The 55,518-nt window shown below is 67.8% G+C and carries 58 protein-coding genes, 1 tRNA gene and 1 pseudogene (2 of these 60 running past the window's edge); 24 read left to right on the forward strand and 36 right to left on the reverse strand.

The annotated features are described in order from the left end of the window. A protein-coding gene (locus ACWCRB_RS05480; protein WP_450994775.1) for a very short patch repair endonuclease crosses the window boundary here: on the forward strand, positions 1–436 show its 3' portion. 20 nt of this gene lie to the left of the window's left edge; 436 of the gene's 456 nt are visible here — the last part of the coding sequence; its start codon lies beyond the left edge, outside the window; the stop codon is at positions 434–436. Here ACWCRB_RS05480 and ACWCRB_RS05485 read toward each other — a convergent pair. Next, on the reverse strand, positions 371–1,585 hold the full coding sequence (locus ACWCRB_RS05485; RefSeq protein WP_450994776.1) for a DNA cytosine methyltransferase: 1,215 nt from the start codon (positions 1,583–1,585) through the stop codon (positions 371–373). The two genes, ACWCRB_RS05480 and ACWCRB_RS05485, sit on opposite strands and share 66 nt — an antisense overlap. Positions 1,586–1,746: 161 nt before the next feature. Between ACWCRB_RS05485 and ACWCRB_RS05490 the strand changes: the two genes are divergently transcribed. Then, the gene (locus ACWCRB_RS05490; protein ID WP_450994777.1) at positions 1,747–2,532 is read left to right on the forward strand and encodes an HNH endonuclease; all 786 of its coding nucleotides are present in this window, start codon (positions 1,747–1,749) and stop codon (positions 2,530–2,532) included. Here ACWCRB_RS05490 and ACWCRB_RS05495 read toward each other — a convergent pair. Then, entirely contained in the window at positions 2,502–3,137 is a 636-nt protein-coding gene (locus ACWCRB_RS05495; protein ID WP_450994778.1) for an ATP-binding protein, read from the reverse strand. The two genes, ACWCRB_RS05490 and ACWCRB_RS05495, sit on opposite strands and share 31 nt — an antisense overlap. A 217-nt stretch (positions 3,138–3,354) precedes the next feature. Between ACWCRB_RS05495 and ACWCRB_RS05500 the strand changes: the two genes are divergently transcribed. Beyond that, complete coding sequence (locus tag ACWCRB_RS05500) at positions 3,355–4,221, forward strand: helix-turn-helix domain-containing protein (RefSeq protein ID WP_450994779.1); 867 nt, start codon at positions 3,355–3,357, stop codon at positions 4,219–4,221. Further along, complete coding sequence (locus ACWCRB_RS05505; RefSeq protein WP_450994780.1) at positions 4,202–4,411, forward strand: DUF397 domain-containing protein; 210 nt, start codon at positions 4,202–4,204, stop codon at positions 4,409–4,411. The genes ACWCRB_RS05500 and ACWCRB_RS05505 overlap by 20 nt, the downstream gene beginning before the upstream one ends. Before the next feature lie 61 nt (positions 4,412–4,472). Here ACWCRB_RS05505 and ACWCRB_RS05510 read toward each other — a convergent pair whose 3' ends face one another. The 5 genes from ACWCRB_RS05510 to ACWCRB_RS05530 form a co-directional block, all read right to left on the reverse strand. After that, a complete protein-coding gene (locus tag ACWCRB_RS05510; RefSeq protein ID WP_450994781.1) occupies positions 4,473–10,016 on the reverse strand; it encodes a DEAD/DEAH box helicase in 5,544 nt (1,847 codons plus the stop codon). Between the two features lie 14 nt (positions 10,017–10,030). Then, a complete protein-coding gene (locus ACWCRB_RS05515; RefSeq protein ID WP_450994782.1) occupies positions 10,031–10,996 on the reverse strand; it encodes a hypothetical protein in 966 nt (321 codons plus the stop codon). Beyond that, the gene (locus tag ACWCRB_RS05520; RefSeq protein WP_450994783.1) at positions 10,993–13,035 is read right to left on the reverse strand and encodes a hypothetical protein; all 2,043 of its coding nucleotides are present in this window, start codon (positions 13,033–13,035) and stop codon (positions 10,993–10,995) included. Before ACWCRB_RS05520 ends, ACWCRB_RS05515 begins: the two co-directional genes overlap by 4 nt. A gap of 447 nt (positions 13,036–13,482) precedes the next feature. Further along, the gene (locus ACWCRB_RS05525) at positions 13,483–13,896 is read right to left on the reverse strand and encodes a hypothetical protein (RefSeq protein WP_450994784.1); all 414 of its coding nucleotides are present in this window, start codon (positions 13,894–13,896) and stop codon (positions 13,483–13,485) included. A 135-nt stretch (positions 13,897–14,031) separates the two neighbouring features. Continuing rightward, positions 14,032–14,508, reverse strand: a complete 477-nt coding sequence (locus ACWCRB_RS05530; protein ID WP_450994785.1) for a DUF5959 family protein — start codon at positions 14,506–14,508, stop codon at positions 14,032–14,034. Positions 14,509–14,600: 92 nt separating this feature from the next. Between ACWCRB_RS05530 and ACWCRB_RS05535 the strand changes: the two genes are divergently transcribed. Both ACWCRB_RS05535 and ACWCRB_RS05540 read left to right on the forward strand, forming a co-directional pair. Beyond that, on the forward strand, positions 14,601–15,368 hold the full coding sequence (locus ACWCRB_RS05535) for a PIG-L deacetylase family protein (protein ID WP_450994786.1): 768 nt from the start codon (positions 14,601–14,603) through the stop codon (positions 15,366–15,368). Between the two features lie 295 nt (positions 15,369–15,663). After that, the gene (locus ACWCRB_RS05540; RefSeq protein ID WP_450994787.1) at positions 15,664–16,596 is read left to right on the forward strand and encodes an endonuclease/exonuclease/phosphatase family protein; all 933 of its coding nucleotides are present in this window, start codon (positions 15,664–15,666) and stop codon (positions 16,594–16,596) included. A 16-nt stretch (positions 16,597–16,612) separates the two neighbouring features. Here ACWCRB_RS05540 and ACWCRB_RS05545 read toward each other — a convergent pair whose 3' ends face one another. The 4 genes and pseudogenes from ACWCRB_RS05545 to ACWCRB_RS05560 form a co-directional block, all read right to left on the reverse strand. After that, a complete protein-coding gene (locus tag ACWCRB_RS05545) occupies positions 16,613–16,867 on the reverse strand; it encodes a hypothetical protein (RefSeq protein WP_450994788.1) in 255 nt (84 codons plus the stop codon). Further along, a pseudogene (locus ACWCRB_RS05550) lies at positions 16,855–17,649 on the reverse strand (serine/threonine-protein kinase); the annotation flags it as partial. The gene ACWCRB_RS05545 and the pseudogene ACWCRB_RS05550, both read right to left, overlap by 13 nt. A 246-nt stretch (positions 17,650–17,895) precedes the next feature. Then, a complete protein-coding gene (locus ACWCRB_RS05555; protein WP_450994789.1) occupies positions 17,896–18,618 on the reverse strand; it encodes a hypothetical protein in 723 nt (240 codons plus the stop codon). A gap of 50 nt (positions 18,619–18,668) precedes the next feature. Beyond that, positions 18,669–19,082, reverse strand: coding sequence for a DUF6924 domain-containing protein (locus ACWCRB_RS05560; RefSeq protein WP_450994790.1), 414 nt, complete (start codon positions 19,080–19,082; stop codon positions 18,669–18,671). 238 nt (positions 19,083–19,320) lie between these two features. Here ACWCRB_RS05560 and ACWCRB_RS05565 point away from each other — a divergent pair, with 238 nt between their 5' ends. The 3 genes from ACWCRB_RS05565 to ACWCRB_RS05575 all read left to right on the forward strand — a co-directional run bounded on the left by ACWCRB_RS05565 (position 19,321) and on the right by ACWCRB_RS05575 (position 22,226). After that, positions 19,321–19,896: a peptidase inhibitor family I36 protein gene (locus ACWCRB_RS05565; RefSeq protein ID WP_450994791.1), complete on the forward strand. Its 576-nt coding sequence runs from the start codon at positions 19,321–19,323 to the stop codon at positions 19,894–19,896. Positions 19,897–20,091: 195 nt separating this feature from the next. Next, on the forward strand, positions 20,092–21,141 hold the full coding sequence (locus ACWCRB_RS05570) for an ArsR/SmtB family transcription factor (protein ID WP_450994792.1): 1,050 nt from the start codon (positions 20,092–20,094) through the stop codon (positions 21,139–21,141). Between the two features lie 113 nt (positions 21,142–21,254). Beyond that, positions 21,255–22,226 (forward strand): NAD(P)-dependent alcohol dehydrogenase, encoded by a 972-nt coding sequence (locus tag ACWCRB_RS05575; RefSeq protein ID WP_450994793.1) that lies wholly within the window; start codon positions 21,255–21,257, stop codon positions 22,224–22,226. Here the strand turns inward: ACWCRB_RS05575 and ACWCRB_RS05580 are convergent, their stop codons facing one another. Continuing rightward, on the reverse strand, positions 22,227–22,592 hold the full coding sequence (locus ACWCRB_RS05580; RefSeq protein ID WP_450994794.1) for a DoxX family protein: 366 nt from the start codon (positions 22,590–22,592) through the stop codon (positions 22,227–22,229). A gap of 120 nt (positions 22,593–22,712) precedes the next feature. On the opposite strand from ACWCRB_RS05580, the gene ACWCRB_RS05585 reads away from it, so the two are divergent. From ACWCRB_RS05585 to ACWCRB_RS05595, 3 genes are read left to right on the forward strand one after another with little or no spacing between them, the layout of a single operon-like run. Further along, a complete protein-coding gene (locus ACWCRB_RS05585) occupies positions 22,713–23,120 on the forward strand; it encodes a winged helix-turn-helix transcriptional regulator (protein WP_450994795.1) in 408 nt (135 codons plus the stop codon). Positions 23,121–23,175: 55 nt separating this feature from the next. Continuing rightward, positions 23,176–23,604: a hypothetical protein gene (locus tag ACWCRB_RS05590; protein ID WP_450994796.1), complete on the forward strand. Its 429-nt coding sequence runs from the start codon at positions 23,176–23,178 to the stop codon at positions 23,602–23,604. 45 nt (positions 23,605–23,649) lie between these two features. Then, entirely contained in the window at positions 23,650–23,958 is a 309-nt protein-coding gene (locus ACWCRB_RS05595; protein ID WP_450994797.1) for a hypothetical protein, read from the forward strand. A gap of 121 nt (positions 23,959–24,079) precedes the next feature. Here ACWCRB_RS05595 and ACWCRB_RS05600 read toward each other — a convergent pair whose 3' ends face one another. Continuing rightward, positions 24,080–25,036: a GlxA family transcriptional regulator gene (locus ACWCRB_RS05600; protein WP_450994798.1), complete on the reverse strand. Its 957-nt coding sequence runs from the start codon at positions 25,034–25,036 to the stop codon at positions 24,080–24,082. Positions 25,037–25,130: 94 nt separating this feature from the next. Between ACWCRB_RS05600 and ACWCRB_RS05605 the strand changes: the two genes are divergently transcribed. Next, positions 25,131–25,580, forward strand: a complete 450-nt coding sequence (locus ACWCRB_RS05605; RefSeq protein WP_450994799.1) for a hypothetical protein — start codon at positions 25,131–25,133, stop codon at positions 25,578–25,580. 64 nt (positions 25,581–25,644) lie between these two features. Here the strand turns inward: ACWCRB_RS05605 and ACWCRB_RS05610 are convergent, their stop codons facing one another. After that, the gene (locus tag ACWCRB_RS05610) at positions 25,645–26,151 is read right to left on the reverse strand and encodes a hypothetical protein (protein WP_450994800.1); all 507 of its coding nucleotides are present in this window, start codon (positions 26,149–26,151) and stop codon (positions 25,645–25,647) included. A 100-nt stretch (positions 26,152–26,251) separates the two neighbouring features. Beyond that, positions 26,252–27,595 (reverse strand): DUF445 domain-containing protein, encoded by a 1,344-nt coding sequence (locus tag ACWCRB_RS05615; protein WP_450994801.1) that lies wholly within the window; start codon positions 27,593–27,595, stop codon positions 26,252–26,254. Positions 27,596–27,802: 207 nt separating this feature from the next. Between ACWCRB_RS05615 and ACWCRB_RS05620 the strand changes: the two genes are divergently transcribed. Beyond that, positions 27,803–29,149 carry an SGNH/GDSL hydrolase family protein gene (locus ACWCRB_RS05620; protein ID WP_450994802.1) on the forward strand — a complete coding sequence of 449 codons (1,347 nt, stop codon included), beginning with the start codon at positions 27,803–27,805 and terminating at the stop codon, positions 29,147–29,149. Between the two features lie 250 nt (positions 29,150–29,399). Here the strand turns inward: ACWCRB_RS05620 and ACWCRB_RS05625 are convergent, their stop codons facing one another. Genes ACWCRB_RS05625 through ACWCRB_RS05640 form a run of 4 tightly spaced genes read right to left on the reverse strand, consistent with a single transcriptional unit; the run spans position 29,400 to position 32,850 of the window. Next, on the reverse strand, positions 29,400–30,131 hold the full coding sequence (locus ACWCRB_RS05625; protein ID WP_450994803.1) for a DUF1707 SHOCT-like domain-containing protein: 732 nt from the start codon (positions 30,129–30,131) through the stop codon (positions 29,400–29,402). A 32-nt stretch (positions 30,132–30,163) separates the two neighbouring features. Next, entirely contained in the window at positions 30,164–31,138 is a 975-nt protein-coding gene (locus ACWCRB_RS05630; RefSeq protein WP_450994804.1) for an ABC transporter ATP-binding protein, read from the reverse strand. A 4-nt stretch (positions 31,139–31,142) separates the two neighbouring features. After that, a complete protein-coding gene (locus ACWCRB_RS05635; protein WP_450994853.1) occupies positions 31,143–32,012 on the reverse strand; it encodes an ABC transporter permease in 870 nt (289 codons plus the stop codon). Positions 32,013–32,043: 31 nt separating this feature from the next. After that, positions 32,044–32,850, reverse strand: a complete 807-nt coding sequence (locus tag ACWCRB_RS05640; protein ID WP_450994805.1) for an ABC transporter permease — start codon at positions 32,848–32,850, stop codon at positions 32,044–32,046. 218 nt (positions 32,851–33,068) lie between these two features. On the opposite strand from ACWCRB_RS05640, the gene ACWCRB_RS05645 reads away from it, so the two are divergent. Next, positions 33,069–35,522: a transglycosylase domain-containing protein gene (locus ACWCRB_RS05645; RefSeq protein WP_450994806.1), complete on the forward strand. Its 2,454-nt coding sequence runs from the start codon at positions 33,069–33,071 to the stop codon at positions 35,520–35,522. 76 nt (positions 35,523–35,598) lie between these two features. On the opposite strand, the gene ACWCRB_RS05650 is transcribed toward ACWCRB_RS05645, so the two are convergent. Beyond that, complete coding sequence (locus ACWCRB_RS05650; RefSeq protein ID WP_369033459.1) at positions 35,599–35,955, reverse strand: GroES family chaperonin; 357 nt, start codon at positions 35,953–35,955, stop codon at positions 35,599–35,601. Positions 35,956–35,976: 21 nt separating this feature from the next. Further along, complete coding sequence (locus ACWCRB_RS05655) at positions 35,977–36,306, reverse strand: DUF3618 domain-containing protein (protein ID WP_450994807.1); 330 nt, start codon at positions 36,304–36,306, stop codon at positions 35,977–35,979. Positions 36,307–36,476: 170 nt separating this feature from the next. On the opposite strand from ACWCRB_RS05655, the gene bcp reads away from it, so the two are divergent. The 4 genes from bcp (at position 36,477) to ACWCRB_RS05675 (ending at position 40,115) form a co-directional block, all read left to right on the forward strand. Further along, the gene (bcp, locus tag ACWCRB_RS05660; RefSeq protein ID WP_450994808.1) at positions 36,477–36,944 is read left to right on the forward strand and encodes a thioredoxin-dependent thiol peroxidase; all 468 of its coding nucleotides are present in this window, start codon (positions 36,477–36,479) and stop codon (positions 36,942–36,944) included. Positions 36,945–37,017: 73 nt separating this feature from the next. Continuing rightward, on the forward strand, positions 37,018–38,217 hold the full coding sequence (locus tag ACWCRB_RS05665) for an AAA family ATPase (RefSeq protein ID WP_450994809.1): 1,200 nt from the start codon (positions 37,018–37,020) through the stop codon (positions 38,215–38,217). Further along, positions 38,214–39,899 (forward strand): VWA domain-containing protein, encoded by a 1,686-nt coding sequence (locus ACWCRB_RS05670; protein WP_450994854.1) that lies wholly within the window; start codon positions 38,214–38,216, stop codon positions 39,897–39,899. The genes ACWCRB_RS05665 and ACWCRB_RS05670 overlap by 4 nt, the downstream gene beginning before the upstream one ends. 131 nt (positions 39,900–40,030) lie before the next feature. Next, a tRNA-Leu gene (locus tag ACWCRB_RS05675) sits at positions 40,031–40,115 on the forward strand. Between the two features lie 44 nt (positions 40,116–40,159). Here ACWCRB_RS05675 and rdgB read toward each other — a convergent pair. The 4 genes from rdgB to ACWCRB_RS05695 form a co-directional block, all read right to left on the reverse strand. Further along, entirely contained in the window at positions 40,160–40,762 is a 603-nt protein-coding gene (gene rdgB / locus ACWCRB_RS05680; protein ID WP_450994810.1) for an RdgB/HAM1 family non-canonical purine NTP pyrophosphatase, read from the reverse strand. A 61-nt stretch (positions 40,763–40,823) separates the two neighbouring features. Next, a complete protein-coding gene (locus ACWCRB_RS05685; RefSeq protein ID WP_450994811.1) occupies positions 40,824–41,177 on the reverse strand; it encodes a hypothetical protein in 354 nt (117 codons plus the stop codon). Positions 41,178–41,408: 231 nt separating this feature from the next. Then, the gene (gene rph, locus ACWCRB_RS05690) at positions 41,409–42,146 is read right to left on the reverse strand and encodes a ribonuclease PH (RefSeq protein ID WP_450994812.1); all 738 of its coding nucleotides are present in this window, start codon (positions 42,144–42,146) and stop codon (positions 41,409–41,411) included. A 136-nt stretch (positions 42,147–42,282) separates the two neighbouring features. Further along, entirely contained in the window at positions 42,283–42,612 is a 330-nt protein-coding gene (locus tag ACWCRB_RS05695; RefSeq protein WP_450994813.1) for a glucose PTS transporter subunit EIIB, read from the reverse strand. A 128-nt stretch (positions 42,613–42,740) separates the two neighbouring features. On the opposite strand from ACWCRB_RS05695, the gene ACWCRB_RS05700 reads away from it, so the two are divergent. Further along, positions 42,741–44,045: a PTS transporter subunit EIIC gene (locus tag ACWCRB_RS05700; RefSeq protein ID WP_450994814.1), complete on the forward strand. Its 1,305-nt coding sequence runs from the start codon at positions 42,741–42,743 to the stop codon at positions 44,043–44,045. An 87-nt stretch (positions 44,046–44,132) separates the two neighbouring features. On the opposite strand, the gene ACWCRB_RS05705 is transcribed toward ACWCRB_RS05700, so the two are convergent. After that, on the reverse strand, positions 44,133–44,885 hold the full coding sequence (locus ACWCRB_RS05705; protein ID WP_450994815.1) for an MBL fold metallo-hydrolase: 753 nt from the start codon (positions 44,883–44,885) through the stop codon (positions 44,133–44,135). Between the two features lie 205 nt (positions 44,886–45,090). Here ACWCRB_RS05705 and ACWCRB_RS05710 point away from each other — a divergent pair, with 205 nt between their 5' ends. Then, positions 45,091–45,558, forward strand: coding sequence for a type II toxin-antitoxin system PemK/MazF family toxin (locus tag ACWCRB_RS05710; RefSeq protein ID WP_450994816.1), 468 nt, complete (start codon positions 45,091–45,093; stop codon positions 45,556–45,558). A 57-nt stretch (positions 45,559–45,615) separates the two neighbouring features. On the opposite strand, the gene ACWCRB_RS05715 is transcribed toward ACWCRB_RS05710, so the two are convergent. From ACWCRB_RS05715 to clpS, 7 genes are all read right to left on the reverse strand, one after another. After that, on the reverse strand, positions 45,616–46,566 hold the full coding sequence (locus ACWCRB_RS05715; RefSeq protein ID WP_450994817.1) for a PLP-dependent cysteine synthase family protein: 951 nt from the start codon (positions 46,564–46,566) through the stop codon (positions 45,616–45,618). A gap of 16 nt (positions 46,567–46,582) precedes the next feature. Next, positions 46,583–46,861, reverse strand: a complete 279-nt coding sequence (locus tag ACWCRB_RS05720) for a MoaD/ThiS family protein (protein WP_235478314.1) — start codon at positions 46,859–46,861, stop codon at positions 46,583–46,585. Between the two features lie 124 nt (positions 46,862–46,985). Then, complete coding sequence (locus tag ACWCRB_RS05725; RefSeq protein WP_450994818.1) at positions 46,986–47,084, reverse strand: putative leader peptide; 99 nt, start codon at positions 47,082–47,084, stop codon at positions 46,986–46,988. Between the two features lie 79 nt (positions 47,085–47,163). Continuing rightward, positions 47,164–47,586 (reverse strand): Mov34/MPN/PAD-1 family protein, encoded by a 423-nt coding sequence (locus ACWCRB_RS05730; protein ID WP_450994819.1) that lies wholly within the window; start codon positions 47,584–47,586, stop codon positions 47,164–47,166. A 184-nt stretch (positions 47,587–47,770) separates the two neighbouring features. Next, positions 47,771–49,180, reverse strand: coding sequence for an amino acid permease (locus ACWCRB_RS05735; RefSeq protein ID WP_450994820.1), 1,410 nt, complete (start codon positions 49,178–49,180; stop codon positions 47,771–47,773). Positions 49,181–49,410: 230 nt separating this feature from the next. Next, a complete protein-coding gene (locus ACWCRB_RS05740; RefSeq protein ID WP_450994821.1) occupies positions 49,411–50,016 on the reverse strand; it encodes a DUF2017 domain-containing protein in 606 nt (201 codons plus the stop codon). 60 nt (positions 50,017–50,076) lie between these two features. Next, positions 50,077–50,385 (reverse strand): ATP-dependent Clp protease adapter ClpS, encoded by a 309-nt coding sequence (clpS, locus tag ACWCRB_RS05745; RefSeq protein WP_053741646.1) that lies wholly within the window; start codon positions 50,383–50,385, stop codon positions 50,077–50,079. 87 nt (positions 50,386–50,472) lie between these two features. On the opposite strand from clpS, the gene ACWCRB_RS05750 reads away from it, so the two are divergent. The 3 genes from ACWCRB_RS05750 (at position 50,473) to ACWCRB_RS05760 (ending at position 53,879) form a co-directional block, all read left to right on the forward strand. Next, positions 50,473–51,813, forward strand: a complete 1,341-nt coding sequence (locus ACWCRB_RS05750; protein WP_450994822.1) for a nicotinate phosphoribosyltransferase — start codon at positions 50,473–50,475, stop codon at positions 51,811–51,813. A 164-nt stretch (positions 51,814–51,977) separates the two neighbouring features. Next, positions 51,978–52,562, forward strand: a complete 585-nt coding sequence (locus ACWCRB_RS05755; protein ID WP_450994823.1) for a nicotinamidase — start codon at positions 51,978–51,980, stop codon at positions 52,560–52,562. Between the two features lie 270 nt (positions 52,563–52,832). Beyond that, positions 52,833–53,879, forward strand: a complete 1,047-nt coding sequence (locus ACWCRB_RS05760; RefSeq protein WP_450994855.1) for a glycoside hydrolase family 6 protein — start codon at positions 52,833–52,835, stop codon at positions 53,877–53,879. 28 nt (positions 53,880–53,907) lie between these two features. Here the strand turns inward: ACWCRB_RS05760 and ACWCRB_RS05765 are convergent, their stop codons facing one another. From ACWCRB_RS05765 to ACWCRB_RS05775, 3 genes are all read right to left on the reverse strand, one after another. Further along, positions 53,908–54,381 (reverse strand): GNAT family N-acetyltransferase, encoded by a 474-nt coding sequence (locus ACWCRB_RS05765; protein ID WP_450994824.1) that lies wholly within the window; start codon positions 54,379–54,381, stop codon positions 53,908–53,910. 44 nt (positions 54,382–54,425) lie between these two features. Then, entirely contained in the window at positions 54,426–54,878 is a 453-nt protein-coding gene (locus ACWCRB_RS05770; RefSeq protein ID WP_450994825.1) for a RidA family protein, read from the reverse strand. Positions 54,879–55,072: 194 nt separating this feature from the next. Further along, positions 55,073–55,518 carry the 3' portion of a GNAT family N-acetyltransferase gene (locus tag ACWCRB_RS05775; RefSeq protein ID WP_450994826.1) on the reverse strand. Its footprint extends 550 nt past the window's final position, so only the last 446 of its 996 coding nucleotides appear in the window; its start codon lies beyond the right edge, outside the window; the stop codon is at positions 55,073–55,075.

Below are 55,518 nucleotides of genomic sequence, written 5' to 3' on the forward strand. Positions count from 1 at the left end.
GGTACCACCGGAAGGGTCTTGGGCCTCATCGGCTGCCCGACGCCGGAACATGCAGGCAATCCGGAGCCGAGACACAAAGCCGGAACTGCTGGTGCGCCGCCTTCTGCACGCACAGGGGCTGCGATACCGGGTAGCAGCCAAGCCGCTGCCCGGGCTTCGCCGGACGGCAGACATCATCTTCCGTCCGGCGAAGCTAGCCGTGTTCATCGACGGTTGCTACTGGCATGGTTGCCCAGAGCACTACGCCCCACCGAAGACCAACCCTGGCTACTGGTCCGACAAAGTCACGCGAAACGTGACCCGTGACCGAGACACCGATGAACGCCTCCGCGAAGCCGGGTGGACCGTGCTTCGGTTTTGGGAGCACGAGTCACCCGACCACTGCGCTCTCAAGATCGCCGCTACGGTCAGCCGCCTTCGGGATGGTTCCAGCTGAGAGATCAGCCATGCTGAACAGCTCTCCGCTATCAAACTCCCGGCTGTCATCGGCCCGCTTCTGCCGCACCTGCGCCACCACTCCGGCCTTCCGTGCAGCCTCAAGCGCTTTCCTGATCTGTTCCCCAACCGCCTGCGCTACTGGCGGCGGGAACGCGTTCCCTACTTGCCGGTATGCGGCGGTCTTCTTACCTGTGAATTTCCAGTCCTCAGGGAATCCCTGGATGATCGCCGCTTGAGTGACCGTGAGTTTCGGGCCGGCTTCAGCGAAGAGATCACGCTCTTTGCTCTCTAGGCGGTGCATTTCCTTTGGCTTGTTCGCGACGCCCAGTCCGCATACACCCAGCACTTCCCACGCCTTCTTCGCACGGGTGGGGCCGAGGTCAGCGCCTCCATGTTTCTTGGAACCGCCGACGAGTGTGGGTGCAACGCCCTTCGATGCCTTGTCGAACCACACCTTGAACCTGTCGTCGGCCCGGGGATCGTTGGCGTCGTTGAAACGATCACGCATGGAGTCCTCTAGGGCCTTCGCCACTGTCACGAGAGGAAGCGCTGCTGGCTTCTTCTTGGAGAAGAAGGGGGCATAAGCGCTCTTCAGCGCCACCAAGATTGCGCGCGGGCGAAGCTGCGGAACTCCGTAATCCTTGGCCTCTAGGACTTCCCAGTAGCACTTCTCGTAGCCCATGTCCGCGAGTTGCCCCAGGATCCAGTTGCGGTACTCCCGGAACTTCGCTTCGGGTTCAAGCAGACCCCGAACATTCTCGATCATCACGGCCTTGGGTTCGAACTCGTCGACAAGCCTGAGCATGTCCGGGAACAGGTCCCTGTCGTCATCTCGTCCCAGCTGCTTGCCAGCGACCGAGAAGGGCGGGCACGGGACTCCGCCGGCGAGGAGATCCAGATCGCCTACCTTCAGCCCCAACTCCCCCCTCAACTCCACCGGGTCGAGCTTTGTCAGGTCGGCCTGCTTGACCTTGCACCCTTCCCACTCCTGGTTGCCCACGACATTCGCCTCAAGTGTCGCGATCGCATTCGAATCGATCTCGATCAGCGCAAGATGCCTGAAGAGCGCCCTGTGGAGACCTAGCGCCTGGCCACCCGCCCCAGCGCAGATCTCAACAGAGGTGAGCTTCCTCTTGGTGCTGGTCATGCACCCTCCTTCCGGACATTCCCGACTGATGCCGATTGCCACCAGCCACTACAGAGGGTGACAGACCCCACTGACAACGCGACCGCCTCCAAGTGTGCGTCACCCACCACTGCGGCCCGACCGACCCGCACGTGACAGCGAACACTCATACGATATTGCCCATGCCGACGAGCCCTGCATGGACCCGTGACGAGTTGCTGCTGGCCTGCGCTCTCGTCGTTGAGAACGGATGGAAAAGCCTCAACCTCGGAGATCCCCGCATAGCGGATCTCTCTGACCTGCTCCGGTCGCTGCCTATTCACGAAGGCGCGGCCCAGGCCAACCCCAAGTTCCGGTCCACAGGCAGCGTCCGCTTCAAATCCTCGAACCTGGCGACACTGCACGCCGAGTACACGGGCGTCTCCACCAAAGGGGGGCGTCTGGACCAAGAGACTGTCGCCGCGTTCAGAGACCGCCCCACAGAGATGTCTGAAGCTGCTGCGGCGCTGCGCGAAGCGATCAGCAGCGGGGAACTGCACACGCTTCCCGAAGATCCCGACGAGGTCGACGACCGGGGGAACTATGCCATCGAAGGCCGGCTCCTCGCCCGCCGGGCGCTGTACCGGGAACGCGACCGCGGCCTCCGGGACCTCAAGATTGCTCAGGCTGAGAAGCGCGGCCAGCCTCTGCAATGCGAAGTTTGCACCTTCGACTTCGGCCGCTTCTACGGCTCCCTCGGCAGGGGCTACATCGAGGTTCACCATGTCCTGCCCCTCCACGTATCCGGCCCCCGCGAGACCAGGTTGGACGATCTGGCATTCCTGTGCGCCAACTGCCACCGGATGTGCCACAAGAGCCGCTCCGGAGAATCCTGGCGCACACCTGCCACCCTGCGGGCCGAGATGGCACAGTCCACGTCGCAGACCAGCCTGGGAAATCACGCGGCAGCGTCTACTTCGGCCTCGTAGTGCCGTTGCGCACGGTCAAGGACCTCGTCTGGATCGCAGCCCTGGGCCGCGAGCCAATGAAGCAGATCTCCGATCAACTTGGTCGCTGCTTCTCCCTGTGCCTGCGGACAGCTGAGCAGAGGAAGGGCTGCTTCTCCAGCCAGCTCCCGGTACTCGCCAATGACCCTGTTGGCCCGCTGAATGCTGGCGCATGCGATGTCCGCCGCGACCAGTAGCTCGCACCAGACCACCTTTCCGGAACCTGTCACGACGGTGCCCCAGTCACGCGCCATCTCAACGAGCAGATGAAGCCCTCGGCCGCACTCTGATGCACACCCCGCCTCAGTCAGGGCTGGCACCTCGTAGCTCGTGTCGTGGATCTCCACGCGGACACCGACGGTGAACAGCTCAAGGACAAGAGTCGCAGCACTTCCCGCGCCAACGTGCTTGAAGACGTTCGTCGCAAGTTCGGTCACAACGAGCTCGGCCTCATCAACAAGGCCAAGCAGGCCCCAAGAGCGTAGCTCCGCTCTCACGTTCCGCCGGAGGCTGCTGAGAACTTCAGGGAACGCTCTGAACGGAAGCACGTACCGGTGCGGAGTCTGGCTGGTGTCACGACTGGTCATGTCACTGCTCCCTCGCTTGCCACATCAGTGCTGCGCCTGCCGTATCCGTACGACTGCACTGCGTAGCGCTTCGATGCGAGTATGGCAGCGAGAAGTCTTGCTATGTAACTTCTCACGTGAATCGATTGAGTGAATCTGGTACTGCGTCAACTCGTGGGCGATCTAGCCTCATTGGGACCTCCGGGCAGCATTCCGGAGCGACTGGAAGGAAATCCGCATGTCAGCGAGGGCCACAACCCGCCGACGCCATCTGGGTGCGACGATGCGCAAGCTACGTGCCCGCAAGGGGATGACCTTGGAGGAAGCCGGTCAGCTCGTTGGAGTGTCCAAAGCCACCGTCAGCCGGTACGAGACAACCGAGGGGCCCGTCAAGTGGCTTGTCATCGATGCCCTTTGCCGTGAGTACGGAGCAAGCGACGCCGAACGCAAGGCCATTGTTGCTCTGGCCAAGGACGCGAAGCAGCAGGGCTGGTGGAGCTCCTTCGCCGACCACATCCCCGAAACCATGAACCTCATGCTCACACTCGAAGACGAGGCGGTGCGCGAGGACCACTTCTCCTGCGTCTACGTTCCGGGGCTGCTACAGACCCGGAGCTACACCACTGCACTCCAACAGGCCAACGAGATGCGCCGCTTGCCTGAGGAGATCGAGCGCCTCGTGGACATCCGCATGCGACGCCAGGAGATCCTCAGCCGCCCCAAAGCGCCACATCTCTGGGCCATCCTTGATGAATCCGTCATCCGCCGCGTGATGGGCTCCCCCGCGATCATGCGCGAGCAGCTCAGCCATCTGCTCGTCGCCAGCGAGTCGGAGAACATCACGCTTCAGGTTCTGCCCTTCTCTCGGGGCGCACACTGCGCAGCCCTCGGCAGCTTCGTCATCCTCGGCGGCGCCGAACCTTCGCTGGACGTGGTGTACGTCGACCTTCATGTCGGATCTGTCTTCATGGAGAAGGAGGCGGAACTGGATCGCTACCGGCTTGCGTTCGAATACCTGCGCGCCCAAGCGTTGGACATCGAAGCATCACGGCAGCTGATCAGCCATGCCAAGGAGGACCTGAAGGATGCCGAGAACAAACACTGAGGTTGCCGCCCCCGCCTGGTTCAAGTCGTCGTACAGCGGCGGTAATGAGACTGAGTGCGTTGAGGCGGCCCTCTTCGCCGACAGCACGGTCATACGCGACAGCAAGCAACCGCACGAGGGCCGACTCCTAGTCGACTCCACAGCCTGGACCGACTTTGTTCATGCCCTGCGGAACAGGCAGCTCAGCTGAGCCGCCAAGCGAAAGTGCCCTGCCGTAGCCAGAGTTGCGGCAGGGCACCCGGCTTCGTCAGCTACCGGTTCAAGAAGTTGTCCAGCTGGACAGTGACCCGAGACGGCACGCGATCCAGGAGAAAGTCATCGACGAAGACGACCTCCTCCACGTCCCATCCCTCCTGCTGAGCAATCTCGTCACCCACCTTGGTGATCCGCTCGCTCTCCAGATCCTTCCCCACCATCTCAAAGGGGCTCTTCACCGCGACCACGACTGTTTCATCGAAGAACACCACAGGATGGCTGTCCAGCTCCACCACGGGCCCGGCACCCTCTGTATCAGCGGCCCAGTTCCCCAACAACGTGCTCGCGTTCTCTCGGTCTACGCCCAGCTTCTGACCGCGCATGATCCCCAGCAGGTCGGCTGCCAGCCGCCAGTCCAGGAGCGGGTGATAGGCCATGTTCGTGTAGTCGCGCAAGCACTCGTAGCAGGAGCCACGGCACTCAAGCCCATGGTTGCCCTCTCGAAACCTCGCCAGCATGGCGTCTGTTGCCCGCATCAACTGATCGAAGACGTCCGGCTCCGCCAGGTGCGTGCAGTAGCCAGCACCGTTATCGAGGGTGTCAGAGAGGAAGGCAAAAACCCTAGCGCCGATGTCCTTGGTCACCGCGCCATGGATACCGGCAGCGATCTCAGCGGGCTGGATGTCGAGCAGCGCCCCTGCGGACTTGCGCAGCAGTGCTGCAAGCGAGTACCAGGCTGCCTTACGGCCCGTACGGTCGTCGGGGAAGCCATTGACATGGGGCACGGGCGACAGATCGAGCCTGTATCCATACTCGCGGACGACAGGTACACGCGGGCCGAAGAGGAAGAGGTCAGTCCGCTGGGTGGCGCCGAGGGCCACGCTTACAGCCTGTTCCTCGTACACCTTGATCAGCGAGGACCGCTCAATCACGCCGAGTTCGGCGTACGCGCCAGACCAAAGGTTTGAGCTCTGGACAGGAGCGAACCTGAAGAGGTGTCCTCCGTTGTCATTCACCGCATACCTGCGCCCCTTGCCGGCGTGGACGGCAATGGTCTCTGGCCCGACGTTGCGCTCACGCGCTTCGGTATCCAGGTTCGTTCCGGTCCTGGGCGCGAGAGAGCGGGCCTGCCAGGAAAAGTTCCCGTCGAAGTCCCGCTTGAAGGGCTCTCTCGGGGGCGCAAAAAAGCCTTCAGGCTCCCTGAGTTCGATGTGGGTGTACATTCCGTCGGCCGTGGTGCAGGCAGGACAAACCAGCGGCTCGTCGTCCTCCGCCGCTGGTAGCGGCGTGATGCCCTCCTCCACGTGAGAGCATGCGCGGCAGATTCCGATGTGTCTCGCCGGACCCAACGGATCGCGAACAGCCTGCACATTAGACCCTGCAGGTTGGTAGTTCGCGACGCCGACGGATGTATAGACCGCTCCATCCTTCACTGTCTCCGCACCCGGTGCGAACTGTGATACCGCAATGGGCAGACCACGGTCGACCACGCCAGCCGGCGGCCAAGGGTAGGCCCTGTTGGGCTTACGCGTGTACAGGTAGCGGACACTCGTGGGGAAGCCGAACATAGGCAGCAACCCCTCTTCGGCTAGACGCTGGCTAAGGTCACCATGGCCATGCTCGGCGCGCGCGATCACGCCAACTTCTCTGACAAGACTGCTCTGGACCCAGCGGATTGCGTGCCGAGCCTGTTCCGGTTCCTGGGTATGGGCCGCGAGTGCATTCGCGATTCGAGCAATGTCCTGGCGGTGTCCGTCGATCCAATTGCTGATGGATACCTGTACGCGCTCCCAGTCCGCAACAGTTCCATACTGACCGTGCACATTACGCGTCGGATCCAACTCCTCCCCGTCAACTGCGACACCGCCGACCTCCGCGAAGGCTCGGCGAAGGACTTCAGCGGCGAGAACCCGCTCAAAGATGTCGCGCATATCCGTCGACAGGTACGGCTCGGGTGTCTCGTCGTTGGTGATCCGCTCCGGTGCCTGGAAGTAGTGCTCGTCGTGACTGCGTCCGCGGCAAACAGTCAGCGCGAGCGCAACAGGAGCCGTACGACGACCGGCACGCCCCACGCGCTGCTGGTAGTTGAATCGAGTGGGCGGCATGTTTGCCATCAGCACGACAGCCAATGAGCCAATGTCTACCCCGGCCTCCATGGTCGTCGTCACCGACAGGACGTCAACGCTGTCCGGCCCCTTGATCTCCGTGTCTTCAAGGAAGATGTCCTGAAAGCGGGCTTGCCTTGACTGAGCGTCGAGACGGTCCGTTTGACCGGTCAGCTCCGCACAGTTGAGACGGAACCTTCCCTCGCCCTCAGCCGCTTGCCAAGCGTAGTAGTCGTCTCCCGCGTTAGTTACAGGCTCAGGATCGACTGGTAGTGGACGCCCGCACTTGGGTTTAGTGCAGACACCAGCTCCCCGGTGCAGGTGCTTACGTTTGCACTTCTCGCATACCCACATGTGATCGCCGGCGGGCCGGATACTTACCTTCTCGGGGTTGATGACGTACTCGACAACAGCATCACCCCAGGCCCGTTCAACGCGGCTACGCACATCCGCCAAATCCTGTCCAGTTTCTGTAGCCACCGCTTCCCAGAAGATCCGCAACGGGGCCGGCGCCTCCGGCAACCCGTCACGCAGCTCACGAAAGCGGCGCAGGTGACCAAGTACGCGCAGGCTAGCTCGTACGAGTGCCATGTCCGAAGAAGGATCTGCAATGATGGGGAGCGCGTCCGACGCAAGGCTCAGCCAGCCGAGTCCCAAGGACTCAAAGTCCCTTCCAGCACTCCCGAAGAGGCCACTCAGCACCTCGCTCCGGAGTGACTCCTGAATGCTCTTCAGAAGCTTTTCCTGGCGCTCTTCAAGTCCAAATCGGGGCTCGATCTTCTCTCTGCTCCAGTCATAAAGGGAGGACCAAGCGAGGTCATGTGAGCCCGACTGCCACTCCACTCGCTCCAGACTCTCCTTGGGACCACCGGGGTTCACACCGAGGGAGAGGAGATCCTCTTCCATCGCAACGGAATGAGCCATAAGGCTCGGGAACTTACCGAGATGCGCGAGAAGGTCCGCCTCCCTGACCGGGTCAGGGACTCCATCGATCGGATCCGCACTCCAAATTTTTCTGAGCGCAACCACAGCGCCTTCGTCTCGCGATTGCATTCGGGCGAGCGCTTCCGCAGCGACCTCTGCATCAACCGGCCCTTCTCGCTTGAAGTACTTCCGAACCAGCTCGGCATCGGCGACAGGATTTCCCTGCTTTCCCACCCTTTCAGCTAGCAACAGCCTGAGAAGATCCTGATAGTGACGGAGGCCCAGGCCGGCCGCAATCTTGGCAGCGTCCTGGCGGCTGTCAGAGAAGACAACTGCCTTCTTCTGATCCAGAGCCGACAGCACACTGGTTGTAAGAACCTGGTTGACCTTCTCGAAGCCGGTGCGCATGGACCGTACGGGCGTCCTCATTCGCCGCCGATCAGCCAGGCTCAGCGCTCCAGACTTAATCCTGGGAATCTCCCAGTTGTCACCGCAGGCGGGGCACTGGGTCGGAGCGGCAGGAAGATCCTCCAGCCTGAGCGCCTGCCTTCCCTGCCGCGATTGAGGAATCCTTGTATGGAATGACCACCCCGTCGCCTCATTGTGTTCACGAGTGTTGGCCAGATGTCCTGTTCGCGGGCTGAGTTTGCTGCGTTTAAACTTGAATTCGGCGCTCCGGGCTGATCCCTCTGACGACCTCTTCCATGAAAATTGAGGCTCATCGATGACCGGTTCCCGTGTACGCGGCCAGTAGACGACGTAATTCGCCGCACTGGCGCCCACCGACGCACCTTCGGCCTGCGCCTCAAGATCCGGCAGATCATGCAACAGGTCGGCATCAAATCTCTTTGCGACTATCGCTTTCGCTGGTGCGTAGCCGCCGAGCATCACGTCGCCGCAGTTCTGACAGTAGAGGAGCTCAAGGACGCGGGATGTGCAGCTGTTACACCGGGAGGTCGGGCGCGCAAACAGCTTACCCACCGTGCGGTCGTCGTCATCGGTACGATTCACACCCGAACAATTCGGATCTGAACATGCCCAAATTCCGGGGATATTTCGGAAGAAAAGATGTCCCCGGAGTTTGGGCAGCTGACCTGTCAGCTTTTCGTCTGCGGTCCTGAGGGCGGCGAGGAGACCGCGGAACGCCTGCATCCGCAATTTTTCATCTGCGCGTGGAAAGAGAAGCAAGGCAGCTTCCTCATCGAGTCGCGCGACAAGGTTATTTCCATCATGAAGCGCCTTGACGAGTGCGCGATGCCCACCCGTTTCTTGCAGAACCTGCGCAGACTCAACACCTGAGGGAGACTCCGCAATCCCGCTCAGCCTTTCCGTATGCTCTGAGATATCGGAAGTCTCCGCCATCGGGAGATCGAGCTCTCCGCCCAGCACCTCAAAGCGGTTTTCCGGAATCCCAAAAAACTCCTCCAGAAATTCACCGTCTCGTTGCGGGTCAAGGGAGGCCGACGCGGCCAGAACTCTAAATTGCTCTGGACGCTGATCGAGTCCCAACCGATTGCGCAGATTCCGCAGGAGGTAGGCGACCTCGGTGCCGGCCGTGCCCCGGTACATGTGTAGCTCATCGATGATCAAAGTGAACTTAGCCGTGGGATCGTCATTCAGCCATTGCCGGGTCTGCTCGAAGATCGTGTCCTCTTCGGGCCGTTGAAGCATGATATTCAGCATTGAATAGTTGGTGATCAAGATGTCTGGCGGGGAATCGATCATGTCCCATCGCGACCTCATCTCGGCACCGTCGACACGCGGCACAAAGTACTGCTCGTCACCGTCTGCGAAAATCTCTCTGGCACGTGCAGAGCGCTTTTCGGTCTCCTGTAGCAAAGCGCGGAGCTTCCCCACTGCCTGTTTATTTCCCGCATCGCCCGTGACCGGAGTAGTTCCCGTATATCGGCCGAAATAGAATCGGTGCCCGTTTCGGTACTTATCGGCCCACCGCCTCGCCGCATCGCTGTCAAGGGCCTTGCGCAGCCGCATCATCTGGTCATCGACCAAGGCATTCATTGGATATAGCACGAGAGTGCGTACCGCTGCCTTGTGCCCAGTTTCACCGCGCCGCTGCGGTACGTACGCGCCCCCGTGCCCGGACCACCATTTCCCCGGATTTGCTGGAGTACCGCTAATCCAACCTTCAGACTCCCGAACCAGCTCGGCCAGAACAGGCGCCATGAACGATTCTGTCTTGCCGGAGCCGGTACCGGCAGTAATCACGACGTCCTTGCCACGCCGAATGGCCGCGACCAGGGACTGGTGCTGGTGAGAGTGCATCTTCTCGATGCCCTCCATCAGTCCCGCACTAATCAGTTCGGCAAGTTCTTGGGGTGCGTCCGCCTCCGCCACTGACGCCGCGATACTCATACCGCTGGACTTATATTGCGGACGGATCTCAATCAGCGGTCTGCGCCATGCTCCTCCATCTACATCAAGGAGTTCGCGGCGCTCTTCCATGAGTTTTCGGTTCGCCAGACCAAATGGAGTGTCATAGTAACGGAACAGTGCCTCACGTAGCTGTTCAAAAGATCCATTGATATCTAGGGAATTTTTATCTCCGGACACCCTTGACGCCTTCCTCAGTCGTTCCTGTCACCGAGCTCTTGCTTGAGTGACATTGCAATGCGCTCGGCGACAGCACGAGGGACATTGCTATAGATAATCGTCCTGTATTTTTCCCCAAATTCGGGAGGCAGAGCTGTACACATGACAGCAATTCGCCGCTGGAGATCCGGCAAAGGCTTTCCCCAGTCTACGATGAGTCGGCCGAAACGCTCTCGCCCGCGCCCTTCCTCCGGAAACCAGCGAAGATTCCTTCGGGATTCAATCCCAAGCCGGTCCAGCTCCAGGTAGATTCCGCGTTCCTGGGATACAGAATGCCAGGATCCTTCCCTGAAAATCTGGCACACCAAACGGTGATCGGCGCGCCTGAATCGGTAGAGCCCGTCCTTTTCCCAGCGTTTGACTGGCACGAATATCGGCTGGGGCAAGCTGAGGTCGTACATTTCCAGTGGAGTGCCAGAGGCTGGATCCGCAGCTGGCGGACCGAGCACAAGCGAGGGCAGCAAAGCAGTTGCCTGGATAGCGAAGCAGTCACAGTGTTCAACGCCGAGCCCTGCTGCCGTCTCAGGGAGCGCCCTAGGCTCGTCGTATTGCACCAGCCATGTATCTGGCACCGGAATGTCGGTCTCAGGGATTTGACTAGGCACTCTAATGAGCGTCAGGTCTTCCAACTCCGCTAGCGTCACACGCTCTTCAAACCTGGCCGTACGGCTGCCCACAAGGGCAGCAAGACCATCTGCCGACGGCAGCCCGGTGAGCACGCCGGGAGCCACACACCAGCGGCCTGTACGCCAGTCGACGTCGAGATGTCCCAGCGACTGGCAGTCCCTAATCCATCGACCCGCCGCGCCAAGTGAGATGGGGAGATTCTCGCTACGTGCCAGCCATGTAGCGCCGCGTTTCAGGTCCGTGATGTGCCCCGATCCCACCTCGCTAGCCCAGCGCAACAGCAATCCGCCAACATCGGTCTTGACACTGGTCACTTCAGCACCTCCCCGGCTGCCGTGACATATGCACTCCACAAGGGACCGCTCCCCGCTTGGGCTGCGGACAGCACCGCCTCAGCCCACTCGGTATCGTCGGCCGCCGGAGCCGGATCCGATGTCTGCGCACCGCTCGCCAGGCTCTTCACCGTCGTCCGCTGCCGCGAGCGCTGGATCACCCACACATAGCCTTCGGGGACGGTCACCTCTGCGTGGTAGCCATACGCCTGGAGAGGAAGGCGATCGTTCATCCACTCCGGGATATCGGGCAGGTCCAGCGAGAGCAGTTCCCCGTGTCCCCCGATAAGCACAAGTTCCTTCACACTTCGCGGGACCAATAGAGTCCTTGGCAGCGTCAACTTCGCGGGAGCTTCCGCGCCTCGGATCGCCGACACCTCGGGATCCAGCGCTTTGGCTTCGCTCTCCGCCGACGCATCACAGAGATGTCCGATGCTTCCGGTACCAGGAGCCTGCTTTTCCCACAGCCCCGATGAAACAGTAAATGTTGCCATTCCCTGGTCTGGCGTGCTGACTTGGTAGAACCCGTCAGCAAAAGGCATCAGTCTCGCCGGGAAGGGCCTCAGTACCTCCTGTAGTGGGAAGCCATGGGAATCATTCTGATCGTTGTTACTCAGCGTGACTCGCAACACTGTCTCGCCCTTGGACACATCACGCGGAAGCAGCCAGTCCGGGACACCGCGCTGGAGGTAATGGTGAGGGCCGAGATCTCTGCCGATCCCAAGACCACCGATGAACCGGATGCCGCGACGGGTCGACGGGACGAAGTGCGCGGTGTGTGGACCACCGCCCTTGAGTAGGGCTGCGGGGGTGACCTCGCTCTTCAAGTCAACGTTCTTAATCAGCGTCCAGCCCGTGAGAGGCGCTTTACGTTCGACGATTCTGGTGTTGTCAGCAATCTCGCCAAGCACAGAGCGCACGTCGCCGAGTTCACTGTTCGGCACAAGGAGGATGTGCGGCTCACCGGGGCTGAAAGTGCCGACGCTGACGAAGTCACCGCTGTATTCGTCTTCTGCGAAGAAGACGAATGGCTGAGGCAGCCATTCCAGATAGAGATCGTTTCCCTCAAGAACCAACCCGTGCCTCAACTGATCTGCCGTGACGTCGAGTTCCTCCAAGCCCCGGTAGAGTCCCCCGTAGGGGTCCACGAGCTCGTAGTCAACACTCAACGCCTCGTAGCGGACCGTCGTCGCTGAGGCTCCCTGTGCCGCCTCAGCAGCCCAGTGCAGTTGCCGGGCCCGCCCAGACAGCACGAGACGCAAGGCGGACGCACGCCTCACACGTGGACCATCCTCGTAGAGATTGCCGTCCCAATGCTCGACCAGGCGCTCCAACAGCTTGGCTAGAACTGCACGCTTGTCGACGGCCTCGGCTCCAGTGCCCGCTGTGTGGAGCACCTTAAGCAGTGTGCGGGACAGGCCATGCGGATTTCTTGAGGTCCAAAGCCGCAGGAGCCGGATGATCTCTTGTCCCGGGTACTCCTCGGGGCTCCCAGGTCTGACCCCCATGGCTGCAAAGAAGGTAGTGAGGATACGCCGGTCCTGCTCCCTCAAAAGGGCCTGGGACATCGGGTAGCCGATGCGCGTCAGATGGGTGTCGCCGGAGATCGTGCTGTAGCCCCGCTCGCCGCCTTGCACCTCAAGCCAGGCGTCCAGCGCTCCCCACATGTCAGCCACAGATTTGAAGTGGGCGCGCAGTGTGGTCTGTTCGTGCTCGCCGACACCAAACACGTCAGCTAGTCGCCTGTAGTAATTGGAGGACGAAATGTCCCCATCCGACGCCATCTTGGAGGCAGCCAGCACACTTGCCGCGAGTAGCGGCAAGCTCGGCGGAGCGTCATTCCGGTGCCCGTAAGCCCATTGTTGGCAGCGCCACTCAAGACGGGTAAATATTTCAGTAGGTCGGCCCCAGTACAGTTCTGCGCTCACTGAGTCTGCCAGTCTCACGGCTAGGCCGTGGCGGAGCATCAGCGAACCTTCCGTCCGCTCGTCCACGTAGAAGACCGCCGCGTGGCCGGACATGCGCCGACCAAAGAACTCTTGCTCCAGTGCGCTCTGCCACTGGTCGTACGCCGACTGCCGTGACCCGCCGGACACGCCAACTCCCCTCACTGGCACTGCCCCTACGCAGAAGGAAGGCTCCCCTCAGCGTTGGCGAGCCGTATCGGGCCCTGCCAAGTCTGCACGCAGGCGCATATGCACATCATCGGCGATGTCTGCTGCACTTGTGAGTGAAAATCGCCATTTCTCCGCAGCTAAAGGCTGCTCACGGTCACATCCCGTCCTGTGGTGTAGCCGTGCGGATCGCGCGACGCCGCCCGGCCCTCTGACACGGTCACCGGTCGGGTCGACGCGCGGCGGTCCGCGCTACCCTCGCGTGCTGGTGCGGCGATCTGGCGCACCAGTAGCAGTTCAGCAACCGTGGCCTGCAGAGTCGTGGCTGACCGGCGCTGCCCCACTTCCTCTGCCTCAGCGGGCCGGGCCGCCACCTCTGGACGCTCGTACCCAGGCCCGTACGCGCGTCCAGCGCTGCGACCGGTCCCCCCGGGAATGGATCACCTGCGTGTAGTGAAACCCCAACCCGGCTGCCGACACCCCGGTGTTCCGCACCCGGTACTCCAGATTCGCGGCGATCACGGCGCTGAGGACCGTCAGCAAGAGTCCGCCGTTTCCCGCGCCTTCGGAGTCCGTGGTGATGCCGTAGACGGTCATGACCGCGAAGGGGATCGTGGCCACCGCGAATATCCAGGCCAGCCCGCGGAAGAACTGCTGACGCCGCCGCGTCTCCCCGGCGTCCAGGACGCGGATGGTGACGTTCTTCCGGCAGGTGGGGCAGACGACCTTGGCTGTCTCGGGGCCGTGGTCGGGGCGGCGGAGACGCATGCGCGTCTTCGGTTCGCCGCTGCTGTTGTGGATGAGGTGGAAATCGACGTGTGAGTGAACCGGAACCAGCTGCACGACTACCCCCGTTGGCGTGGTCGGAGGAGCATGGCAGCAAGCAGGCCCGGCGAACAGGGTTCAGCGCCTGCGGTTCGGGCTCCACTCGTACGTCATCGGTGCCGTCTCGACGACTTCGCTGGGCCAGGTCTGCCTCACCTGTTCCAGGCGCTGCTGATGCTCATGGACCCAGTCACCCTCCGGGCGGATTACCAGAAGCGTCGAGAGACGGTCCGGGTCTTCGACCGCGACCCGCAGTTGGCCGTCCTCGTTCATGTGGAGGGTGAGGCTCAGGCCTCGGTCCCCTCCGATGGTGGCCTGTCGGCCCGGGGCAAGGTCGGACAGGTCTTGTTGCCAGTCGTCGAGGTCCTCTTGGAAGAGGTACACATCCAGCCCGGCGTCGACGTCGCTCGCGGATACCAGCACCTGCACCTCGGCGTACAGAATGTCGTGGCCGGTCAGCACGCCCGGCTCGGAGCGTCCGGTGACGCGCACGATGCAGCGGGTTCCGTCCGCGTCCTCCAAGTGGATCAGGTCCACCGGATCAGGTTCGGCCATGACGACACTCGCCTCCATCTCGTCGAGAGCGCACAACTCGCACCGACCTACCTATGATCCGTACGCCTCGCCCCGCACCGGAAGGCACCCCCATGCCCCTCCCCACCCTCCTCGCCGTCTTCGCCCACCCCGACGACGAGTCCATCTCCGCCGGCGGCACCCTCGCCCGCCACTCAACCTCCGGTGCCCGTACCGCAGTTGTCACCGCGACCTGGGACGCAACCACCCACCGCGCCGCCGAACTCGCCGAAGCGCTTCGTATTCTCGGCGCCGAGGCGCCCCGCATGCTCGGCTACGCCGACTCCCGTGTCCCGCAGTCCGCCCCGGGCAAGCCACGCTTCCTCGACGCGCCGCTCGACGAAGCGGTCGGGCAACTGGTCGCGCACATCCGGGAGTTCCGGCCGGAGATCGTGGTCACGCATGATGCGTACGGTGGGCTGACCGGGCACGAGGATCATGTGCACACGCACCGGGTGACCCTGCTCGCCGTCCACGCGGCCGGACTTGAGCGGCTCTACCCGGGCGCCGGTGAGCCCTGGCAGCCGAGCGTCCTGTACCTGGCCACGCATCCGCACTCGGCCACAGCCGCGTGGGGCGGGCATCTCGCCCCCACCGGCAAGGCCATGCTCACCGTGCCGGACGAGACGGTCAGCGCGACCGTCGACGTCAGGCCCTGGCTGGAGCAGAAGGTCGCCGCTGTGCTGGCCCACCAGACCGAGGTCGAGCGGGGAGCCGCTCCCGGGCTGATCGCCGGGCTCGCCCCCGCCGAACGGGAACTGCTGCTCTCCACCGAGTGGTACATCCGCCACGACCTCGTCTCCGCATCGGCGCCGGCAGCGCAGACAGAACTCGCCGTGTAGGGAAGCCCTGGTTCCAGGGTGCGCGCATCTCCATGAGGCCGCCAGTTGTCAGTCGCCGGTTGCCGGTTGCCGGTTGTCGGATGTCGGATGTCGGTTGTCCGGGCTTGATGGCCGCTGAGGTTGCGGGTCGGGTCCGTTGGAGGAAGCTGGAAGTACGGGGAAAAGGGGAAACATGACGAGGGAACCACAGGGGTGGTTTCGAGTCGCCGGTCCCGTTCTCTCCCCCCTTCTGCTCTCCCCCCTTCCCCTTCCCCCCCCTTCCCTCCCCTTTTCTTGCCTCTTTTCGGAGGTCCGGATGACCACCCTGCGACTGGCCACGTTCAATGTCGAGAACCTCTTCGCGCGCTGGCGTTTCAAAGAAGGTGTGAATCCCGCGGATGCCAACAAGCGGGGGTGGATAGTCGATCGGACTCAGTTCGTCGAGCTGGGTCAGGACGACAAGGCCATCACCGGGGCCGCGTTGCGCGAGGTCGGTGCGGACGTGCTCGCTCTTCAGGAAGTGGAGAACGTGGACACGCTCAAGCACTTCCGCGCGCGTTCGCTCGGTGCGGCCTATCCGTACGTCGCCGGGGTGGACGGAAACGATCCGCGGCTGATCGACGTGGCCGTGCTCTCCAGGTTCCCGATCACCCACATCCGCTCCCACCAGCACTTCCTGGACCCCATCAGCCCTACGACGGCCCTGTTCTCCCGGGACTGTCTCGAGGTCGACGTGGAGGTCGGGGCGGGCGCCTCGACGCGGACGGTGACGCTGTACGTCAACCACTTCAAGTCGATGAGCGGCGGGCGGAGCGAGACCCGCGAGAAGCGAGTGCAGCAGGCCGCGAAAGTCATGGAGCTGGTCACCGAGCGCTTCGGCCGCAACCCGGGCGACAGTGCGTTCGTGGTCCTGGGAGATCTCAACGACTACCTGGCGACGGACGAGGAGGGTACTCCGGGCATAAGCGATCTGGTCGGCTGGGACCAGGTGGAGAACGTCGTGACCCGGCTGCCCGCGGACGAGCAATGGACCCACTACTACGCCAAGGACGACGAATACCACCAGCTGGACTACCTGCTGCCGTCGGCCTCGCTCGCCGCCGCTACCACCGTGGTCCCCGAGATCTACCGCAAGGGGCTGCCACTGCGGGCGAACAAGTACACGGGCCCCCGCCTCATGGGCGTCGGCATGGACAAACCCAAGGCCTCCGACCACTGTCCGGTCGTCTTCGAGATCGAGGTCGCGTGAGGGCTGTACATGGTGCTCAGGTCTTCCCGAGCTGGTCGTACCGCCCCAAGAAGCGCGGCGCGCCGTTCTCCACCCGGTGCAGGAAAAGGCCGTTGACCAGGTGGAACTGTTCGGTCCCCGCGTCGAATGCGATGGTCTTGGCGAGGCCCTTGTAGCTGGACGCGCGGAGCCTGCGCACCATGGCGCCCCGTTCGACCTCGACAGCGCCGAGCCCGCCCAGTCCCTGAGCGACGAAGAGCAGCGCGTCGTACGCCTCCACCGCGAAGTGCACATGTGCAGCAGCGTCAGCAGTTCGCCGCTGTCCGTGTCACCGCTCTCCGCGTCGCCGTCGTCGTCGGATCCGATGCCGGCCAGGTCGGGTTCGTCGTGGACCGTGCGGTAGAGCAGGGCGTCCACCGTGCCGGTGCCGAAGGGCGGGCGGCCGGTCGCCGCGTACGCGAGCAGACAGCCCAGCGAGAAGATGTCGCGCGGCGGGCCCACCTCCGCGCCGCGTGCCTCGGCCTGCTCGGGGGAGAGGAAGCCGGGCGTGCCGACGACCATGTCGGCGGAGGTGATCGCGGTCTCGTCGGTCGCGCGGGCGATGCCGAAGTCGATCAGGCGCGGACCGTCCACGGCGAGCAGGACGTTGGCGGGCTTGACGTCACGGTGGACGAGCCCGGCCGCGTGCACCTCGCGGAGCGCCATGGCGAGCATCCGGCCGAGGATCCGTACGCTCCGGGCGGGCAGCGGACCATGCCGTACGACGGCCTCCCCGAGCGAGGGTCCGGGCACGAAGACGGCGGCCAGCCAGGGCTCCACCGCGTCCGGGTCGGCCCCGGTGACGGGGACCGCCCAGGGGCTGGTCACCCGGCGGGCGGCCTCGACCTCGCGGCGGAAGCGGGCGCGGAAGTCCGGCTCGTCGGCGTACTCGGCCTGGATGACCTTGACGGCGGACAGTGACCCGGCCTCCGTACGGCCGAGGTAGACCACGCCCATGCCGCCCGCGCCGAGGCGGGCGAGGAGCCGGTGGCCGCCGATCGAGGAGGGGTCGGTGGGGAGCAGACGCTCGCTCATTCGGCCGCCCCCAGTTCGGTCTCGACGTCGCGCAACATCTGGGTTATCGCCTGGCTCATGGCGGTTCTGACCTCTGCCTCGGTCCTGCCCTTGGCGCCCCGGCCGACGACGGCGACGGTGACCTGGCCCAGTCGGCTCTGGGTCCAGTAGTAGTAGTAGTAGTGGGGGCCGCCGAGTTCGTCGCTGTAGTACTGGCCGCCCTCCGAGAGCGAGTCCTCGGAGGTGAAAACGGTCTGTCTCGGCGCACTACGGAATGGCCGCGTCCCGCTGCCGGATCGCCCGCCTCTCCTCCCGCCGACGCCACCACGCGAGCCCGAACCCCACCCCGGCGATCAGCGCCGGCACGGCCAACTCCGTTGCCAGGGAAGCCACCCAGTCCGGGTTCAGCTGCCGCGTCGTACCGCTGGTGAACCGGCAGGTCGCCTGCGGGGGAAGGAAGCTGTGGTCCAGGGTCGTCGGCGGGTTGGTTCCCCAGTCCGCGCCCGCCGCGCAGGCGGACGAGGGGCCCGCGAGCAGCTGCCAACCGGCCAGCGCGTAGAACATCAGGAACGCCGCCCCGGTCACGAAGAACGCCACCGCTGTACGGCGCAGCTTCGCGGCCCTGGAGACCGGCTCCACGAACGGGCCGCCCAGCTCCGGCTCGAACCACTCCGCGATCAGGGCGGCGAACAGACACACGACCAGGATCAGCATGCTGAGCCAGAGCAGCCCGCCGAGGACGAACCCTCCCCCGACGGACGTCACGTCCCCGTGCTCGAACTCGCAGATCGTGGCCGGGGGAAAGGCCTGGTTCCGGATGTCCCCCAGCTTGCCCGGACCCGTCACCAACCCCTGCGCGCACCGCTCGTCGAACTCCAGCATGCCGAACAGCGCCAGCGCCGAACCGACGACCACCGCACCGAACGAGATCCCGGCCGCGACCCACAGGCCGCCGGTCCGGTAGCCGCCGTACGTGCGCGTGTTTGACATTCGCGCACAGTAACCGAGCGCGAGGCCGATGGGGTCCGGTGGTCGGATGATCAGAAGCCCCGGTGGACTCCGTCCTCGCCGACAGCCGCCGCGAACTCCCAGAAGTCCATGTTCGCGATCGACAGGTTGTTCTCGATGCCCCACAGCTCGCTCGCCACGACGCGGAGGCAACGCCCGTACTCCTGCCGCAGATCCACGACGAGGAGGGGGAACTCCTGCGAGGCCAGGGCCGGTGCGTCCGCCAGGACGAGGATGGGGTGCTCGTACGCGGCCGGGAGCACGGCGAGTGCGTCCTCCGTGGTCGTTCCGGCGAACCGGTGGTCGGTGACGAGTTCGACGTTCGGCAGGAAGTCGTCCTCGCTCGGTGTGGCGAGGGCCTGACCCAGGGCCTCCCACGCCGCGTCGCTGGAGAAGTCGGTGCGCAGCACCAACGTGTCTGCGGTGCACGGCAGTTGATCGGTCACCCGCGCAGATTACTGCCGCTGCGGAGGTGCGGAGGTGCGGAGGTGCGGAACGAGTCGCCCCGTTGAGCTCCCTGTGTGACAGCTAAGCCCAGACTTAAACGTGTGGCGGCTTCTCGGCGGCCGGCGACAGCATGGGGAATCGCGGCGCCGCGTCACCACCATCCGTGTGAGCTCACCGGACAGCAAGTTCCCGAACGTGCCCAGCTGTTGCTCTCTTCCTTCAACAGATAGGGATGACATGTCCGTAGTGAAACGGTTCGCGTCCGTCGCGGCGGCGACCCTCGCCCTCCTCGCCGTGGGGCTGACCGGCCCGGCATCCGCCGGAACCGCGCAGGCCGACACGGCCTTCGGCGCGCAGGCCCGTGCCGCCGGACTCACCCAGGTGCAGGCCGACGCCCTCCAGACCGAGGTGGAAGGCAACCTCGCCCGCCTGGGCGGACGCCAGGTCTCCGCGAACGAGATCCGCCTGGCCGAGGGCGCGACGCTCCTGATCCCCGTCCCCGGCGAGAAGTACGCCCGCGACCTGACCAGCCCGGCCGGCACCCGTACCGCGGCGGCGTGGGAGTGCGACTACGGGTGGTTCTGTATGTACCGCGGCGAGAACGGCACCGGCGAGCGACTCGCCCTGTACTACTGCCAGGACCGCCTCCTGGACAACTGGACCGGCTACGGCTCCTGGTGGAACAACCAGACCCCCGGCACCCAGGCACAGTTCAAGGACCGGAACCGCAACGTCATCTTCACCACCCCCGGCGCATCCAGCTGGGACGACAGCTACTACTGGACCCCCGTCTGGTACGTCAAGCCCTGCTAGACCGCACCTGTCACAGCTCTCGCCCGGTCTCTGTCGGAGGCCGGGCGAGCGCGCGGTGCGAGGCCGTAACCGGCCCGTGCGTCCTGGCATATGCGGCAGGGGTGGCCGAATGCCCCCTTGTCCCCGCTGACGGGGGTCGGTCAGTGTCGTGGGGCACCGCTATTCACCCGATGACCGACCACCATCGGAGACCCCATGCTGCGGGTGCACTTCACCGCTGACGACGTAGCGCGCGTCCGTGTCGCCACCGCCGCCGACCCCCTCTGGGAGATCACCAACAGCTTCCAGGCGCTGGCCGAGGAGGACCACAGCCTGGTCTTCGGCGACTGGCGGCGCCAGGTACGGCCGCTGCTGGGACCGGCGGACGGGCTGCTCGCCGCGCTCCTGCCGCCGCGCGGCTACTCGCCTGACTTCCTCACGCCCGAACCGCCCGACACGCCCAACTCGCCCAGCTCGCCCGGCCGGGGCGGTACCCCCGACCTGGAGAGCGCGGTCGACACCGTACTCCGGACGCCCAAGTCCGTCCTGCGCGGCGACCTCAGACTGCTCGCCGCCTCCTCGGAACGGCCGCAGCGGCTCCGGCTGGCCGGGGTCCGCGAACTGGCCGAGGGCGAACCCGCGGCGCTGCGCCGACTCGGCGCCACCCTGCACACGTACCACCGGCGGGCGCTCGCCCCCTTCTCCCCGCACATCCGGGCGCAGGTGGACGCCGACCTGGCCGCGCGGGCCCGGGCCGCGCTGACGGGCGGCACCGACGGACTGCTGGGGAGCTTCCGGCCGGTACTGCGCTGGGAGCCGCCCGTACTGGAGGCCGACTATCCCGTCGAACGCGAACTGTGGCTCGGCGGGCGGGGGTTGCTGCTCCAACCGTCCTTCTTCTGCTCCCGAAGACCCGTCATGCTCGCCGCCCCCTCCCCCGAACGGGCCCCGGTCCTCGTCTATCCGATCCAGCACACCCCCGGCTGGGCCCGGCCGCGGGGTGCCACCCAACGGGACGCGGAACTGGGCGTGTTGCTCGGGCGTACCCGGGCCGCGATCCTGGAGGACGTCGTGACGGGCCGTACGACCGGTGAGCTGGCGCGACGGATCGGGATCTCCGGCGCGGCGGCGAGCCAGCACACCGCCGTCCTGCGCCAGGCGGGCCTGCTGCTGAGCGTGCGCCGCAGCAGACACGTGCTGCACACCATCACCCCGGCGGGGCTCGCCCTCCTGGGCTGCGCGCCGCGGACACCGTTCGGCAGGTGAGCCACGGCTTCGACGTGCATTCGGCGTGTACCGGTCGGCGGTCCAGTCCGGTCCAGTCCGGTCCGGTCCGGTCCGTCCGCAACTGCCGGGCCCGTTCCCACGTCCTCAAGGGCATGAAGGCAGCGGTGCGCAGCCGGTACGGGCCCCCGGACGTCGTCCGGATCGTCGAGACGGACAAACCCGCGGTCGGGGACGAGGACGTCCTGGTGCGGGTGCACGCCACGACCGTCAACCGGACCGACTGCGCCTACCGCGCCGCCCGGCCCTTCTTCATGCGCGCGCTCACCGGGCTCACCCGGCCACGGCTCACCGTGCTCGGCACCGAGTACGCGGGCGTGGTGGAGGCGGTCGGCGGCGGCGTCGCGTCCTTCGCCGTCGGTGACCGGGTGTTCGGGTACAACGAGGGCCCGTTCGGCACCCACGCCGAGTACGTGTCCGTTCCGCACGACGCGGCCATCGCGACCATGCCGGACGGCATGACCTTCGAGGAGGCCGCTCCCGGTACCGAGGGCGCGCACTACGCGCTGGCGTTCGTCAGGAAGTCGGGCGTCGGGGCCGGGCACGACGTCCTCGTGTACGGCGCGACCGGCGGTATCGGCTCGGCGGCGGTGCAGTTGCTGAAACAGCGCGGCGCGACCGTGACCGCGGTGTGCGACACGGCGCATCTGGAGCTGGTCAAGGGGCTCGGCGCGGACCGGGTCGTCGACCGCACGGCCCAGGACTTCACGCGGGACGAGCAGCGCTACGACGCGGTGCTCGACGCCGTCGGCAAGAGCACGTTCGGGCGCTGCAGGCGGCTGTTGAAGCCCGGCGGGGTGTACTCGTCCTCGGAGTTGGGTCCCGGCGGGCAGAACGTGTTCCTGCCGCTCGTCACGCCGCTGTTCCGGGGGCGGAAGGTGGTGTTTCCCTTCCCCGTGGAGGGTCAGGAGATGGTGCGGTTCCTCCGGGGGCTGATGGAGACCGGGGAGTTCAGGCCTGTCATCGACCGGCGGTACCCGCTGGAGCGGATCGCCGACGCCTACCGGTACGTCGAGACCGGCCAGAAGATCGGGAACGTGGTTATCACCGTCGTACCGCCGGACTGATCAGACCCACGTCGTGCCAAGGCCCGCGGCCCCCGCGGCGGCGACCAGGAGGGCGATGTTCAGGCCGATCTGCCGGGCCTCGCCACGCGAGACGTGGACCGCGATGCCGCCGACCTGGATCAGGACGAAGCCGATGGCCGCGGCGACCGCGAGCCAGGGCGCGATCCCGGTCAGCGGCGGCAGGATCAGGCCGGCCGCGCCGAGGACCTCCAGGGTTCCGATGAGTCTGACGACCGGCATCGGGACTCGGTCGACCCACCCCATCATGGGCTGGAGCTGCTCCTGGCTCTGGAGGACCTTCTTGCCTCCGGCGTAGAGGTAGAACACCGCGAGCAGCGCGGCGACGACCCAGTAGGCGACGGTCAAAGTGGCTCCCCTGCACGGTGGTTACCGGGCGGGAGTCGCTCCGGTTGCCTCATCATGGGTGAGCGTCGAGGGGCTTACAAAAGGCACACATGTGTGCCCTAGGCACATGGAGTTGTCGTCATGTCGCAGCACCAGCACACGTGCCTGATCCGCGGCGACGGCGGGCGGACGCTCCGCGCCGTGCTCGACCGGATCCGCAACAAGTGGACACTGCTGATCGTGGCGACCCTCGACCAGGGCCGTCTGCGCTTCACCGATCTGCACCGGCAGATCCCCGGGATCTCGCAGCGGATGCTGACGCTGACCCTCCGGAACCTGGAACGCGACGGCCTGGTGTCCCGGACGACGTACGCGGAGGTCCCGCCCCGCGTCGAGTACGCGCTGACCCCCACCGGCCAGAGCCTCATCCCACCGGCGCTCGCCCTCGCCGGGTGGGCGACCGAGCACATCGCGGAGATAGAGGCGGCGGCGGACGGCGGAAGCGAGGACGGCGACCAGGCCGACCCCGTCACTGGGGCAGCCGTGTGATCGGATCAGGCATAGTCGATTGGCATAATCGGAACGACCGGCGCCATCAAAGCACTTGGACGGGACCGCCTTGCTCTTCCTGAACCTGGATCGCGGTTCCCTGCTCCGTGGGCTCGCGCTGCTGTCCGGCGCCCTCGCGCTCGCGCTGTACTGCTGGGGGCTGCTGCACGTCTTCGGTGCCGTGCTGGAGGCGGAGGACGGCGGGGCGGACTCGGCGCCGGTACGGCCCTGTCGTACGACTCCTACGAAGGGTGTCGAGGCCCTCGACTACACCATCGAGTACGTCCCCCTGCGGTTCGTCTGCGAGACGCGTGGCGGCGGGAGTTACGTCTCCGATCGCGTGCCGGGGTACGTCAATCCGGGCGCGTTCGGGTTCGCGCTGGCCGGGGTCGCGCTCGCCCTCGGCGCCGGGTACGAGGCCGAGTCGGCCGCCCGCCGGGCCGCCGCCACCCCGCCGGACGAGACACCCAGGATCACGGGTTAGCCTCGCCCCGTACGACATGACCGACCGCGCGGGAGGCAGGCCACCATGGCGAAGACGACGAAGGTTCCTACGGCGCTTGTGGCCGCCGGCGGGCTTGTCGGCGGGTACGGCGTCGCTCGCTGGAGCAGGAACCGGCAGCTTGGCGGGGCGGTACTGGCTGTCGCCGGGACCGTCGCCGCTCAGCAGTGGCGGGAGCAGGCGGGGGTGGCTGCTGCGGGGGCGTTGACCGTGGCGTACGTCGGTGCGTTTGCGGGGTCGCACCCCTTGGCCAAGAGGGTGGGTGCCTGGCCTGCTGTGTTCGGGGTTGCGGGGGCTGTCGCGCTTGCGTCCTGGGTGGTGGCCGACCGGCGGTAGGGGCGCCGTTTAGGGGTTGTTGGGTCGGTGCTGCGCCGTCGTGGCTGGTCGCGCCCGCGCGGCGGAGCCGCAAATCGATACAGCCCCGCGCCCCTGAAGGCTTGCCCCTGCGGGGCTGCCTTCAGAAGGCCGCCTGGAACGTCCTTCTGTACGCTTGCGGGCTTGTTCCCACCACCCTCTTGAAGCGGTCCCTGAACGCCGTCGGGGAGCCGAAACCCGTTTGGGCGGCGATGCGTTCGACCGGGTGGGTCGTCGTCTCCAGCAGGTGTTGCGCCCGCCGCACGCGTGCCCGGTGCAGCCACTGCAGGGGTGTCGTGCCGGTCTGTTCGCGGAAGCGGCGGTTGAGGGTACGGGTGCTCATGCCGGCCTGGGCCGCGATGTCGGCCAGTGTCAGGTCGTCGCGGTCCGCCTGCTCCTCCAGCCAGCGCAGCACCGGTTCCATCGTCGCGCCCGCCGGGGCCGGCGGCTGGGCCTGGACGATGAACTGGGCCTGGCCGCCTTCCCGTTCGAGGGGCATCACGCACATCCTGGCCGCCTGCGCGGCGACCGCCGAGCCGTGGTCGTTGCGGATCATGTGCAGGCACATGTCCAGGGCCGCCGCCGCGCCCGCCGAGGTGAGGCACCGGCCGTTGTCGACGTACAGGACGTTCGGGTCGACGGTCACCTTCGGGTACATGGCCGCGAGATCCTGGGCGGCGATCCAGTGCGTGGTCGCGCGCAGTCCGTCCAGCAGGCCGGTCGCCGCGAAGAGGAACGCGCCGACGCAGATCGAGGCGATCCGCGTCCCGTTCGCCGCCGCCGCGCACAGCGCCTCCGCGACGCCCGGCGGCAACGGCAGGGTCGGGTCGACGGTGCCCGGCAGGATGATCGTGTCGGCGTCCGCGAGCGCGTCGAGCCCGTACGGGGCCCGGACGGTGAACGGCCCCGCGCTCACCTCGTCCCCCGCCGTCACCGAGCAGACCCGTACGCGGTACGCCTCCCGTCCGTCCGGCAGCCGCGCCCAGCCGAAGGCGTCGATCGGCGCGGAGAGGTCGAAGGGGATGACACCTTCGAGGGCGAGCACGGCGACGGTATGCATGGTGAGAGCCTAGAACCCGGCCCTGGCGAGAATCCGTTGACCCCTGGCAGAACCGCCACTTCTGCGTGCCCCTCCCCGCGCCTAGCGTCACCCCGTGACCAAGTTTCTCCTCGCCATCCATGTCCTTGCCGCGATCGTCGCAGTCGGTCCCGTCACCGTCGCGGCCAGCATGTTTCCGCCCAGCGCGCGGAAGGCGCTTGCGGCGCCCGATGATCCTCGGGCGCTGGAGACCGTGCGGCTGTTGCACCGGATCTGCCGGGTGTACGCGGGGGTCGGCATCGCCGTGCCTGTGTTCGGGATCGCGACGGCGAGCAGCATGGGGGTGATGGGGGATGCGTGGCTGATCGTGTCCATGGCGTTGACGGTGGCTGCGGCGATCGTGTTGGTGGTGCTGGTGCTGCCTCGGCAGGAGTCGCTTGTCGAGGGTGGGGCGGATCGGGCTGTGACCGTTCAACTCGGCATGTTCACCGGGGTCTTCAACCTGCTGTGGGCGACGGTGACGGTGTTGATGATTGTGCGCCCGGGGTCCACTACAGGGGCGTAGGTCCGGTGGTTCGTCTGCGGGCCCGGTGGGGGCTTGTCGCGCAGTTCCCCGCGCCCCTAGGGGGTCACCGCAAGCCCTGCTGGGAACTCACCGCCGACACCAAGCCCTCCAGTGACTCCTCCTCCACCCTGAACGCCCGGCCCACTCCCGCCGCCACCAGCACGCCCGCCGCGATTACCAGGGTGAAGAAGGCCCAGGTCAGGGGCCAGGCGTTGGCGAAGCCGTCGGGTGGGCCGGGGTGGGTGCGCAGGGAGATGTACATGAGGGCCGCCGGGGGGACCGCCACCAGGAGCAGGGGCCAGCCTCGGCTGTCTCGGTAGCCGAAGTAGGCGGCCAGGAGCAGGAGTACGACGCCCAGGGCGACCACCCCGACACCCGTCACCGGGGTCGTCTCCTGGGTCGAGCCCGCGCTCTCGACGCGGTTGCGCAGGTCCCAGGGGACGCAGAGGACGTACGCCGCCGAAGCGACGACGACGCCGAGTGCGCGCGTCAGCCAGCGCTCGGCCCAGGGACGCGCCCCCAGCGGCCGGAGCAGCTTCCCGGTAGTGCCAGTACCAGTCATCTCGGTCATACGTACGAGGGTTCCCTGCTCGGGAGCGGTCCGACAGAGTACGGATACTCAGGTGCGGGTACCTAGTCGCTGTACCTGGCTGCTACCTGGTTGCCGCCGGTCACACCCCTACCGCCCGCGACAGCGTGTAGATGAGCAGGCCGGCCAGTGAGCCGACCACCGTGCCGTTGATACGGATGAACTGCAGGTCGCGGCCGATGTGCGCCTCGATCTTCTTCGTCGTGTGCTCGGCGTCCCAGCCCGCGACCGTGTCCGTGATCAGGGAGGTGATCTCGCCCTGGTAGGTCGTCACGACGTACACCGCCGCGCCCTCGACCCAGCCGTCCACCTTGTTCTGCAGCCCGGCGTCGACCGACATCCGCGACCCCAGCGACAGCAGCGACGCCCGTACGCGCAGCCGCAGCTCGCTGCGCTCGTCCTCCGCCGCCGAGACGATCATCGAGCGTACGGCCGTCCAGGCGGACGCGATCAGGTCCTGGACCTCGCCGCGCCCGAGGACCTCGGTCTTCAGCCGCTCGACCCGCGCGCGGGTGTCCGTGTCGGACTGGAGGTCGGAGGCGAAGTCGTTGAGGAAGCGGTCGAGGGCGCCGCGCGCCGGGTGGGCGGGCGCGTCGCGCATCTCGGTGACGAAGCGCAGCAGCTCCTTGTAGACGCGCTCGCCGACCTTCTTGTCGACGAACCTCGGCGTCCAGCCCGGCGCCCCGCCCGCCACCGCGACCATGACCTCCGCCTCGTGCATCACGAGCCAGTCGTGGGCGCGTACGCAGATCAGGTCGACGACCCGCTTGTGGCCGCCGTCGGCGACGACCCTCTCCAGCATCTTCCCTATGCCGGGCGCGATCTCCTGGGCATCGGCCCGCCGGGTGATGGCCTCGCCGACGACCGCCTGGACGTCGGAGTCGCGGAGGACCGTGAGCGCGCCGCGCAGGGCGGCCGAGAGTTCGGCGGTGACACGGTCCGCGTGTTCCGGCTCGGCGAGCCAGGCGCCGAGGCGGCTGCCGATGCCTACGGCGCGCAGCCGCTGCCGTACGACGTCCTGGGAGAGGAAGTTCTCGCCGACGAACTCCCCGAGCGAGACACCGAGTTGGTCCTTCTTGGTGGGGATGATCGCGGTGTGCGGGATGGGCAGGCCGAGGGGCCGGCGGAAGAGGGCGGTGACCGCGAACCAGTCGGCCAGCGCACCGACCATCCCGGCCTCGGCCGCCGCGGCGACATAGCCCGTCCAGGCACCGGCGCCCTGGTCGCCGGCCCACTTGGCGAGGACGTACACGACGGCGACGAAGAGCAGCAGCCCGACCGCGGTGAGCTTCATCCGGCGCACACCGCGCATGCGCTCCTCGTCGGCGGAACCGAAGGAGGTCATGGCACGCCCCGGGACGGGACGGCCGCCCGTACCGCCCCTACCGTCCACACCGTCCCCGGTTTCCGTTCTGGTCCGTTCCACTCGCTCCACCGTTCAGTGATCCTTCCCAGTGATCCCTCACACATTGTCCCTTCTTGACCTACTCCCGGAACGGAACAGGAGTTCCCCGCGTATATCCGGAAGGAGTCCGACCGCAGGATTGGGCGGGCTCACACAGGCCCATCCCGCATCATGGGCTCAGCCCACCGGAGCCCATGGCTCCCCGCCGTACGAGGAGTCACGCATCCCATGACCAGGCGCCACGGTTATGGCCTGCTCGCCGCGATGGTCACGCTCGTCGTGGCCGTTTCCGCCGCCATCTACGTCGGGGCGACCCTCGACGACGGCAGCCGGCACACGAAGGCCGTCAGCCGCGCCCGCGGCGACTCGGGCAACGCCGTCGCCCCCGCGTCCACCGGTGCGTGGGTCGGCACCTGGGCCGCGTCCCCGGTCGACGGCGAACCGGGCACCCAGGCTAAGGGCCTGGCCGGCCGCTCCCTGCGCAACGTCGTCCACACGGCGGCAGGCGGTACGAGTGCCCGCGTCACGCTCTCCAACCTGTACGGCAAGCAGCCCCTGACCATCGCCCACGCCTCGATAGCCGTCGCCGCCGCCGAGAACAGCGCGGCGGCCGACGCCACGACGATGCGCCGCCTGACCTTCGGCGGCAGCCCCTCGGTGACGATCCCGGCCGGCCGCCAGATCGTCTCGGACGCGGTACGGGTGAGCGTCCCGCGCGACACGGACATCCTGGTGACGACGTACTCGGCGGTCCCGTCCGGCCCGGTCACCTACCATCCGCGCGCCCGGCAGATCTCGTACGCGGCGGTGGGCGACCACACGGAGGACCCGACCAGCACGGCGTACACGGAACAGACCGAGGCCTGGCGGTACGTCACCGCGGTGGACGTCCTCAGCAACCAGGCCGACGGGACGGTCGTCGTCCTCGGCGACTCCCTCACCGCGGGCAGCACGTCCAGCGTGGGCACGAACAGCCGGTGGCCGGACGTCCTGGCCGACCGCCTCCACTCGGCGGCGGAGTCCGGCTCCGACGTGCCCCGCTACAGCGTCGTCAACCAGGGCATCGGCGGCAACCGCGTCCTGCGGCACGGCGGTGTCGGCACACCGGCGCCCAACGCCAGCGGGCTGACACGGTTCGGCCGGGACGTCCTCGGCCGCACGAACGTCAAGGTCGTCGTCATCGACCTGGGCGTCAACGACATCCTGCGCGCCCGCGACCCGAAGACCCTCAGCGCAACCTCGATCGTGGCGGGCCTGCGCGAACTGGTGGCCGAGGCACATGGCCGGGGCCTGAAGGTGGTGGGCGCGACGCTGATGCCGTTCGGCGGCTTCCGCGGCTACTCGGCGACCACGGAGTCCCTACGCCAGTCCGTGAACGCACAGATCCGCGCGGGCGGGGTGTTCGACACGTACACCGACTTCGACAAGGCACTCCGCGACCCGTACGACCCGCGCCGCTTCCGCCCGGAGTACGACTCGGGGGACCACTTGCATCCGAGCGACCGGGGGTACGCGCGGATGGGAGAGGTGTTCGACCTGGAGAACTTGAAGGGGGCGGCGCCTGCGGAGCTGTGAGTGCGGGTGCGAGAGCGTGGGGGCTGGTCGCGCAGTTCCCCGCGCCCCTAAAAGCCCGTCCGTCCCGATCCGTTCGACTGCCAGCCGGTGGGGGTTGCTCGCGCAGTTCCCCGCGCCCCTGACGGGGCATCCCTGCCCGCATAGCTGCGGGCATGAGTGCCGCTAGGGGCGGCTCCCGTCCCACCGAGAGCGGCACCCCGTACAGCGCCGGGCTGCGCGACCCACCCCCGGCACCAGCGCCAACCCCGGCTCAGTCCTCGTTCCGCTTGTGCATGTTGTGCATCCCGTGGTGGAACCCGGAGTCAGAGCCACCCAGCTCCCCCCGACCCTCCCGCCGCTCCAGCTTCTCCTGGCGGCGTTCCTCTTTCAGGCGTTGGCGTTCCGCCTTCGGGAGCTTTCGGGTCACTCCCACCCCGCCCCAGAAGGCGAACCCCTGGATGATCACGCGGGGGCCGCCGGGGTCGCCCAGGACGCCTTCCTGGCCGTGGTCGAAGCCCCCCATGATGCCGACGCCCCGCACGACGACCTCGACGCCGGGCGGCACGATCACGCCCATGCCTCCCATGATCACCGCGCAGTTGACGACCACCTCACGGTCCGCGAAGTTCGCGTCCCGCAGATCGATCTCCCCACCGCCCCAGAACACGAACGTGTTGAACCGCCGGGGCATCGTCCAGCGCCCCCTGCGCTGAAACCCGCCCATGATCGCCACACCCCACCGCGAAGAACCCTCGCCCCCGACGATCCGGTCAGGCCAACCTCCGCTTCCCGTAGGTCGCTTGGCCATGTTCACCGCGGGGCCGGGCAGGTCACGCGTGATCGGCGTCAACTCGCCGTACGTACGCGCCTGGTAGGTCGCGTCCAGCCGCTCCTCGAACTCGGCCATGTCCAGCCGGCCCTCCGCGAGGGCGTCCCTCAGTACCTCGGCGACTCGTTCACGATCGGCGTCGGAGGCGCGCAGCTCCGGAAGGTCGTCCGTCATAGAGGCAGCCTACGAGGTGGCCGCTCCCGGCACTATGCCAATGTGCCCGAGGTCCGGTCGGCGTACATCTTCGCGATCACCGCCTCGATGTCCGGCTCCCGTACCGACAGGTCCACCAGCGGATACTCCGCCGCGATCCGCGCGACCAGCGGAGCCGCCGAATCCGATGCCGGGAACGCCAGCCACTGGCGCGGGCCCTCCACCCGTACGACCCGTGCCGACGGCACCTCGATCGGCGGCAGTTCGCGCTCCAGGTCCACGACCAGGGTCCGCTCGCTGTCGCCCACCTCGTGCAGGCCGGTCAGCGGGCCGTCGTACATGAGACGGCCGTGGTCGATGACCATCACACGCGAGCACAACTGCTCGATGTCCTGGAGGTCGTGGGTCGTCAGCAGGACCGTCGTGCCTCGTTCGGTGTTCAGGTCGCGGAGGAACTCGCGGACCCTCGCCTTCGAGATCACGTCCAGGCCGATCGTCGGCTCGTCGAGGTACAGCACCTCGGGGTCGTGCAGCAGCGCCGCCGCGATGTCGCCCCGCATCCGTTGCCCCAGGGAGAGTTGGCGGACGGGGACATCCAACAGGTCGGCCAGTTCCAGGAGTTCTACGCAACGGTCGAGGTTCGACCTGTAGCGCTCATCGGGAATCCTGTACATGCGGTGCATCAGGCGGTACGAGTCGATCAGTGGGAGGTCCCACCAGAGTGTTGTCCGCTGTCCGAACACCACGCCGATGCGTCGTGCGAGGCGGGTGCGTTCCCGGGACGGGTCGATGCCCGCCACTCGGAGTCGGCCGCCGGTGGGAGTCAGGATGCCCGTCAGCATCTTGATCGTTGTCGACTTTCCGGCGCCGTTCGGGCCGATGTAGCCGACCATCTCCCCTCTCGCCACCCGGAAGGAGATCGAGTCGACCGCCCGCACCTCGCGCCGCTCGCTCCGCATGAACCCGGTCTTCTTGCGCACGTCGAAGACCTTCTCGACCCGGTCCAACTCAATGAAATGACCGTCCATCTGGCTAACTCCCCGTGCTCCGGTACGAACGCAGTCCCGCCCGCCAGGCCAGCCCGGCCAGCGCGCAGCAGCCCGCCGCCACCAGTGGTGGCAGGAACGCCACCCACTCCGGCAGGTCGAGCGGATAGGGGCGGCCCAGCACGTACAGCGCGGGCAGCCAGTTGACGAAGGCCAGCGGGAGGACGAAGGTCACCCCGCGCACCAGGTCCTGCGCGAAGAGGCCCGGCGGGTACTGCAACAGCGTGGCGCCGCCGTACGTGAACGCGTTCTGCACCTCGGAGGCGTCCCGCGCCACGAACTGGAAGGCCGCGCCCCCGACGAACACCGCGCAGAAGATCGCCCCGCCGCTCACCATCGTCACGGGCACCAGCAGCACCTTGAGCATCGTCCAGTGGACGTCGTCGAGGGCCAGCAGGGCGTAGCCGAACACCATCAGACCCTGGGTGATCCGGCCCAGGCGGCGCAGCGCGAAGCGGTCCGCGGCGACCTGCGCGAGCACCGGCGCCGGCCGGACGAGCAGCGTGTCCAGGGTGCCGTCGCGGACCCGGCGCCCCAGCCGGTCCATCGACCCGACGACGAGGTCGGCGATCCCGAACGCGATCGACGACAGCCCGTACAGGAACGCGATCTCGGGCAGCGAGTAGCCGCCGAGACTGTCGACCTGGGAGAACATCAGCACGATCGTCAGGAAGTCGAGGCCGGTCGCCGCGAAGTTGCCGAACGTGGTCATCGCGAAGGAGGCCCGGTAGGCCATCGTGGACCGGATCCACATCGCGGCGATCATCCGGTACGCCCGGACACTGTCGAGCACCCGGGCGGTACGGCTCAGCGGCCCGTCGTCCCAGTCGTCGTCGGCCCACCGGTCGTCCCGCACACCGGTCTTCACCGCGCCGACGACACCCCCGTCACCCACCCTGAACCACCACCCTCCGAGTAGCCGCCGCCTGCAGCACACGCCCCGCCGCCAGCAGCGCCACCGCCCATCCGGCCTGGAAGGCGTACGTACTCACCGCGTCCGCCTCCCCCAGCAGGATGTCCGCGGGCGCCTGGATCAGCGCCGCCCAGGGCAGGGCCCGGATCACCTCGCCCAGCAGCCCGGGGAAGACGTTCAGCGGGAGCACCATGCCCGAGCAGAAGACTCCCGCGAGCCATGCCATCTGGATGATGCCCGCACCGTCGAGAAGCCAGAACGCGGCCAGCGCCAGCAGGAACCGGAACGAGTAGCTGACCACCATCCCCAGCGCGACCGCGACCAGGAACTGCAGCCAGGTCAGCGCGGACGCCGGGAACGCCAGATCGAAGGCCCACGCGCCGAACGCGACCGGGATCACACCCCGGCCCAGCAGATGGAACAGGGCCCGGCCCATGTCCTGGGCCAGCCACCACAGCTGGAGGTCGGCCGGCCGGTAGAGGTCGATCGCGATGTCACCCGTACGGATACGCTCGATCAGCTCCTCCTCGAAGCCCGCGCCCATCACGCACATCGTCATCAGCAGCGCCTGGCCCAGCCACACGAAGGTGAGGGCCTGGGACTGGTCGTACCCGCCGAGGTGCGGCCGCTCGTCCCACAGGGCGATGTAGGTGTAGGCCAGGATCACGCCGAAGACGGTGTTGGTGAACACCCCCGCGAGCGTGGCCGCACGATAGGTGGCATACCGTCGGAAACCCCCCGCCGCGACGGCCGCGTACAACCGCCAAGAACCCACCGACACCAGCCCTCTCCCCCGTATCCGCCCCGTATACGGACCGAAACGCAAGAGCCTAGTCCGCACCCTTCCCCGCCCGCCACGCGTTTTCAGGCAGGACGCGTACCGAGGTCAGGGAACTGATCGCGTGTTGCGGCAGTCTTCAAGAGGGGGCGTAAGAGACGTTTGAACGCGTGAGAGGTCGTACGGGAACGTACGACGCGAAACAGGAGTCCGTGCACGACATGAGCGACCAGCCAGAGCCGCAGCAGCCGACGCAGGGCTGGACACCGAGAGAACCCGAAGTGGCGGAGGACGGGGCGCCCGAGAACGCCGGGAAGGCCGAGAAGGTCAAGAAGCCGAAGCGGCCCCGGCGCACCGGATGGCGTCGGCTGGTGCCGACCTGGCGGTTCGTGCTGGGCACGTTCGTGCTCGGGATCCTGCTGGTCGTCGGCCTGTTCGCGTTCGGCTACTACGCGGTGCACATCCCGGCGGCGAACGCGGCGGCCACCAAGCAGAGCAACGTCTACCTCTACGCCGACGGCAGCCAGCTCGCCCGCGACGGCGAGGTCAACCGGGAGAACGTGCCGCTGTCGCAGATCTCCAAGGCCGCCCAGCACGCCGTACTGGCCGCCGAGGACCGCGACTTCTACACCGAGTCGGCGGTCGACCCGAAGGCGATGCTGCGCGCCGCCTGGAACACGGTGACCGGCAAGGGCAAGCAGTCCGGGTCGACGATCACCCAGCAGTACGTGAAGAACTACTACCTCGCGCAGGAGCAGACCGTCACCCGCAAGGTGAAGGAGTTCTTCATCTCGATCAAGCTGGACCAGGTGAAGACCAAGGACCAGATCCTTGAGGGCTACCTCAACACCAGCTACGCCGGCCGCAACTCGTACGGCCTGCAGGCCGCCGCCCAGGCCTACTACGGCATCGACGCCATCGACCTGACGGCCGGCCAGGGCGCCTACCTCGCCGCGCTGCTGAACGCGCCGAGCGAGTACGACGTGATCGCCCACCCCGAGAACCGGCCGGCCGCGCTCGCCCGCTGGAACTACGTCCTCGACGGCATGGTCAAGAAGGGCTGGCTGACGGAGGCCGAGCGCAAGGCCACCACCTTCCCCGAGCCGAAGCAGTCGATCGTCTCGACGGGCATGTCCGGCCAGCGCGGCTATCTGGTCAAGGCGGTCGACGACTACCTCTTCGACAACAAGATCCTCACCGAGGACGAGCTCCAGGCCGGCGGCTACCGCATCACGACCACCCTGCAGAAGCCCAAGCAGGACGCCTTCGTGAAGGCGGTCAACGACCAGGTGATGAAGAAGCTCGACAAGAAGAACAACAAGGTCGACAACTACGTCCGCGCGGGCGGTGTCGCCATCGACCCGGCGACCGGCAAGGTCCTCGCGATGTACGGCGGCATCGACTACACCAAGCAGTACGTCAACAACGCGACCCGCCGTGACTACCAGGACGGGTCCACGTTCAAGCCGTTCGTGTTCACCGCGGCCGTCGAGAACGGCTCGGTGACCCAGGACGGCCAGACGATCACCCCGAACACGTACTACGACGGCACCAACGAGCGCCCGGTCCAGGGCTGGGACGGCGACGAGTACTCCCCCGAGAACGAGGACCAGGTCTCGTACGGCAACATCACGGTCCGTACGGCCACGGACAAGTCCGTCAACTCGGTGTACGCGCAGCTGGCGGTGGACGTAGGCCCCGCGAAGGTCAAGCAGACGGCCATCGACCTGGGCCTCCCCTCCGACACGCCCGAGCTGAACCCGTACCCGTCCATCGCGCTCGGTACGTCGACGGCCAGTGTCCTCGACATGGCGGAGGCGTACGCCACGCTCGCGAACCACGGCAAGCACGGCACGTACACGATCATCGAGAAGATCACCAAGGACGGCGAGGCCGGGTCGGTCACCCTCCCGAAGCAGAAGACGAAGCAGGTGGTGTCGCGGGAGGCCGCCGACACGACCACCTCGGTCCTGCAGAGCGTGGTGGAGAGCGGTACGGCGACGGCGGCACTGGAGGCCGACCGCCCGGCGGCGGGCAAGACCGGCACCGCCGAGGAGGACACGGCCGCCTGGTTCGCCGGCTACACCCCCGACCTGGCGACGGTCGTCTCGGTGATGGGCCAGGACCCGAACACAGGCAAGCACAAGTCCCTCTACGGCGCGATGGGCCTCGACCGCATCAACGGCGGCGGCGCCCCCGCCGAGATCTGGGCCCAGTTCACGAAGGCCGCCCTGAAGGGCAAGAAGGCGAAGGAGTTCGACCTCCAGCTCCAGGAGGGCGCCGAGGAACAGCAGGCCCCGCCCGCCGACACCCGGCCCGACCCCGGCACGGACGCCGGCCAGGACAACGGCGGCACCACGGACGGCGGCCAGGAGACCCCGGGCGCGACAACCGGCGCCAGCCCGACACCCGGCGGCACGACGACGGACGGGACCACCACCACCGGCGGCACGACGACGACCGGCGGGACGACGGACACCGGCGGAACCACCACGACCGGCGGTACGACGGACACGGGCGGCACGACGACGGACGGCGGAACGACCGACACCGGCGGCACGACGACCGACGGCGGCACCACCGACACCGGCGGCACGACGGACACGGGCGGGAACACGGGAGGGACGACGCCAGGGGTGGCGACGGGCGCGCTGACCACGTCGAGAAGGGACTGACGACAGAGGGGCTGACGAGAGAGGGGCTGGTGACGATGGTCACCAGCCCCAAATACGTACGGCAGACAGCGCTGATTTACAGGTACAGGCCGGTCGAGTCCTCGGAGCCCTCGAAGCGGTCGGCGGCGACGGCATGCAGATCACGCTCGCGCATCAGCACGTAGGCGACGCCGCGCACCTCGACCTCGGCGAGGTCCTCCGGGTCGTACAGGACGCGGTCGCCCGGCTCGACCGTCCGTACGTTCTGCCCGACCGCGACGACCTCCGCCCAGGCCAGCCGACGGCCGACGGCCGCGGTGGCGGGAATCAGGATGCCGCCACCGGAACGCCGCTCGCCCTCGCTGGTGTCCTGCCGCACGAGCACCCGGTCGTGCAGCATCCGGATGGGCAGCTTGTCGTGATGGGTGCTCTGCTCATTGCTTTTGGCGCTCACACTCCGAACCTACCTGCCTCGTCAGCCCTTGCGCCGCCGGGTTCCCAGAGCGAGCAGCCCGACCAGCCCCACGGCGACGAGGGCGACGGGCACGATCCGCTCCAGCCGGGGCGCCCCGTCCTCACGGACGAACCGTCCCTTGACGTCCCCGACGACGCGGTTGACGCCGACGTAGGCACGCCCAAGGGTGTGATCGATGTTGGCCGCGACCTTGGCCTTGGCATCGCCGACGATCGTCTTCGGGTGCACCCGCACCCCGATCTCGTCGAGCGTCTCGGCCAGCGTCTCGCGACGGCGCTTGATGTCCGCCTCGATCTGCACCGGGGTTCTGCTGTCCGAGGTGTCCGCCACCGTACGCCCTCCGAAGTCCGCTGATGCGTTGATGCACTAATGCCCTGCTCCGGACAGTCTGTCAGCTCCGCTCGGGACCGCACTGTCAGCACCCCCGGATAGGCTCGGTCCCGCGCCCTTCACAGGCGCGCGTGGACACACAGCACAGGACGTACGAGGAGAGCAGACGGATGAGCGAGCGACTCCAGCCCGGGGATGTGGCCCCCGCCTTCACCCTGCCCGACGCCGACGGCAACGAGGTGTCGCTGGCCGACCACAAGGGCCGCAAGGTCATCGTCTACTTCTACCCGGCCGCCCTGACCCCCGGCTGCACCAAGCAGGCCTGCGACTTCACGGACAACCTCGACCTCCTGGCCGGCGCGGGGTACGACGTCATCGGTATCTCCCCCGACAAGCCGGAGAAGCTGGCGAAGTTCCGCGAGAAGGAGGACCTGAAGGTCACCCTCCTCGGCGACACGGACAAGACGGTCCTGCAGGCGTACGGCGCCTTCGGCGAAAAGATGAACTACGGCAAGACGTACGTCGGAGTCATCCGCTCCACGATCATCGTGGACGAGGAGGGCAAGGTGGAACGGGCCCTGTACAACGTACGGGCGACGGGCCACGTGGCGAAGATCATCAAGGACCTGGGCGTCTGAGACGCCGCTCCCGGTGAACGTCGTACGGCGATCATCGTCATCCCGACAGGGCGTCGCAGGCTAGGAGTTGAATGTGGACTCGCAGGACCCGCAGGACACTGCCAAGAGGCTGCGGGCGATCAGCGACGAGCTGTCGGACCGTTTCTACGAGCGGGCCGACGTAGTACGCACACTGGTGGTGACGCTCCTGGCCGGGCAGCACTCGTTGGTGCTCGGCCCGCCCGGAACGGCGAAGTCCGAGATGGCCCGGGAACTCACGGGCCGCATCGAGGGCGCGGCCTACTGGGAGATCCTCCTGTCGAAGTTCACCGCGCCGACGAGGATGTTCGGCCCCATCGACGTCGCCGCACTGGCCCGGGGTGAGTACCGCCAGGTCTACGACGGCCGCGCCACCACCGCGCACGTCGCGTTCATCGACGAGATCTTCAAGTGCTCCACGGCGGCGCTGAACGAGACGCTGGGCTACCTCAACGAGCGGATCTACCACCCCGAGAGCGGTGGCGAGCCGATCCGCTGCCCCCTGATCGGGGCCATCACGGCGAGCAACGAACTGCCGAGCGGAGAGGACACGGCCGCGATCTACGACCGGCTGCTGGTCCGGATCGAGGTCGGATACCTGGAAGACCCCTCGAACTTCGCCGCGCTGGTCCGCTCGGCCGTCAGCCGCCCGGCGGCACCGGCACGGACCACCATCGAGCTGGCCGCGCTGCAGCACGCCGTCACGGAAGCCGTCCCGGCCGTGGACGTCCCCGACCTGATCGTGGACGCGGTGTGCACACTGCGCGCCGCCCTGCGCCGCAAGGAACTCGTCGCCTCCGACCGCCGCTGGCGGCAGGCGGTGGGCCTGCTCCAGGCGTCCGCGTACCTCGACGGCCGCCCGTCGGTCGCCGAGACCGACCTGTCGGTGCTGACCCACGTGCTGTGGGACTCGCCCACGGAACGCCCGACCGTCGAGCGGGAGGTGCTGCACCTGGTCAACCCCGACGCCAAGGAGGCCCTCGACCTGGCCGACGTCATCGAGGAACTGGAGGCCCAGCTCGACGCCATGGCCGGGCAGTCCCGCGAGGCGCTGAGCGAGTGGGTCATCAAGAAGGCCCACAACCAGCTCGCCCTGGCGGGGAAGCGGCTGGAGAAGCTGCGCCAGGAGGCGGCGAGCGCCGGCCGCTCCACCGCCGCCATCGACCGGGTCACCGGCCGCCAACGCGCCGTCCGCGCCCGCGTCCTCACCGAGGCCCTCGGCGTCGACGCGAGCATGGTGCAGGCCCAGCTCTGAACACCCCACACAAGCCGGCGAGCCCGGCCGGGACCGGACCGGGCCTGTCCGCCACCGCCACCGCCGCTCCCGAGCGGCACACCGCGGCCGTGGTCGCGGACCGGTTCGACCGGATCACCTGGCGCGACACCTACGAGCAGTCGGCCGGACTGCGCGACCTGGCCGAGGAACTGCACAGACGCCACGACCACACCACCGACCTCCTGACCGACGTGTTCCTCGCCGCCTACAAGGTCGGGCCGCGACTGCGCGAGCGCACGGAAATGGGCCCCTCCCGGCTGGTCAACCACCAGATCATCACCTCGCTGATGGAGTCACCGGAGTTCGCCGGACTGCACCGGGAGACGGTCGGCGACCCCTACGCCGCCGCCATGGCCGTACTCGCCCAGGCGGCGGCGCTGCGCCGCATGCTGGAACGGACCCGGGACGCCCAGGAACAGGCCGAGCGGGCCGAGCAGACGGAGCAGGCCCAGCGGGCCGCCGAAGACGCGGCAACCACCGCGAGCGAGGCACTCCAGCAGGCAGCCGAAGGGACGACGGACGGGGCGGTGGCCGGGGCGGCAGACGGGGTGGCGGACGGGGCCGCTGAGGAGGGCACCGTGTCGACCCCGGCCACCGTCACCGCCGTACGCCAGGCGATCAAGACCGCCGAGGCAGCAGAGGCAGCCGAGGCCGCCGCACGGCAGGTCGCCCAAGCCGCGGCGCAGGCCCTCGCGGCGGCGGCGCCCGGTGTCCGGGCCGCCGCGCGGAACGCGACGGCGCAGGCCGCCGAGGCCGTGCGGGAGGAGGCCGCGCTGATGCGGGCGTGGGGCGTCGCTCCGGGCAGGCTGGAGCGGATGCCGTTCGACGAGCGTGCCCGGCTCGCCGAGCGGCTGCGCACCGGCCGGCTCGCCGAATGGGCCGAACTGATCGGCCGTTTCCGGCAGATGGCCGCGGGTGAGCGTGCCCGCAAGGTGGAGAACACCACCGGCGAACTGGTCGGCGTGACGCTCGGCGACGACCTCTCTCGCGTGATCCCCTCCGAGCTGGCCAACCTCGGCCTGCCCGAGCTGCGTGCGGTGTTCGCCGTGCGCTACGCCGCCGGGGAGCTGATGCTCTACGACAGCCAGGGCGAGCAGGCCACCGGCCAGGGCGCCGTCATCGCGTGCGTGGACACCTCGCACTCCATGTACGAGGCGGGGCCCGGCGGAGTCACCCGGGAGGCGTGGGCAAAGGCATGCGCCCTGGCGCTGCTGGACCAGGCCCGCGAGGCGGGGCGTGATTTCGTCGGCATCCTGTTCTCCGCCCCTGGCAAGATCCAGATCTTCCGCTTCCCGGCCGACCAGCCCGCGGAGATCCCCCAGGTACTCGACTTCGCGGAGACCTTCCTAGGCGGCGGAACCAGCTACCAGACACCACTCTCGGCGGCCGGGAAGCTGCTGGAGGAGGAGTTCAACGACACGGCCCGCACGCGCGGCGACATCGTGATGATCACCGACGACGACTGCGGGGTCACCGAGGAGTGGATGCGCGGCTGGAACGACGCCAAACACCGCCTGGGCTTCCGCGTCTTCGGCGTGGCCGTCGGCACCCCCCGCGTCGCCGAAGCCGACTCGGTCCTCGAGTCCCTGTGCGACAACCTCCGCACCATCGAGGACCTCACGGACGTCCACACGGCGGCCGACCTCTTCCGCGTGATCTGACCCGGCCTCCAACGCCCGTGAGTGGCTGGGCCACCCCACCTGGTGCCGCAAAAGGGGAGGGTGCCTCTCGCGGGGTGATGTGTTCGCCCCGTAAACTAGGTGCTACCGGTTGAACGTAATGACCGTTTTGGGCGGCCGTGTCGTAATTGGCAGCCGAGCTGGGTTTAGGTCCCAGTGGGTTAATCACCCGTGTGGGTTCGAGTCCCACCGGCCGCACACGCAAAGAGGGGCCGCCCACCGGGCGGCCCCTCTCCCGTTCGTCAGCCCAACAACTCCCGAACCACCGGCACCAACCCCCGAAACGCCTGCCCCCGATGGCTGATCGCGTTCTTCTCCGCGGCCGTCAGCTGCGCGCACGTCCGGGTGTCGCCCTCCGGCTGGAGGATGGGGTCGTAGCCGAAGCCGCCCGTGCCCTCCGGGGTGTGGCGGAGGACGCCCCGCAACTGCCCCTCGACCACCCTCTCCGTGCCGTCCGGCAGCGCCAACGCCGCCGCGCACGCGAAGTGGGCGCCCCGGTGTTCGTCCGCGATGTCCGACAGCTGGGCGAGCAGTAGTTCCAGGTTCGCTCGATCGTCCCCATGCCGTCCCGACCAGCGCGCCGAGAAGATGCCCGGCGCGCCGTTCAGGACGTCCACGCACAGGCCCGAGTCGTCGGCCACCGCCGGGAGGCCTGTTGCCTGGGCCAGGGCGTGGGCCTTGAGCAGGGCGTTCTCCGCGAACGTGATGCCCGTTTCTTTGACGTCGGGGATCTCCGGGTAGGTGTCCGCGCCGACCAGGTCCATGGGGAGGGCCGCGTCGGCGAGGATCTGCCTCAGCTCGGTGATCTTTCCGGCGTTACGGGTGGCGAGGATCAGGCGTGTCATGGCGTCCAGTATCCCGGCAGCACCGGGCTCGCCTGCGACTCGTTTACGACGACTCGGACAACTACGACGTGCAGACCTTTGTCAGTTCTCCCGCCGCGTCCGTCACGCCGCTGATGTCCGGGGTCTCGTCGCCGTTCTTGATGGCCGTCTGGACGTTGTTCACAGCCGTGTTGAGGTCGTCGACCGCCTTGTTGACGTCGGCGTTGTCCGTCTTGTCGCCGATGTCGCTGAGGTTCTTGTCGATCGAGTCCAGGGCCTCGGACGCCTGCGTCGGGTCGTTCGCCGCGTTCTCCACCGCCTGCTGGAGGTCGGAGACGCTGGTGGCGATGGCATCGGCGGTCTGGACGCAGTCCAGGGCCTTGTTGACGGCGTCGCAGCCGGTGGTGAGCCCGGCGGTCAGCGCGACGGCTGCCACCGTGGCGGCAATGGCGGTGGCACGGCGCCCTCGTCCAAGTCCTCGTCCAAGTCCTCGTCCGAGTCCTCGGGCGTTTCGGAGTCGGCGGCTTACGGGCATCGTTGGGGTTCCCTCCGTTGGTTTGTCGGGCGTACGGCGGCATGCCGTACGCCCACGTTCCTGCGTATCCCTGGAGACGCGCTGGATCAGGTGTGCGGTTGCCCGCCACCGCCACCCTATTTGGTCTGCCCTTTACCTTTCCAGGGCCTCGTCCAGCGCCTTGCGCTGGAGTGCCGCCAGGTCCGTGCAGCCGGCGACCGCGAGGTCGAGGAGGGAGTTCAACTCCTCGCGGGCGAAGGGCTCCGCCTCCGCCGTGCCCTGGACCTCGACGAAGCGGCCGTCGCCGGTGCAGACGACGTTCATGTCCGTCTCCGCGCGGACGTCCTCCTCGTAGCAGAGGTCGAGGAGGGGGACTCCGCCGACGATGCCCACTGACACCGCGCTCACCGTGCCGGTGAGGGGCTGGCGGTTGGCCCTGATCAGCTTCTTGGCCTGGGCCCAGGCGATCGCGTCGGCCAGGGCGACGTACGCGCCGGTGATGGCCGCCGTACGCGTGCCGCCGTCGGCCTGGAGGACGTCGCAGTCGAGGACGATCGTGTTCTCGCCGAGCGCCTTGTAGTCGATGACCGCGCGCAGGGAGCGGCCGATCAGGCGGCTGATCTCGTGCGTACGGCCGCCGATCTTGCCGCGGACGGACTCGCGGTCACCGCGGGTGTTCGTGGCGCGCGGGAGCATCGAGTATTCGGCGGTGACCCAGCCCTCGCCGCTGCCCTTGCGCCAGCGCGGGACGCCCTCGGTGACGGAGGCGGTGCAGAAGACCTTCGTGTCGCCGAAGGAGACGAGGACAGAGCCCTCGGCGTGCTTGCTCCACCCGCGTTCGATGGTGGCGGGGCGGAGCTGTTCGGGGGTGCGGCCGTCGATACGTGACATGGCGACGAGCCTAGCCGTAACGGCGGAAGGGGCCCTTCCCGTCAGCGGGAAAGGGCCCCTCAAGGGTGAACATCCGTACCAGGTACGGGGGTTCGGGGGTACGGAGGTTCGGGGTACGGGGGTTCGGACCCGGGAGTTACATCATGTCCTCGATGTCCGCCGCGATCGGGTCGGCGTCCGTGCCGATGACGACCTGGATCGCGGTGCCCATCTTGACGACGCCGTGGGCGCCGGCGGCCTTCAGGGCCGCGTCGTCGACCAGTGCGGGGTCGGCGACCTCGCAGCGGAGGCGGGTGATACAGCCCTCGACCTCTTCGATGTTGTCGATGCCGCCGAGTCCGGCAACGATCTTCTCAGCCTTGGTGGACATGTCCTTCTCCCTGGTCCGAGCCACTTTGTCGCAGTAACCCACAGTTGACCGATCTTCGCGAACGGTCTGCGGACGGTACGCGCACTGTCCGCGCATCGTTCGTCGACTGGTCTACACCAGTCTGAATCCGTTGTGAAATCGAGGGTTCCTTATGCGTCCTTCACCGTGCTACAACATGGTCTACACCACTGAGTGGTGTAGACCATGTACCCGTTGGAGGAAGTATGAGCACCACCACGGCGACGGCGACCCCCGCGAAGAAAAGGGGATCCGGCCTGTTCCAGGGCCTGCAGAAGGTCGGCCGCAGCTTGCAGCTCCCGATCGCCGTGCTTCCGGCGGCGGGGCTCCTGCTCCGCCTCGGACAGGCGGACTCGCAGGAGAGATTCCACATCCCCGCCGATGTGGCGAAGGTGTTCGCCGGGGCCGGTGGCGCCCTGCTGGACAGTTCCTTCGGTCTGCCCCTGCTGTTCTGTATAGGTGTGGCGATCGGCTTCGCGAAGAAGTCCGACGGCTCGACGGCGCTGGCCGCCGTGGTCGGGTTCCTGAGCTACTACGCGGTGATCCACCAGTACCCGATCAAGGACGGCCACGAGGGCGCCACCTACACGGCGACCGGGCTGGGCGGCGGCTTCTGGCAGAAGGGCAACGAGGCCGCGCAGGCCGCGAGCTTCCAGAACCCGGGCGTGCTCGGCGGCATCATCCTCGGCCTCCTGACTGCGGTGCTCTGGCAGCGGTACCACCGCAAGCAGCTCGTCGACTGGCTCGGCTTCTTCAACGGCCGCCGTCTCGTGCCGATCATCACGGCCGCCCTCGGTACCGTGCTCGGTGTCCTGGTGGTCCTGGGCTGGCAGCCCATCGGTGACGTCATCACCGACTTCGGCGAGTGGATGACCGGCCTGGGCTCCTTCGGCGCCGCTCTCTTCGGCCTCATCAACCGCGCGCTGATCCCGATCGGCATGCACCAGTTCGTGAACTCGGTGGCCTGGTTCCAGATCGGCGACTTCACCAACTCCGCGGGCACGGTCTTCCACGGCGACCTGCCGCGCTTCTTCGGCGGCGACCCGTCCGCCGGAATGTTCATGACCGGCTTCTTCCCGATCATGATGTTCGGTCTGCCGGCCGCCGCCCTCGCGATCGCGCACTCCGCCCGCCCCGAGCGCCGCAAGGCCGTGATGGGCATGATGCTGTCGATGGCCCTGACCTCGTTCGTCACGGGTGTCACCGAGCCGATCGAGTTCACCTTCATGTTCATCGCCCCGGTGCTGTACGCCATCCACGCGGTCCTCACCGCGATCTCGATGGCCGTGACCTGGGCCCTGGGCATGCACATGGGCTTCAGCTTCTCGGCCGGCTTCATCGACGTCTTCATCAACTGGGGCATCTCCACCAAGCCCTGGCTGCTGATCCCCGTCGGCCTGGTCTTCGGCGCGATCTACTACGTCGTCTTCCGCTTCGCCATCACCAAGTTCAACCTCCCCACCCCCGGCCGCGAGCCCGAGGAAGAGGTCGAGGACCTCACCAAGGCGTGAGCCACCCGTAAGGACACCCGTACGGCACATGACGAGGGCCCCGGAACCGACACGGTTCCGGGGCCCTCGTCGTGCCGCGTCAAAGACTCAGATCTCGTACGACGCCCTCGGCATCGCCAGTTCCACCGGTCCCCTGAACACCTCGCGTGCGTCGGCCAGGTTGACCTGCGGGTCGGTCCACGGGGGGATGTGGGTCAGTACGAGCTTGCGCGCGCCCGCGCGGTTCGCCGTCTCGCCCGCCTCGCGGCCGTTGAGGTGCAGGTCCGGGATGTTCTCCTTGCCGTGCGTGAACGCTGCCTCGCAGAGGAACAGGTCGGTGTTCGAGGCGAGTTGGACCAGCGCTTCGCTGACGCCGGTGTCCCCGGAGTACGTCATTGACTTCCCGGCGTGCTCGACCCGGATGCCGTACGCCTCCACGGGGTGGCGGACCCGCTCGGTGTGGACGGTGAACGGGCCGATGTCGAACGTGCTCGGCTTGACCGTGTGGAAGTCGAAGACCTCGCTCATGGAGGAGGCGGTCGGGGTGTCGGCGTACGCCGTGGTCAGGCGGTGTTCGGTGCCCTCGGGGCCGTAGACCGGGATCGGGTCGCAGCGGCCGCCGTCGTGGCGGTAGTACCGTGCGACAAAATACGCGCACATGTCGATGCAGTGGTCGGCGTGCAGATGGCTGAGAAAGATGGCGTCGAGGTCGTAAAGACCAACATGGCGCTGCAACTCTCCAAGGGCACCGTTGCCCATGTCGAGAAGCAGCCGGAAGCCGTCGGCCTCTACGAGGTAGCTCGAACAGGCCGATTCCGCGGACGGGAACGACCCCGAGCAGCCGACGACGGTGAGCTTCATAAAGCAGAAACCTCCGCTGGCGGGGAGCATCAAAACAAACGTGACGGGGTTCTTGCGGTCCGTCGAGCGTAAGGCGCAAAACCTCCCGTCGCTCCTCCGCCAAGGGCTGTTGTGGGCGAACTCACCTGTGCTGTCACCGGTTCGGCTGGACCTGGAGTGCCGGTAGCGCGGGCGGGTCGGGGGGTGCGCCGGTACCGTCTTCCGTATGGACACGTCATGGTGGCTCGCCCTGGCGGCCGTCGTGCTGCTCGCGCTGGTCGCGGCGCTGGTGGACGGCTGGGGGCGCGGGCATCGGCCCCGGAGCCGCGGGGGCAGGCCGCCGGGACGGGCGGAGGCGCCGGAGCGGCAGCGGGGACGGTCCGTACGGCCCCGGCCTGCGGAGATCTGGTGGGCGAACGTGCCCTACGAGGACGGTCCCGGGGGCAAGGACCGGCCGTGCCTGGTGCTCGCGGTGCACGGGCGGCACGCGACCGTCGCGAAGATCACCAGCAAGTACCACGACGAGCGGCCCGGGGTGATCCCGATGCCGCCGGGTGCGGTGGGCGACGCCCAGGGCCGGCCGAGCTTCCTGGAGACGGACGAGCTGCGTGACCTGCCCGTGTGGGAGTTCCGGCGGCGGGTGGGGGTGGTGGACCCGGCCCTGTGGGACCAGGTCCGACACCTCGCCACGTGAACCACGGGGAATCACGAGGAACCGCGAAAAACCACCGGACTTCGGCCGGTTAGGGCCTTACGCCCAGAGCTGGCCCTGCAGAGTCTCGATGGCTTCCTCTGTCGTGGCAGCCGTGTAGACGCCTGTCGAGAGGTATTTCCAGCCACCGTCGGCGACCACGAAGACGATGTCCGCGCTCTCGCCCGCCTTGACGGCCTTGTTGCCGACGCCGACCGCGGCGTGCAGCGCGGCGCCGGTGGAGACGCCCGCGAAGATGCCCTCCTGCTGGAGGAGTTCACGGGTACGGGTGACCGCGTCCGCCGAGCCGACGGAGAAGCGGGTCGTCAGTACGGAGGCGTCGTACAGCTCCGGTACGAAGCCCTCGTCGAGGTTGCGCAGGCCGTACACCAGGTCGTCGTAGCGCGGCTCGGCGGCGACGATCTTGACGTCCGGCTTGTGCTCGCGGAGGTAGCGGCCGACGCCCATGAGGGTGCCGGTGGTGCCGAGGCCCGCGACGAAGTGGGTGATGGAGGGGAGGTCGGTGAGGATCTCCGGGCCGGTGGTGGCGTAGTGGGCGCCCGCGTTGTCCGGGTTGCCGTACTGGTAGAGCATGACCCAGTCCGGGTGCTCGGCGGCCAGCTCCTTGGCGACGCGTACGGCGGTGTTGGAGCCGCCTGCCGCCGGGCTCGGGATGATCTCGGCGCCCCACATGGCGAGCAGCTCGCGGCGTTCCTGCGAGGTGTTCTCGGGCATCACGCAGACCATGCGGTAGCCCTTGAGCTTCGCCGCCATGGCGAGCGAGATGCCGGTGTTGCCGGAGGTGGGCTCCAGGATGGTGCAGCCGGGGGTGAGCCGGCCGTCCTTCTCGGCCTGCTCGACCATGTGCAGGGCGGGGCGGTCCTTGACCGAGCCGGTGGGGTTGCGGTCCTCCAGCTTCGCCCAGATCCGTACGTCGGTGGACGGCGACAGCCGCGGCAGGCGCACCAGGGGGGTGTTGCCTACCGCGGCCAGCGGCGAGTCGTAGCGCATGGGTGCCAGGGGCCTGTCAGGCCATGCCGCCGGCCACGGCCGGCAGGATCGTCACGGTGTCGCCGTCGGCGAGCTTGGTGTTGATGCCGTCGAGGAAGCGGACGTCCTCGTCGTTGAGGTAGACGTTGACGAAGCGGCGCAGCTTGCCGTCGTCCACGATGCGGGCCTGGACTCCCGCGTGCCGGGTCTCGAGGTCGGCGAACAGCTCGGCGAGGGTCTCCCCGGCACCGGGGACGGCCTTCTCGCCGTCGGTGTAGGTGCGGAGGATGGTCGGGATGCGGACCTCGATGGCCATGGCTCGGGGCTCCTGTCGGGAGTGGTAGGTCGATGGGCGCGCGGCGGCGCGAAAAGCATTCTTCAGCGGGTCATGCGTGTGTGAGGCGCCGCGGCTCACGGCCGTACGGCAGCAGGGGGCAGCATCAACAGATGGCGCTGGCCAGCCTGCACAGGTCGACGTGCAGCCGCGCCACGAGCAGCGGGGTGCTCGGCGTCTTCTCGCTCACGTCGTAGGGAACCATGGGCTCATCGTATCGATTCCCGGTCCGGATCCCGGAGGGTCGTCCCGCATTCTGGACATTTTCGGGCCGTCAGGTGAGATCAGTACGTTTCTACGACGTTGACCTCTTCCTCTGTGACGACGCCCTCGAGGATTCGGAAGGAGCGGAACTGGAAGTCGCCGGCGCCGTCCGTGTCGCGGGTCGAGACGAGGACGTAGTGGGCCTGGGGTTCGTGAGCGTAGGAGATGTCGGTGCGGGACGGGTAGGCCTCGGTCATGGTGTGGGAGTGGTAGACGATCACCGCCTCCTCGTCGCGGTCCCACATCTCGTCGTGCACCTTCTTGTGCTCGCCGCTGTCGAACTCGTAGAACGTCGGCGAACCGGCCGCGTTCAGCATCGGGATGAAGCGCTCGGGGCGGTCCGAGCCCTCGGGGCCGGCGATGACGCCGCATGCCTCGTCGGGGTGGTCCTTGCGGGCGTGGGCGACGATCTGGTCGACGAGGGCCTGGTTGATGGTCAGCATGTTCGTCAGGATAAGCAACGGTGAGAGGCGTGTGGGCAGTCCCGTACCGAGGGGTGGTACGGGACTGCCCACATGTCGGGATGTCTTCGGTTGTTCGTTTGCTGCCGGGCCGGTGGGGGCTTGTCGCGCAGTTCCCCGCGCCCCTGTCGGGGCGCCGGCGCGCGCCCGATCCCGTCCGGACCGGTCAGCTGCGCGCCGCCACCTGCGGGTTGCGGGACTTGAGGACTGCCCAGCCGACACCCAAGGCGGCGGCCCAGCCCGCCATCACGTACAGGCAGACGCGGGAGTCGGCGTCGTACGCGATGAGGGCCGTGACGAAGAGGAGGAAGGCGATGGCGATCCAGCTGCAGACCGAGCCGCCCGGGGCCGGGAAGGAGGAGGCGGGGAGGCGGCCGGCGACCACGCCGCGGCGGTAGAGGACGTGGCTGATCAGGATCATCAGCCAGGTCCAGATGCCGGCGGCGGTGGCGACCGACATGACGTAGCCGAAGGCCTTTTCCGGGACGACGTAGTTGAGGACGACGCCGATGCCCATGAAGGCGACGGAGATGGCGATGCCGAAGGCCGGGGTCTTCGTCGTCGACAGCTTGCTGAAGACCTTGGGAGCCTCGCCGTTGTCCGCGAGGGTACGGAGCATGCGGCCCGTCGAGTACATGCCCGAGTTGCAGGAGGACAGGGCGGCGGTGAGGACTACGAAGTTGACGATTCCCGCGCCCGCCGGGATGCCGATCTTCGCGAACGCCTCGACGAACGGGCTGACGCCCGGGGCGAACTCGGTCCACTTCACGACACAGAGGATGACCGTGAGGGCGCCGACGTAGAAGAGGGCGATGCGCCACGGGAGGGTGTTGATGGCCTTGGGGAGGGTTTTTTCGGGGTTCTCGGACTCGCCCGCCGTGACGCCGACCAGCTCGACCGCGAGGTAGGCGAACATCACGCCCTGGAGGGTCATCAGGGACGAGCCGACGCCCTTGGGGAAGAAGCCGTCGAAGGCCCAGAGGTTGGAGACGGCGGCCGTGTCACCGGCGGAGCTGAAGCCGAAGGTGAGGACGCCGAGGCCGATCACGATCATGCCGATGAGGGCGGTGACCTTGACCATCGAGAACCAGAACTCCAGTTCGCCGAAGACCTTCACGGAGATCAGGTTCACGCCGAAGAGGATCACCAGGAAGACCAGGGCCGTCACCCACCGGGGGACGCCGGGGGCCCAGTAGTTGACGTAGATCGCGGCGGCCGTCAGCTCGGCCATGCCGGTGACCACCCACATCAGCCAGTACGTCCAGCCGGTGAAGTAGCCGAAGAACGGGCCGAGGAACTCCCGTGAGTACTCGGCGAAGGAGCCGGAGACCGGGCGGTAGAGGAGCAGTTCGCCCAGCGCCCGCATGATGAAGAAGACGATCACGCCGGCGAGGGCGTACATGAAGATGAGGCTGGGGCCGGCCTTGGCGATGTTCGCCCCGGCGCCCAGGAAGAGGCCGACGCCGATGGCGCCGCCGATCGCGATCATCTGGACCTGGCGGCTGCCGAGTCCGCGCTCGTATCCCTCTTCGGCCGCTGCGGGCGCTTCGGATGCTTCGGGCGCTTGGGACGTCATGCGTGGTGAACCTTTCTTCCCGGCCCCCCGGACTGATGCAGCGTGAAGATCTATCACGGCCGCACCGCTGATCACCGGGGCGAGTTGTGGGGCACACCACAGGAAGAAGGGGTCAAACGGAGCACGGAAGGGACACAGTCGACGGCAGCGGTAACGTGATCGTTATCCGGATTTGAGCGTCCGCTGAGCGAACACGGAACCGTCACACAACGGGAGATTCCCGTCCCGTCTCATGGCATGAGTGTGGAGACGAGCGTCTCCTGCAAGCCGCCCAGCCACAGATACGCCATCACCATCGGCTTACGGGGGTCCTCGTCCGGCAGCCGGTAGAGGAGGTCGGTGTCCTCCTCGTCGACGACGTCCAGCCGGGAGCCGATCGCCAGGCGCAGGTCGTTGAGCGTGCCCAGCCACTGCTGGGACTCCTCATGGGTCAGCTTGAGCACCGCGCCACCGTCACCGGGCGGCGTCAGCGAGTCCAGTGAGCGGATCACCGCGAGGGCGCTCTCGCGCTTGCCGGTGCGCAGGTCGTTCTCGGTGAACCGGCGGAACTCGGCGGCGCACTCCTTCTCCTCCTGGGCCTGCTCGGGGGAGGACGGTACGTCGACGGGGTCGCCGTAGGCGTCCGGGAACAGGCGCCTGAGGACCGGGTCGGAGGGCGGCTCGCTCGGGCCCTCGGCGAACAGCTCGGCGAGCGGGTCGTCGGGGGCGTCCTCGGCGGGGCCGGGGCCGATCAGCTCCAGGAGCTGGACGGCCAGCGACCGGATGATGGAGATCTCGACGTCGTCGAGCGCGACGGCCGCGCCGCCGCCGGGGAGCGGTTCGAAGTGTCCTGGCATGGAGTGAGTTCGCTACTTCCGGTCCTGCGCGCGGGTCGGGTTGCTTCGGGCCACGTCGGGCTACTTCCGGTCCTGCTGGAGGGTGGCCCACAGACCGTAGCCGTGCATGGCCTGCACGTCGCGTTCCATCTCCTCGCGGCTGCCGCTGGAGACAACGGCCCGGCCTTTGTGGTGGACGTCCTTCATGAGCTTGGTGGCCTTGTCCTTCGGATAGCCGAAGTACGTCTGGAAGACGTACGTCACATAGCTCATGAGGTTGACCGGGTCGTTGTGGACGATGGTGACCCAGGGGACGTCGGGCTCGGGTACGGCGAAGGTCTCCTCCGCCGACTCGGTGCGTTCGATCTCTACGGGAGCGGGTGACGTCACATGCCCATGCTGCCACCAGAAGGGGGTCCCCGGCCAAACGGACCCGGAAATCGTCAAAGTGACGAGATGGGGGTAGCATCCAGCATTATGAACACAGCGGACCTCGGGCTGCCGGTGGATGTTCCCTCTACGGCGCTCTTCACGGATCACTACGAGCTGACCATGCTCCAGGCCGCCCTGAAGGCGGGCACCGCCGACCGGCGGTCCGTCTTCGAGGTCTTCACCCGGCGACTGCCGGAGGGCCGCCGCTACGGCGTCGTCGCGGGCACCGGGCGGGTGCTCGACGCGGTGGAGAACTTCCGCTTCGACCCGGACGTCCTCGGCTTCCTGCGCGAGCGCGGGATCGTCAACGAGGAGACCCTGCAGTGGCTGGCCTCGTACCGGTTCGACGGGGACATCTGGGGCTATCCCGAGGGCGAGGTCTACTTCCCGGGCTCGCCGATCCTCCGGGTCGAGGGCTCCTTCGCGGAGTGCGTGCTGCTGGAGACGGTGATCCTCTCGATCCTCAACCACGACTCCGCGATCGCTGCGGCGGCCTCCCGGATGGCCTCGGCCGCCGGTGACCGCCCGCTGATCGAGATGGGCGCCCGGCGCACCCACGAGCTGGCCGCGGTCGCCGCCTCCCGGGCCGCGTACGTCGGGGGCTTCACGACCACGTCCGACCTGGCCGCCGGTTTCCGCTACGGCATCCCGACCGTCGGGACCAGCGCCCACGCGTTCACCCTGCTCCACGACCGCGAGCGGGACGCCTTCCAGGCCCAGGTGGACTCGCTGGGCCGGAACACGACGCTGCTGGTGGACACGTACGACGTCGCCGAGGCGGTACGGGCGGCGGTGGAGGTCGCCGGGCCCGAGCTGGGCGCGGTGCGCATCGACTCCGGGGACCTGCTGCTGGTCGCGCACCGGGTACGGCAGCAGCTGGACGCGCTCGGCGCGGAGCGGACGCGGATCGTCGTCACGTCGGACCTCGACGAGTACGCGATCGCCTCGCTGACGGCGGCACCCGTGGACGCGTACGGGGTCGGTACGCAGCTGGTGACGGGTTCCGGCCACCCGACCTGCTCTATGGTCTACAAGTTGGTGGCCCGCGCGGAGTCGGCGGACCCGAAGGCTCCGCTCGTCCCGGTGGCGAAGAAGGCGAGCGGCGGCAAGACGTCGATCGGGGGCCGGAAGTGGGCGGCCCGGCGGCTCGACCGGGACGGGATCGCGGAGGCCGAGGTGATCGGTACGGGACCGGTGCCCGGGGAGCTGGCGGACCGGCAGCTGCTGGTCGAGCTGGTGAAGGGCGGCGAGGTCGTCGCCCGCGAGCCGCTGGACGTCGTACGGGACCGGCATGCCACCGCGCGCGCCAACCTGCCGCTGTCGGCGACCCAGCTGTCGCGCGGGGAGGCGGTCATTCCGACGGAGTACGTCCAGTTGCCCGCCTGACCCCCGGTACGACCCCCGGTCCACAGGGGCAACGGGCGTCCACGTGCGCCGGTTGCCCCGAATGCCCCCTCCCGAAGCGGTCCTCGGGCCTCTAGGCTCGGTAGTTCACATATTCACACTGGCCGGGCCCGCACCCCTCCACACCAGTCGAAGGAAGACCGACCATGCGCCGCGCCCTGATCGTCGTCGATGTGCAGAACGACTTCTGCGAGGGAGGCAGTCTCGCGGTGGCCGGGGGTGCCGACGTTGCCGCCGCGATCACCGAGCTGATCGGGCAGGCCCCCGCCGGATACCGCCACGTCGTGGCGACCCGCGACCACCACATCGCCCCCGGCGGCCACTTCGCCGACAACCCCGACTTCCGGCACTCCTGGCCCGCGCACTGTGTGGCCGGCACGGAGGGGGTCGGGTTCCACCCGAACTTCGCGCCGGCGGTCGCCTCCGGTGCGATCGACGCGGTGTTCGACAAGGGGGCGTACGCGGCGGCGTACAGCGGCTTCGAGGGCGCCGACGAGAACGGGGTCACGCTGGCGGAGTGGCTGCGGGCGCGCGAGATCGACGAGGTGGATGTGGTCGGCATCGCGACCGACCACTGCGTGCGGGCGACGGCCCTGGACGCGGCTCGTGAGGGCTTCCGCACACAGGTGCTGCTCGACCTCACGGCGGGCGTCGCCGAGGAGACGACGGAGCGAGCGCTGGAGGAGCTCCGCGGGGCGGGCGTGGAGCTGTCGGGCAAGCCGGTGGTGTAGCCCGGTTTCTTCGCCCCCGCCGCCCCTACCCGTCCCATCCCTGGGGGCTGCCGCCCCCAGACCCCCCTTGTCGCGCTGAACGCGCTCGTCCTCAAACGCCGGACGGGCTGGATGGCCCGGCCGGGGGTGGGGCGCCGGTGGGGTGATCTTGGGGCGGCTCGGTGGGGCCGTGTGCGGTGCGGGGCGGCGGTGACCGCAGACTCCGGGGAGGTCGGATCGTCGTTGCCGCGGGGCCCGTCGGCGACGGGAACGGAGTCGCCGGTGCCCGGGATGCGTAGATCGCTCAGGTCGACCACCTTGCCTAGGTGGTTGCCGAGGGCTTGTGTCGTCGTGCTGCTTGTGGGGGGTTGCAGTGTGGGCGGGCTGGGGGAGAGGAGCGCCCGGCTGCCGGGGACGGCTGGTGCCGGGGAGCGTGGGGGTGGGGGTGAGGGGGCGGTGTTCGAGCTGCTCTGGGTGGATCCCCGGTCGCGTGCCGCGCGGCAGGCCGTCGCGTGGCGGGCGGTGGGGCGGGACGCGGACGCCGCGCTGATGGACCGGATCGCGAGCCGTCCCCAGGCCGAGTGGGTGACCGGGGCGAGCCCCAGGGTCACCGCCCAGACGGTCACCACGGCCGCCGCGCGCGCCGGGCGGACGGCCGTGCTGGTGGCGTACGACATCCCGGGCCGGGACTGCGGCCAGTACTCGGGCGGCGGTGCCCTGACCGAGCCGAACTACCGCGCCTGGGTCGACGAGTTCGCGGCCGGGCTCGGTGACCGGGGCGCGTATGTGATCGTCGAACCGGATGCCGTCGCCCAGGTGGTCGCGGGCTGCGCCCAGGTCGTGGCGGCGGACCGGTTCGCGCTGCTCGCGTACGCCGTCGAGCGGATCAAACGGCAGCCGAACGCGCGCGTGTACCTCGACGCGGGCAACTCCGGCTGGATCCCGGAGCCGCCGCGGCTGGGCGAGGCGTTGCGGGCAGCGGGCGTGGGACAGGCCGACGGGTTCGCCCTGAACGTCTCCAACTTCCGCACCGACGCGGACAGCCAGGCCTACGGCGACGCCCTGTCGAAGGCCCTCGGCGGCAAGCACTACGTCGTGGACACCAGCCGCAACGGCAACGGCCCCTACACGGACACCACGGACGCGGAGTCGTGGTGCAATCCGCCGGGGCGGGCCCTGGGAACACCGCCCACGACGGTCACCGGCCATCCGCGACTCGACGCCCGCCTGTGGATCAAACGGCCGGGCGAGTCCGACGGCACCTGCCGGAGCGGCCCGGCGGCCGGCCAGTGGTGGCCGTCGTACGCCCTCGAACTCGCCCGCAACGCACGGCCGTGAGCCCGGGTTTGGCCGCGCCCGGGGCGTGTCACGGCTGCCACGCGTACCGCACATCCGGCTCGCGCTCCTCGTTCCCGCTGCCGTCCGTGTGCTCGACGGCGACGAAGCCGTGCCGTTCGTAGAAGCGGTGGGCGGGCTTGTTGACCTGGAAGGTCCACAGGGTCAGTCCGCCCGGGCTGCGCTCTTTCGCGAGGGCGACGAAATGGTCACCGATGCCGCGCCCACGCCAGTCCGGGAGCAGATACAGCTGGACCACCTCGCCACCGGCGAGCACCATCACGCCGACGATCCCACCCCCGGACGACACCTCCGCGACCCATGTCTCGCGGTGCGGCACCACCACGTCCCGGAAGTAGTCACGGACCTCGCTGTCGGACCGCGGCCAGGCAACGGTCGGCAGAGCGGCAGCTCTGGACCGCAGCAGCACATCGGCCGCGGCGTCGGCATCCCCGGCCACGGCACGGCGGAGGGTGATCTTCGGGGCGGGGGACGAGGTGGTCACGGGGGCGGAGCCTGTCAGAAGGGCTGTACGGAATGCACCTCGATTTACGGGATCACAGGGTCGGCAGGCTTCAAAGCCGCCCCCGAGTCTGCTTCCGGCTCCGGGACGGCGGCCGTCGCTGTGATCTCCACCAACTGCCCCGGGTAACCGAGGCAGGCCACTCCGATCAGGGTGGACGAGTGAGGTCCGGCAGACAGGGCGGACGCCTCGACGGCCGCCCAGACGGCGGACAGAACCTCGGGCTCGCGGCTTACGACATACACGTCGGTCGACAGGACATGTGCGAAGTCGGAGCCCACCGCTCGGAGTTGCTCGCCCAGGTTGGCGATCACCTGCTCTGCCTGCCGCACGGGATCGCCCACGCCGACGATCCGCCCCTGCGCGTCCAGTGGCACGGAGCCGGCGAGAAACGCGAGACGAGTGCCCGCCTCGACGACGGAGGCGTGGGAGTAGGTGGGCGGCGGGAACAGACCGGGGACGGTGACGCGCTTGAGCATGGCGGGCCCCTCGAGAAGGAGTGGGAGTGGGAGGCGGAACGGTGGATCGTAGGGCAGGCGCGCGGGTCGTCTGCAGAACAATCTCCTGATCATGCGGAGTGCCGGGTGGCTGGCGCACCCGGATTTCCGTTGAGGGCGCGCCGTTGTGGTCGAACAGCGGTCGCTGTTCGGCCCGTCCGCGTCGCGGGTGCGTGTCAGTCGTGGCGAGAACGGGACGACGGGTCGTACAGGCCCGTCAGTCGCCAGCCGTCGTCGCGTGCCACCCCCTCGAAGATCTCGATCTTCCGTGCCAGCCCCTCCGGGTCGCCGATGTCGCACCACCGGCCCGCCAGCGCCTTGGCCCATTCCTCCTCTCCCCTCACCAACGGCAGTCCGCGCACGGCGAGATGCAGCGCGAGCGTCGACCGCGCGTAGTACCGGACGGAGTCCAGCTCCTCGCGCATGCGGGCGTACTGCTCCGTCTCCCGCAGTCGCAGCCGCCCGTCGACGGCATCGGCGACGAGCAGCGGGACCATGGCTCCAGGCGTGCGCGAGTCCTGGGCGCCCCCGTCCGGTTCTGTCACCAGGAACGTCAACTCGCCCCCGTTCTCCCTGACTTCGTACCGGGGCAGATACGACAGCCGGGCGAGCCCGAGCGCGT

It is taken from the genome of Streptomyces sp. NPDC002156 (assembly GCF_053593675.1).

Bases quoted from the DNA above. Each gene is read 5' to 3' on its own strand.
- ACWCRB_RS05500 (WP_450994779.1), top strand. From the start codon at position 3,355: ATGTCAGCGAGGGCCACAACCCGCCGACGCCATCTGGGTGCGACGATG.
- ACWCRB_RS05595 (WP_450994797.1), top strand. From the start codon at position 23,650: ATGGCGAAGACGACGAAGGTTCCTACGGCGCTTGTGGCCGCCGGCGGG.
- ACWCRB_RS05630 (WP_450994804.1), bottom strand. From the start codon at position 31,138: ATGGACGGTCATTTCATTGAGTTGGACCGGGTCGAGAAGGTCTTCGAC.
- ACWCRB_RS05705 (WP_450994815.1), bottom strand. From the start codon at position 44,885: ATGAAGCTCACCGTCGTCGGCTGCTCGGGGTCGTTCCCGTCCGCGGAA.
- ACWCRB_RS05620 (WP_450994802.1), top strand. From the start codon at position 27,803: ATGACCAGGCGCCACGGTTATGGCCTGCTCGCCGCGATGGTCACGCTC.
- ACWCRB_RS05520 (WP_450994783.1), bottom strand. From the start codon at position 13,035: ATGTCCGGCCACGCGGCGGTCTTCTACGTGGACGAGCGGACGGAAGGT.
- ACWCRB_RS05730 (WP_450994819.1), bottom strand. From the start codon at position 47,586: ATGCTGACCATCAACCAGGCCCTCGTCGACCAGATCGTCGCCCACGCC.
- ACWCRB_RS05495 (WP_450994778.1), bottom strand. From the start codon at position 3,137: ATGACCAGTCGTGACACCAGCCAGACTCCGCACCGGTACGTGCTTCCG.
- ACWCRB_RS05575 (WP_450994793.1), top strand. From the start codon at position 21,255: ATGAAGGCAGCGGTGCGCAGCCGGTACGGGCCCCCGGACGTCGTCCGG.
- ACWCRB_RS05600 (WP_450994798.1), bottom strand. From the start codon at position 25,036: ATGCATACCGTCGCCGTGCTCGCCCTCGAAGGTGTCATCCCCTTCGAC.
- ACWCRB_RS05760 (WP_450994855.1), top strand. From the start codon at position 52,833: ATGCGTAGATCGCTCAGGTCGACCACCTTGCCTAGGTGGTTGCCGAGG.
- ACWCRB_RS05490 (WP_450994777.1), top strand. From the start codon at position 1,747: ATGCCGACGAGCCCTGCATGGACCCGTGACGAGTTGCTGCTGGCCTGC.
- ACWCRB_RS05530 (WP_450994785.1), bottom strand. From the start codon at position 14,508: ATGGCCGAACCTGATCCGGTGGACCTGATCCACTTGGAGGACGCGGAC.
- ACWCRB_RS05540 (WP_450994787.1), top strand. From the start codon at position 15,664: ATGACCACCCTGCGACTGGCCACGTTCAATGTCGAGAACCTCTTCGCG.
- bcp (WP_450994808.1), top strand. From the start codon at position 36,477: ATGAGCGAGCGACTCCAGCCCGGGGATGTGGCCCCCGCCTTCACCCTG.
- ACWCRB_RS05700 (WP_450994814.1), top strand. From the start codon at position 42,741: ATGAGCACCACCACGGCGACGGCGACCCCCGCGAAGAAAAGGGGATCC.
- ACWCRB_RS05485 (WP_450994776.1), bottom strand. From the start codon at position 1,585: ATGACCAGCACCAAGAGGAAGCTCACCTCTGTTGAGATCTGCGCTGGG.
- ACWCRB_RS05710 (WP_450994816.1), top strand. From the start codon at position 45,091: ATGGACACGTCATGGTGGCTCGCCCTGGCGGCCGTCGTGCTGCTCGCG.
- ACWCRB_RS05715 (WP_450994817.1), bottom strand. From the start codon at position 46,566: ATGCGCTACGACTCGCCGCTGGCCGCGGTAGGCAACACCCCCCTGGTG.
- ACWCRB_RS05505 (WP_450994780.1), top strand. From the start codon at position 4,202: ATGCCGAGAACAAACACTGAGGTTGCCGCCCCCGCCTGGTTCAAGTCG.
- ACWCRB_RS05565 (WP_450994791.1), top strand. From the start codon at position 19,321: ATGTCCGTAGTGAAACGGTTCGCGTCCGTCGCGGCGGCGACCCTCGCC.
- ACWCRB_RS05750 (WP_450994822.1), top strand. From the start codon at position 50,473: ATGAACACAGCGGACCTCGGGCTGCCGGTGGATGTTCCCTCTACGGCG.
- rph (WP_450994812.1), bottom strand. From the start codon at position 42,146: ATGTCACGTATCGACGGCCGCACCCCCGAACAGCTCCGCCCCGCCACC.
- ACWCRB_RS05525 (WP_450994784.1), bottom strand. From the start codon at position 13,896: ATGCGTCTCCGCCGCCCCGACCACGGCCCCGAGACAGCCAAGGTCGTC.
- ACWCRB_RS05535 (WP_450994786.1), top strand. From the start codon at position 14,601: ATGCCCCTCCCCACCCTCCTCGCCGTCTTCGCCCACCCCGACGACGAG.
- ACWCRB_RS05555 (WP_450994789.1), bottom strand. From the start codon at position 18,618: ATGTCAAACACGCGCACGTACGGCGGCTACCGGACCGGCGGCCTGTGG.
- ACWCRB_RS05755 (WP_450994823.1), top strand. From the start codon at position 51,978: ATGCGCCGCGCCCTGATCGTCGTCGATGTGCAGAACGACTTCTGCGAG.
- ACWCRB_RS05740 (WP_450994821.1), bottom strand. From the start codon at position 50,016: ATGCCAGGACACTTCGAACCGCTCCCCGGCGGCGGCGCGGCCGTCGCG.
- ACWCRB_RS05645 (WP_450994806.1), top strand. From the start codon at position 33,069: ATGAGCGACCAGCCAGAGCCGCAGCAGCCGACGCAGGGCTGGACACCG.
- ACWCRB_RS05585 (WP_450994795.1), top strand. From the start codon at position 22,713: ATGTCGCAGCACCAGCACACGTGCCTGATCCGCGGCGACGGCGGGCGG.
- ACWCRB_RS05570 (WP_450994792.1), top strand. From the start codon at position 20,092: ATGCTGCGGGTGCACTTCACCGCTGACGACGTAGCGCGCGTCCGTGTC.
- ACWCRB_RS05770 (WP_450994825.1), bottom strand. From the start codon at position 54,878: ATGCTCAAGCGCGTCACCGTCCCCGGTCTGTTCCCGCCGCCCACCTAC.
- ACWCRB_RS05695 (WP_450994813.1), bottom strand. From the start codon at position 42,612: ATGCGCGGACAGTGCGCGTACCGTCCGCAGACCGTTCGCGAAGATCGG.
- ACWCRB_RS05625 (WP_450994803.1), bottom strand. From the start codon at position 30,131: ATGACGGACGACCTTCCGGAGCTGCGCGCCTCCGACGCCGATCGTGAA.
- ACWCRB_RS05720 (WP_235478314.1), bottom strand. From the start codon at position 46,861: ATGGCCATCGAGGTCCGCATCCCGACCATCCTCCGCACCTACACCGAC.
- rdgB (WP_450994810.1), bottom strand. From the start codon at position 40,762: ATGACACGCCTGATCCTCGCCACCCGTAACGCCGGAAAGATCACCGAG.
- ACWCRB_RS05735 (WP_450994820.1), bottom strand. From the start codon at position 49,180: ATGACGTCCCAAGCGCCCGAAGCATCCGAAGCGCCCGCAGCGGCCGAA.
- ACWCRB_RS05610 (WP_450994800.1), bottom strand. From the start codon at position 26,151: ATGACCGAGATGACTGGTACTGGCACTACCGGGAAGCTGCTCCGGCCG.
- ACWCRB_RS05725 (WP_450994818.1), bottom strand. From the start codon at position 47,084: ATGGTTCCCTACGACGTGAGCGAGAAGACGCCGAGCACCCCGCTGCTC.